The organism is Streptomyces sp. NPDC005195 (assembly GCF_040608315.1).
In the GTDB taxonomy this organism is placed as follows: Bacteria; Actinomycetota; Actinomycetes; order Streptomycetales; family Streptomycetaceae; genus Streptomyces; species Streptomyces kaempferi.
The window spans coordinates 1-56,588 of the sequence record NZ_JBEXHZ010000022.1; the positions used below are offsets into that span (position 1 = coordinate 1).

A 56,588-nucleotide genomic window follows, 5' to 3' on the forward strand; every position below is an offset into this window, starting at 1 on the left:
GGGCGCGCCGCGGGGGGGGCCGCCCCCCCGCCCCGGGCCGGGGCCCGCCCCCCCCCCCCGCGGGGGGGGGGGGGGCCGGGGGCGCCCCCCCCCCCCCCCCACCACGGGGTGCGATCCGCCCCTCGGTCCGCTACGACGCGGGGCTCACCACCATCGCCGCCCCTCCCCCGCGCCGTACCGTCTCCGCCGCGGCCAGCCACTCGCCGTTCGGAAGGCGCTGGACTCCCGTCGCCGCGCCGATCTCGGGGTTGAGCTTGAAGGAGTGCCCGAGCGCCTCCAGACGGGTCCTGAGCGCGCTGTCGTACAGTCCCGGTTCGAGTTCCGTCTGTGCCGCGTTGCGCTGGCTGGCACGCGGCGCGGCGATCGCGTCGACGAGCGGCAGCCCGCGGTCCAGGAATCCGGTGAGCGTCTGCAGCACGGTCGTGATGATGGTCGCGCCGCCCGGCGAACCGAGCGCCACCACCGGCCGGTCGTGCCGGTCCAGCACGATCGTCGGCGAGATCGACGAGCGCGGGCGCTTGCCGGGGCCGGGCAGGTTCGGGTCGTGCGCGGCCGGGTTCGCCGGGGTGAACGAGAAGTCCGTCAGCTCGTTGTTGAGGAGGAAGCCGCGGCCCGGGACGGTGATGCCGCTGCCGCCGGTCTGCTCGATGGTCAGCGTGTAGGAGACGACGTCGCCCCACTTGTCGGCGACCGTGAGGTGCGTGGTGTTCTCGCCCTCGTACGTCGTCGGAGCGGCGCTCCCGGCGGTGGAGCAGGCCGCCGGGTGGCGCGGGTCGCCCGGCGCGAGCGGGCTGGTCAGGACCGCGTCGTCCTTGACCAGGCACGCGCGCGAGTCGGCGTACCTCTGCGACAGCAGTTCCTTCGTGGGTACGTCCTCGAAGGCGGGGTCGCCGACCCAGCGCCCCCGGTCGGCGAACGCGATCCGGCTGGCCTCGATGGAGTGGTGCAGGTACTGCGTGTCGCTCGCCCTGGAGAGGTCGGTCCGCTCCAGGATGTTGAGGGCCTCGCCGACCGTGGTGCCACCGGACGAGGAGGGCGCGATCGAGTAGACCTTCCGGCCGCGGTACGAGGTCTCCGTCGGCGCCTGCTTCTTCGCCCGGTACGCCGCCAGATCCCTGACCGACAGCTTTCCGGGCCGGGCCCTGTAGCCGGAAGCGGCGTCCACCGGCGGCTTGTTCACGGTGGCGACGATGTCCTTGCCGAGCTCACCGTGGTAGATCGCGCCGACGCCCCTGCGCCCCAACTCCTCGTAGGTGCGCGCGAGATCGGGGTTGGTGAAGGTCGCGCCGACCGCCGGGAGCGAGCCGCCCGGCAGGAACAGCTTCGCGGTGTCCGGGAAGTTCCTGAAGCGGGCCTCGTTGGCCTCCGTCTGGGAGCGGAAGGTCGCGTCGACCGTGAATCCGTCGCGCGCGATCCGTTCCGCGGGCTTGAGCACGCTGCTCAGCCGCCTGCTGCCCCACCTGTCCAGCGCCGTCTGCCAGGTCGCGGGCGTGCCCGGCGTACCGACGCTCAGTCCGCTGGTGACGGCGTCGGCGAAGGCGAGGGGCCGCCCGTTCTCCAGGAACAGGCCCGAGTCGGCGCTCAGCGGTGCCGTCTCCCGGCCGTCGATCGTCTGCACCGTACGGGACCTGGCGTCGTAGTAGACGAAGTAGCCGCCCCCGCCCACGCCGGAGGAGTAGGGCTCGGTGACGCCGAGGGCCGCGGCCGTGGCGACCGCCGCGTCCACCGCGTTGCCGCCCTTCCTGAGGACCTCGATGCCCGCGGCGGAGGCGTCGGCGTCGACGCTCGCCACCGCGCCGCCGTACCCGACGGCGACCGGCACCTTCGCCGGTGTGCCGACGGCGGCGGACACGACCGCCTTCCCGGCGCCGGGGGGCGCTGCCGCACCGACCGAGACCACCGCGGCCGAAACCGCCAAGACCGCCAGATTCCGCGCAACAGGGCGACGCATCCGTACCTCCAGTCAACAGCCGTCTGCGCAGCGTAACTTCACCTCCGCCCTTCCGTCAGGACCCCCTCGAACACCGTTGCGCATTCCGGCTAGCATGCGCGCCCATGAATGACGACGTACGCAACATCGTCCTCGGCGTGCTGGCGGCCGGCGTCAGCGCCGCCCTCGGCTGGCTCGCCCGTACGTATCTGTGGAAGCGCAGACTCCGGCGCAAGCAGGCGTTCTTCGGGCTGCCCGACAACTCCGAGTCACTGCTGGTGGTCAACCGGGAGGCGGGCGGCCCGGAGCTCACGGTGATGCGGCACGACGTGTTCGCGCTGCTCGAACTGTCCGCGCTGATCAAGGACTGTGGCGCGCACGCCCAGGTCATCGCGCACGACGCGACCCAGCAGGGCTTCGGGGAGCGTACGGAGTTCTGCGTGGGCGGCCCGTCGTCGAACCGGCGGATGGCGGCGCATCTGCACTCCCTGCTTCCGGGCGTCGACGTCAACGTCGACGCCGAACCGGGCCCGGACCGCGGCGCGTTCCAGATCGGCAGCGATCGCTACCTCCTGGAGTCGGGCAAGGGCGAGTACGTGATCCTCGCCCGGCTGGTCGCCGGCCAGGAGCGCGGGACGCGGCCGGTGTTCCTCTTCTGCGGCCAGCGCGCGATAACCAACCAGGCCGCGACCCGCTATCTCGCCCGCAACCACGAGCGTCTGGCGCGCAAACACGGCGGGAACTCCTTCGTCCTGCTCCTGAAGGTGGTGAACTCGCAGGCGTACGGCCCCGATGTGGTCGAACTCGTCGCGGACGTGACCCGCGCCGCCAGGACCGCGCCGCCCGCGCCGGCGCCCACGCCCACGCCCACGCCGGCACGGACACCGGCGCGCAACTCGCGCCGCGCGTCGTAGGCTCCAGCGCCCGCCCGGAACCTTTACCCGTGCGTAACTTACCGACGGGTTACTTCCGGTAAGCGCGCGAGGTTACCGTCGGGTCACTTTCCACCGACACGAGTGAGGAGTGGCCCGTGGGACTCCATCGCCATGCCCTGCGCACGACCGCCGTGGGTGCCGTCTCGGCGGCCCTGATCACCGGCGGCACCCTCGGGCTCACCCCCACCGCCCAAGCGGCCACGGGCGGCGTCCGCTTCGTCGACATCGCCGGGGACGGCGGCACGGTCCTCAAGGGCAACGTCGTCACCCCCGCGGACTCCGACGGCACCCGCACCTACCCGCTCATCGTGCTGCCCACGAGCTGGGGTCTGCCCCAGATCGAGTACCTCGCACAGGCCCAAAGACTCGCCGACTCCGGCTATGTGGTGGTCGGTTACAACGTCCGGGGCTTCTGGCAGTCCGGCGGCGAGATAGAAGTGGCCGGCCCGCCGGACGTGGCCGACACCTCCAAGGTGATCGACTGGGCGCTCGCCAACACCCCCGCCGACGCGCGGAGGATCGGCGTGGCCGGTGTCTCGTACGGTGCCGGGATCAGCCTGCTGGCCGCCGAGCACGACAAACGGATCAAGGCGGTCGCCGCGCTCAGCGGCTGGGCCGATCTCATCGACTCGATCTACTCGGGCCGCACCGAGCACACCCAGGCCACCGCCCTGCTCGGCGGCGTCGGCGCTCTCACCGGCCGCCCCAGCGCCGAACTCCGGCAGACCCTGAAGGGCTTCTTCTCCTCGGACCTCTCGAAGGAACAGGAGATGATCGCCTGGGGGAGGAAACGTTCCCCCGAGACCTATGTCGACCAGCTCGACAGGAACGGTCCGGCCGTCTTCATGGCCAACGCCTGGGGCGACACGATCTTCCCGCCCAACCAGTACGCCCGCTTCTACGAGGAACTGACCGGACCCAAGCGTCTGGAGTTCCGCCCCGGCGACCACGCCACCGCCGAGCTCGCCGGCCTGTTCGGAGTCCCCAACGACGTGTGGAAGGACACCGGCCGCTGGTTCGACCACTACCTCAGGGGCGAGGACAACGGAATCGACCGCGAGCAGCCGGTCCAGCTCAAGTCCCGTTCCACCGGCGGCTACGAGGGCTACCCGGACTGGAAGTCCGTCGGCGCCACCACGCGGAAGATCGCGCTGGCGGGCACCACCACGATCCATACGAACGTCGACTCGGGCGCGGACGGCGGGATCATCTTCCTCTCCAGCGTCCTGGACCAGCTGGCGCGGGTCCCTCCGATGGCAGCCGTTCCGCTGCTGCCGCGCCGCTGGGCGGCCGTCTGGCAGTCGGAGCGGTACGCGAGCGCCCAGCAGGTGCGTGGCACCGCCCGGCTGCACACGACGCTCACCCCGACCAAGGAGAGCGGCACCCTCGTCGCCTATCTGTACGACGTGGGGCCGCTCGGCCTCGGCAAGCTGGTCAGCAACGCGCCGTACACCTTCCACGGGCAGACGCCCGGCGAGCCGTTCGGCGTCGATCTGGACCTGTACTCCACGGCCTACGACGTCCCGGCAGGGCATCGGCTCGCCTTGGTCGTCGACACGGTCGACCCGCTCTACATCGAGCACAACCCGTCCGGCGCGCAGCTGACCTTCTCCTCACCGGCGAACGACCCGTCCTACGTGTCGATTCCCCTGCGCGAGCAGTGATCCCCGGCTGCCGCCGGCCGGGCATGGCCCTGTGAGCTGCTGCTCCCCCTACGTTCTCGGGGCGGTGGGGGGACGACCCTCACCCAGCAGCAGCGTCCCTGGTTCGGCCGGTGCCACCTTCACGGCCTCGGTCTTGGGACTGCGCCGCTCCCACCGGGACACCCGCTGGGCGAACCAGGAGAGCAGCATGCACATCCCGATGTAGATCGGCGAGATCACCATCACCACGGGGATGAACGGCAAATCGTAGTCGAGGTTGGACGCGATCAGTTTCCCGGCGTGGAGGAACTCCTCATAGGTGATGAGAAAACCGAGCGAGGTGTCCTTCAGCGCCACGACCAACTGGCTGATGATGGCGGGGAGCATGGCCCGTACGGCCTGCGGTACGAGGACATGCGCCATGACCTGGGTCTTGCGCATGCCGAGCGCGAACGCGGCCTCCCGCTGCCCACGGTCGACGGAGTTGACGCCGGAGCGGAAGACCTCCGCGAGCACCGAGCCGTTGTAGAGCGTCAGTCCGGCGACCAGCGCGGGCAGCGGCTGCACCTTCAGCGCCACGAAGATGAAGAAGATCATCACCAGCACGGGCATGGCGCGGAAGAACTCGACGACCAGCGTGGAGATCCACCGCACCGGGGCGTGGTCGGAGAGGCGTCCCGTGGCGAGCACCGCGCCCAGCGCCAGCGAGAACACGGCGGCCAGCGCGAAGGCCTTGAGCGTGTTGCCCAGTCCTCGCAGCAGGAGTTCCTGGATGCCCTTGTACTCGAAGGGCATCCACTTGGTGTACGTGAACTGGTCGGTGTCGAACAGGAGATACAGGATCCAGCCGATCAGGGCGAGGATCAGGACGGTGGACACGACCCCGTACATCCGGTGCCGTCGCCGGGTCCTCGGCCCGGGGACGTCGTAGAGGGCGGTGGACCGGTGGGTGGTGGACCCGCGGGCCGGGGGCCCGTGGGCGGGTGACCGGTGGGCGGTGGCGGTCATCGGGCGACTCCCCAGCGCTTTTCGAGAACATTGAAGACCGCGCTGATGGCGAGGGTGATGATCAGGTACCCGACGGCGATCCAGACGAAGGTCCAGACGATGTTGTAGCCGAGTTCGCTGAGCGTCTTGTAGGTGCCGAGCAGTTCGGTGACGCTGAACGCCCCGGCGATGGCGGAGTTCTTGGCGAGGGCGATGAGGGTGGAGCCGATCGGCGGGATCACGGACCGGAAGGCCTGCGGCAGGACGACCAGCGAGAGCGTCTGCCGGAACGTCATGCCGAGGCTGCGGGCCGCCTCGCCCTGTTCCCTGGGCACGGTGTTGATGCCGGCGCGCAGCGCCTCGCAGATGAACGCCGAGGTGTAGCAGCCGAGTGCCAGGACCGCGAACACCTGGAAGGGCAGTACGAGTCCGAAGCGCGGCAGGCCGAGCAGGACCGCGAAGAACAGCAGGGTGAGCGGGGTGTTGCGCAGCACCGCCACCCAGGCCGTGCCGAGGGCCCGCAGGGAGGCGACCGGAGCGACCCTGAACGAGGCCATCAGGAAGCCCAGCAGAAGCGCCAGCACCGATGCGTAGACGGTGAGTTCGACGGTGCCGAGGAATCCTTCGGCGAAGGTGGAGAAGTTGTCTGTCAGTACGTTCACGTCGGCCTCGTTCAGCTCGCCGGGTAGCGGTCGATGGCGGGCGGGGCGGGCGCGGGCACTCCGGAGAGCCCGAGGGTCGCCTCGTACGCCCTCTTCCAGTCGCCGTTCTTCTCCCGGGCCTCCAGCGCGTCGTCGAGTGCCTGGCGCAGCGCGTTGTCTCCGCGCGGGACACCGATGCCGTAGGGCTCCTTGGAGAACGGCTTGCCGACGACCTTGAGTTCGCCGGGGGCCTTCGCCGCGTAGCCGATCAGGATCGCGTCGTCGGTGGTGACGGCGTCGACCTGGTAGGTGAGCAGGTTGTCGACACAGACCGAGTAGGTGTCGTAGGCGACGAGCGTGGCCTTCGGGTAGTCGGTCTTGATGCGCTGGTACGGCGTCGAACCGGCCGCCGAGCAGACGCGTTTGCCGGCCAGGTCCTGCGGTCCGTGGATGTCGTTCTCGTCCTTGCGGACCAGCAGGGACTGACCGGCCATGTAGTACGGGCCCGCGAAGCCGACGAGCTTCTTGCGCAGGTCGTTGATGGTGTAGGTGCCGACGTAGTAGTCGATCTGGCCGTTCTGCAGGGCGGTTTCGCGGTTGGCCGAGGCGACCGTCCTGAAGTTGACGGTCTTCGGGTCGAAGCCGAGTGAGGCCGACATCATCCTGGCGATCTCGATGTCGAAGCCGGCGTAGGCACCCGTCGCCGGGTCCTTCTCGCCCAGGTACGGCTGGTCCTCCTTGACGCCGACGTTCAAGTGGCCGCGCTTCCGCGCCCGTTTCCAGGTGGGCGAGTCGGGGAGCTCGAAGCCCTTCGCGACCTCGTAGGTGGGCAGCTTCTCCGCGGCCGGTCCCTTGGTGGGCGGGCTGCCCTCCTTGCCGCAGCCGGTGACGGTGGCGAGCAGTGCGGTGATCGCCACCAGGGCGAAGCGCACACGTGTGGTACGGATCATGCGGTGCACTCCCCCGCTCAGTGCTTGAGGATCTTGGAGAGGAAGTCCTTGGCGCGGTCGCTGCGCGGGTTGGTGAAGAACTCCTCGGGGGCGCGGTCCTCGACGATGCGGCCGTCGGACATGAAGACGACACGGTTGGCGGCGGAGCGCGCGAAGCCCATCTCGTGGGTGACGACGACCATGGTCATGCCGTCGCGCGCGAGTTGCCGCATGACCTCCAGGACCTCGTTGATCATCTCGGGGTCGAGCGCCGAGGTCGGTTCGTCGAACAGCAGTGCCTTGGGGTCCATGGCGAGGGCGCGGGCGATGGCGACGCGCTGCTGCTGGCCTCCGGAGAGCTGCGCCGGGTACTTGGGTGCCTGTGCGACGAGGCCCACCCGGTCGAGGAGTTCACGGGAGCGCCGGTCCGCGTCCTCCTTCTTCCGGCCGCGGACCTTGATCTGGGCGAGCGAGACGTTCTGCAGGACCGTCTTGTGCGCGAAGAGGTTGAAGGACTGGAAGACCATCCCGACCTCGGCCCGGAGCCCGGCGAGCGCCCTGCCCTCGTCGGGCAGCGGCCGGCCGTCCAGCCTGATGGTCCCCGACTGGACGGTCTCCAGCCGGTTGATCGTTCGGCACAGCGTCGACTTGCCCGACCCCGACGGGCCGATGACGACGACCACCTCCCCCTTGGCGACGGTGAGGTCGATGTCCTGCAGGACATGCAGCTCGCCGAAGTACTTGTTCACGCGCTGCAGTTCGATCAGAGGATCGACAGCCATGCCCGGCCCCACCCACTCTCAGCTGTGTCGCAGAAGCCGCAAACTATCCGGGCAAGATGGCTCTTAATGCTCGACACGCACTTTTCGGGCATTAGCCGTATTTAACAAGTTTCAGGTTTACGGCGCGACAGTTCGGAGCGGGCACGGCGACCGCCGGATCACCCCTCCGACACCTCCGCGTACAGCTGGGACAGCTCGGGAGCACCGCTGGAGGCCCAGGTGTGACCCGAGGCGACGACGTCGATCTCGCGGCCGGACGTCAGCCGTACGACCGGCTGACCGTTGGGCCAGATCTCCCAGGCGGCGCCGGAGACCGTGCGCACGATGACCGAACCGAGGTAGAGGCCCGCGTCGTTGCCGAGCCAGGGCAGGCTCTCCTCGTCGTCGCGCCAGCGCGGCAGGAGCTGGTCCAGCGCCTCCAAGGAGGTGGCGGAGTCGTCGAGTTCGACACCCGCCTGGTACGCCTGCGAGCGCAGCAGCTCGCACTCCGCGAGGAGTTCGGCGATGCCCGCGGGATCGTGGTCGCCTTCGGTGAACACGGCCACCCCGAAGGCGAGACCGTGCTTCTTGCGCCAGGTGCCCAAAAAAGGGATGTTCATACGCCCAGCGTGTCATTCCCTCCGTCCGACACACCACAGGCGCGCCCCGGAACGCACCCGCCCGCGCGTGGGTCACACGTCGAGGTCCACCACGACCGGCGCATGGTCCGAGGCCCCCTTGCCCTTGCGCTCCTCACGGTCGACATACGCGTCACCGACCGCCTTGGAGAACGCCTCGTTGCCGTACACCAGGTCGATGCGCATGCCCCGGTTCTTGGGGAAGCCGAGCTGCCGGTAGTCCCAGTAGGTGAACGGGTGGTCGTACTTGAGAGGGCGCGGGACCACGTCCGACAGGCCCGTCTCGCGCAGCGAGGTCAGGGCGGCGCGCTCGGCCGGGGTGACATGCGTGGCACCGTCGAACAGGGAGATGTCCCAGACGTCGTCGTCCGTCGGCGCCACGTTGTAGTCCCCGAGGACGGCGAAGGGCCTGCTGCCCGCCGCGTCGCCCGCGACCGCCGCCTTCAGGGCCTCGAACCACTCGAGCTTGTACGCGTAGTGGGGGTGGCCCACCTCGCGGCCGTTGGGCACGTACACCGACCAGACGCGGACCGGGCCGCAGGTCGCCGAGACGGCCCGGGGCTCCTCGACGCCCTCGTAGCCGGGGCCGCCCGGCAGACCCCTGACGACGTCCTCCAGGCCTACGCGCGAGAGCACCGCCACTCCGTTCCACCGGCCGGTCGCGTGCACGGCCGCCTCGTAACCCAGCTCGCGCAGCTCGTCGACGGGGAACTGCTCGGCGGCGACCTTGGCCTCCTGGAGGCAGAGCACGTCCGTGCCACTGCTCTCCAGCCAGGCCAGCAGCCTCGGGAGGCGGGCGGTGATCGAGTTCACGTTCCAGGTCGCGATGCGCATACCCGACAACCTACCGGGCGGGTACGACAACGGGTCCTCGCGGCCCGCTCACGCCCGGGGCCGCCCCGCGCTCAGACCTCCGCCGACGTCCCCGGCGCGAGCCGCAGGTGCTCGGCGCCGCCCAGGGCGCCGATCTGGTGGTCGTAGATCGGACGGGCGAGGTCCGTGAGAAGCGCGTCGTGGATGTCGTACGCGCGCTGGGGCTTGACCTCGCGGACGTACTCGATGACCTCGGCGATCTTGTTCCACGGAGCCATCACCGGGAGCATCAGCGTCTCGACCGGCCGGTCGGGGACGGTGAGGGCGTCGCCCGGGTGGAAGACACGGCCGCCGTCGACGAGATAGCCGACGTTCGTGATGCGCGGGATGTCCGGGTGGATCTCGGCGTGCAGCTCGCCGTGCACCTGGACGTCGAAGCCCGCGGCGGTGAACGTGTCACCGTGGCCGACGGTGTGCACCCGGCCCGGGAAGGCGGTGGTGAGCCGGTCCGCGACCGACTTCAGGGTCCAGATCTCGGTCGCGGGGCCCGCCTCCAGCACGGCCCGCAGCCGCTCCTCGTCGAAGTGGTCGGGGTGCTCGTGCGTGATCAGGATCGCGTCCGCGCCGACGGCCGCGTCCTCCTCGCTGAAGACGCCCGGGTCGATGACGAGAGCGCGCCCGTCCTTCTCCAGGCGGATGCATGCATGCGACTTCTTCGTGAGCTTCATGAGTCCATCCTCCTCCCGTCGGGCGGGCCGGGGCCTGTTCAGCCTGGTGCTCCCACTGCCCGGATGATCACTCCTGAGGGGTGGTCTCCTCCCGGATCACCGCCTGCGCCACCCTGAACGCGCTGTTCGCGGCCGGGACACCGCAGTACACCGCCGCCTGGAGGAGCACTTCCTTGATCTCGACCGGGGTGAGGCCGTTGCGGAGGGCGGCGCGGGTATGGAACGCGAGTTCGTCGAGGTGGCCGCCCGCGACCAGCGCGGTGAGCGTGACGCAGCTGCGCGAGCGCCGGTCGAGTCCCGGCCGGTCCCAGATCTCGCCCCAGGCGTAGCGGGTGACGAAATCCTGGAAGTCCCCGGAGAACGCGTCCGCCGAGGCCAGCGCACGGTCCACGTGCGCGTCTCCGAGCACCTCGCGGCGGACCTTGATCCCCGCGTCGTACGGGTCGGGCCTGCCCAGCATCTCGGGCTGGGCGAGGACGGCCGGGGCGATCTCGGCGACGGGCGCGAGGGGCGGGGGCGTGGCGAGCACCGGCTTCACCGGGCCCGCCGTGATCGCCACCTGGCCGGTCGACGAGTCGTAGGCGGGCTGCCAGGCGGTGGAGAAGTGCCGTACCAGCAGGTCGGTGACCGCGGCGGGCTGCTCCACCGGCACCAGGTGCGAGGCACCGGGCACGACCGCGAGCCGGGCGTCCGGAATTCCGGCGACCAGTGTGCGGGCCTCGGCGGGCCCCGTGACCTGGTCGTCGGAGCCCACGAGGACGAGGGTGGGGGCGCCGATCCGGGCCAGTTCGGCCCGTACGTCGAACGCGGCGAGCGCCTCGCAGGCGGCGATGTAGCAGCCGGGGTCGGTGGTGCGCACCATCTGCACGGCCCACTCGGTGATGGCCGGCTGGGCCGCGGCGAACCCGGCCGTGAACCAGCGCTCGGGCGAGGTGCGGGCGATCGGGTCGAGTCCGTTGGTCCGCACGATCACGCCGCGCCGGCGGAACTCGTCGGCCGATCCGAAGCGGGGTGAGGCGGCGATCACCGCGAGGGAGGCGATCCGCTCCGGGTGGCGCAGGGCCAGTTCGATCCCGAGAGCCCCGCTGAACGCGCAGCCCGCGTAGCCGAAGCGCTGCACCCCGAGCCCGTCGAGTGTGGCGAGCAGCCGCCCCGCGAGTTCGCCGAACGACCCCGCCGGATAGGCGGGTGCCCCGCCGTGACCCGGCAGATCGAAACGGAAGATCCGCCAGCTCTTCGCCAGCTCCGGGATCTGCCGGTCCCACATGTGCCAAGTGGTACCGAGCGACGGCCCCAAAATCAGCACGGGAGCGTCTTCTGGCCCGTCAAAGCGGTATTGCAGGGGTGCGGGGCTCGTCTCACTCACTCGACTCACGCTCTCATATCTCACAATTTCTCACGGAGCTGGGTGGGAGCACTGTGCAACCTCTCCCACGTTGTGGCGGCCTCGCGAAGATCCTCCACATCCGGCTTCACGTACCACTTCTTCGTCGTGCGGCCGCTGGTGTGCCCCGCCCACCGCGCCAGGATGTGATCCGGAACGCCCTTGTTCGCCGGGTAGGTCAGGCACGACGCCCGAGCATCGTAGAGGCGCACCCGGCGCAGCCCCGGTTCGTCCATGATTTTGTAGGCGCGCACCCGGAGCTGCCTGATAGTGGGGACCCCACCGATCGGAAGCTGTGCGGCGCGTCGTGGACCGGGTCCCCCGCACGAAGCGGCGAACCTCCGCGAGGTTCAGTTCCGCCTTCTTCCCGCGGACCCGCCCGCCGGCAAGGAGGTAGGTGACCATCTCCTCGACCGCCGCGAAGGATCGCGGAGGTCACGGTTCTCGTCAGGGATCCGGACCGGGCCCCGGCCACAGCACGTGCGGTGGAACCGCCGTACCGTCACGTGTCCCTCACCCCACCAAATCGTTGACACGACATCGCACGCCGCACCGCGCGACCGCCCCCACCCGGATTCAAGGTACTGGACGATGAGAACCTCAACAGCTGACGGTTTCGACGTGCTCAATGTGGTCGGGGAGTACTTCCAGTTCTGCGACGTCAAGGACTGGGACGGTATGCGGTCTCTGTGGACTGATGTGGTGACGGTCGACTATGCGGGTGTCCTCCCGCTGGACGGGCAGGTCGAGGCCGAGACCCTGAAGCGCGCCATGGCCGACGTCATCGGCCCGATCCCGCTGACGCAGCACATGGTCAGCAGTCCTGTGGTGACCATCGACGGTGACACGGCCACGGTGAGGTTTCACCTGGAGGCCCTGCACCATCACCCCGAACTGGGCGACGACGAGCGGAGCACGGACTGGACGCTGTACGCCCGCGACGTGATCGGTCTCGACCGGACGCCGCGGGGGTGGAAGGTGTCCTCCGAGAAACTCACCCCCATGCATCAGACAGGCAACAGGAACTTCGTTGCCGATCTCACGCGTTTGGCGACCGGCCGGTCCTGATCAGGCGTCCTCGTCTCGGTCGGCACCGTCATAGTCTCCTTGACGAGCAGGTGAGAGACGGACCGGGGCGCGTGGGGCCTCGGTCGACCGAACGTGGCCGGCCGGTGGACGGTGCTGTGCGGTCACCGTGACACGGAGCGCGAGTCGGCAGGAATCCACGCCGCTGTGCTAGTCGCCAACGGGCAGTGCTGGAAGCCCCGTTGGCCGCAGTCGTCGCTGCCGGGAACAGGCGAGTTCGTCGGCATAGTCCTCCCTTGCCGATCCGCCGCGCCCTGACCGCCCGCCCCACCAGTGCTCACGCCGCCGGCGGAAGCACAGACACACCAGGCCGCCGGCCTCCTGCTGGACGGATGTACGTCGCCCACGCGGGAGGACATGCTCACCGCGACCACCGCCTACCGCACCGCACCCGTCCCAGGCGCCGCCATGCCGCATCGCCCTGGCACAGCTTCCCGGTGGACGCGCGCGCGTCGTACGAGGGAGCCGGCCTGCCAGGGAGCGCGAACGGGGGCTGCGCGAGCGGGGAAGCGGAGGGGGGTGCGCCGAGCTCCGGGTGGACCGACTCGCACTCCCCTATCAGGCGGCGGCGGCCCATGGCTCGACATCGGCGGAAGTGCTCGGCCCCGGACGTCCAGGACGTTCTACTTCGCATCAGCTGTCGGCCGCGGGAAGCGTCGCGGTACGAGCGGACTACGGCCGGCTGCACGCGGGGATCGGCCTCTGTTCGGTCTCATCGCCCGTCACATGGGGCCGCTGCCGCCGTACATGGGCGCCTGTCGCCCGCGGTCCGGGCGGCGACCGCGTCCTTCCGCGACTCCTCCGGACGCGGAAACGCGCGTCCCCATGAGCTCCCCTGCCCGACCATCGAAATTTCGTCGTCAAGGTGGCCACTCCAACGGGTCGGCCTCGACCGGGGCTTCAACCTGGTACTTCGTCAGCCGTGGCGCGGGGACGCATTCTCAGGATCTGAACAGACAATCTATTTTTGAACATATGTCGGATATAGAGGGTTTGCGCGAGACGTTCGCTTTCCACTACCTTCCAGAGTCTCCAGACGGAACGTCTGGAGACTCTGGACAGCGGGGTTGGCGCACGCCTACGTGTTCCTTTCGTGGATCCGCAGTTCAGGGTCTCTGTGGCCGGGTGCCCCACACCCGGCCACAGAGAACAGGCAACTTGTGCGGACTCGGGCACCGGAGCGAACCGGCGACCTACCGTCCAGGCTGCCTCGCCGGTCGGGCCTACGGGGACTCAACCTCCAGGAATGAACCCCGGGTCGGCGACCGGCCAATGTGTCGTCAACACGTACACCTATGAAGGGTATCTCCAATGAACATCAGTCAGCTTGAGGCCGAGACCGCGGAACTGCTGCCCGGGCGCGAGGCCCTGGCCCGGTTCTCGTTCAACCTCACCAGGATGACCTCCATCTCGAAGAAGGTGGCGAACCTGGACGCCCACAACGAGTCCGCGGCCGTGAACCAGTTCTCGCCGCTGGCCGTCGCGCAGTCCCAGGCCTCGCAGGCCATCAGCGTCCACCAGTAGCACGCTGACGCTGCGGGGCGGGCACGTTGGGCCCGCCCCGCAGCGCCGTGCGAGTCACCGCCGACGCCGGCGCAGCGACTGGGCGTTCGGTGCCGAGGCACCTGGCCGCCTCTCGCAGCTCTCAGGAGGGGCCGACAAGAGCCGGGTACGCGCCCAATCGCCAGTTGCGCCGTGGAGAAAACGATGACGCCGCCCACAGAGCACAGCATCCCGCACGCCCGGACGAAATCCCCCTCAGTGCCCGGCGATGCCCCGCCCGCCCCGCCCACCGGGGCCAGCGGAGCCACCGGAGCCACCGGAGCCACCGGAGCCACCGGAGCCACCGGAGCCACCGAGGCACGATCGCCGGAGTCGTTCACCGCCACGACGCAGGTGATGACGGCCGAAAGTCTCACGTCGCCGAGCGCCCCACCCGTTCCCCATCGCACGCACGGCCTGCAGACCCTCGGTGAGTACCAGGGCTCCGGCTTCACCGACCGCAGATACGTCGTCCGCCGAGGCGACGGCCAGGTCCTCCTGCTCTCCCGTCTGCTCTATCTCGTCGTCAGCTCCATCGACGGCACCCGCAACACCGAGACCATCTGTCACCGAGTCTGCGGTCGGTACGGCGCCGAGGTCACCGTGGAGAACATCGCGTACCTCATCAGCAACAGACTGACTCCGCTCGGAGTCACGGTCCCCTTGGGAGAACCTCCGCAGGACTGCGACGACGCGCCCACGTCCGACCTCCTGCTGGCCCTGCGCGGCCACCGGGTGATCTTCAATGAGGCGCGGGTGGCCCGGATCGCCTCCGCGCTGAGCTGGCTGCACCGGCCGTCGATCGTGGTGACGGCCCTCATCGGCACCGCGGCCATGGACATCTGGCTCTTCGCGGTCCACGGGGCGATGACGCCCTTGTTGCAGGTGTTGGAGCAACCGGTCTGGATGCTCGCGGTGTTCCTGCTCACCGTCGCCTCGCTGCTCTTCCACGAATTCGGTCATGCCTCTGCCTGCAGGTACAGCGGCGCCTCCCCGGGGAAGATCGGATGCGGCATCTACCTGATCTGGCCCGCCCTGTACACCGACGTCACCGACGTCTACCGGGTCAACAGAGGGGGACGGCTGCGCACCGGCCTGGGCGGCGTCTACTTCAACGCCGTTTTCATGCTGGTTCTCGCGGCCGGCTATCTCCTCACAGGCCAGGCCTTCTTCCTGGCATCCATCTACCTCGCACACTTCGAGATCCTGGAACAGTTGCTGCCGGCCCTGCGACTCGACGGCTACTACATCCTCGGCGACCTGGCCGGCGTCCCCGACCTCTACGGCAAGGTCAAGCCGATCCTGCGGAGCCTGCTCCCGGGGGGCGCGCCCGCCGAGACCGTGGGCCTCAAACGCTCCGCACGCACCGTCATCGCCTCCTGGGTGCTGACGATGATTCCGCTGCTGATCGCCGAGGCGGCCTACGCGCTGTGGAATCTCCCGCGGCTGGTCACCACCGCCTTCCGGAGCCTCGTCGACCAACTGGCCGGGACCTTCGAGGCTTTCGACGCGGGCCATCCGGCGGCGGGCACGGTCGGCGTCATCGGAGCCCTGATGCTCGTATGCCCGATGGCCGGCGGCGCCTACCTCATCGGCAGGGTGCTGGTACGACTGGTCCGGTCGGCCCGCCACGGGACGCAGGGCAAGCCGGCGCTGCGGCTCGTGCTGGCGGCCGCGAGCTGTGTCGGGGTGTGTGCTCTCGCCGCCGCCTGGTGGCAGGGCATGACACCTGAGCCGCTTCCCCCCTCATCACCGGTGGCGCCTCTTCTCCAGCCGGGAGTCCCGCGGATCCGGGCGGCGGAGAGCGTCCCCGCACCTCTTCCTTCGAGCAGTCAGACCGAGGCGCCGTCCGAGGACCCGCGCCCGACCGGGCGCCCGGGCAGCGTCGTTCCGGGCAGCAGCCCCCGCGCCGCCGTATCGCCGTCGTCGCCCACCGCGCGGTCTTCCACCACCACGCTAAGAACGGTGCAGCCGTCCACCGCGCGCGCCACGGCTCCCCCGTCCTCCCCCCGCGTCACCCCGTCGGGCGCGACCAGCGCACCCACGTCGTCCACCAGCGCGACGTCCTCGACACCCCCGCCGTCCTCCGCGCCGCCCTCCGTGACCGCGTCCCCGTCCACGACCGCACCGGCATCGGCGAGCCCCAACCCGTCCTGACCCAGGTCAACGCACCCTTCCAGGAGAAGCACATGAACCACCGCAAGCCGCGCACCAGCACCGTCGCCAAGACAGCCGTGAGCCTCGGCGTGGCCGCGGGCGCCGGCCTCGCCATGACCGCCAGTACGGCGTCCGCCACCACCGGATCCGGCATCTTCCATGATGTCGCGACCGCTGTGGACCTGGCTCACAGCCGTGCCGACCGCACCCATGTGAGCCAGTTCGACGAGACCTTCAGAATTCACGAGTACGGACCGTCCATCGCCGTCACGGCCAATAACCGTGCCACGGCGGAATCGGTCGGATGCTCTCCGTACGCCCCGTGCCGCTCGATCGCCCTGTCCTTCCAGATCGTCACCACCTCCGGTCGCAACGCCCGCCTGATCAACACCACCAACATCAGTCACGCGATGAACGAACACTGCGCCCGCTGCGAGACATTCGCCGGCTCCTACCAGTTCGTTGTCGCCACTCCCCGGGCCTTCACACTGAGCGGACAGGCGCGCAGCGAACTGACCCGCCTCAACCGCCGCGCCGCGGCTCTCCAGTCGTCGCGTCTGCCCATCGACCGGATCAGGCGATCCGCCGACGAGATCGCCGGCGAGATCAAGACCATCCTCGACCGCGAAGCGGCACGCGCTCCCCGGGGCGGCGGCAGCGACCCGCTGGCCGATTTCAACCCCACGGTGACGATGCACCGCCACGTCCGCTAGCGCGACTCGGATGCCCGGGGCCGCGAACTCCCGGCGCGGCCCCGGGCTCGTCCGGTCGGCGGCTCTGCCGTCCGTCCCGGAATCCGGGAAGACATCGCCCGACCTGGAGGGCCTCGAACCGTGAACACCCCACATCCCGCGGCGCTCCGCACCCGGGCCCTGCAACTCCTCTCCGAGGGGCACGCGGCAGGAGAAGTAGCGAGGCAACTGGGCATCCCGCCCACGACTGTCTACCGCTGGCGGCGTTCCCGCACCACCCCGTCCAGCCTGACCAGGGCCCGTACCCGGATCCAGGAACTGGAAGAAGAAGTTCTTCTGTGCCGGAAAACCATCGACACCATGAGCGAGGTGATGCCCCCAAAAGACGTTACGAGGTGATCGCTCGCCTGGCGGCGCAGGGATTTCCGACCCGGAGAGTCATCGGTCTTCTCAAGGTGTCGGAGTCCGGATTTTACGCCTGGCGTGGGCGTCTCCCGTCGGCGAGGGAACTTCGACACGTGTGGCTGACCCAACTGATCCTCGATATCCACAGAGAATCCGGCTCGGCCTTCGGATACCGCCGTATCCGTCAGGAACTCGAGCACCGCTCAGGTGTCCGCATCAGCCATGGGACGGTGGAACGCCTCATGAACCAGGCGGGTATCCGCGGCAGGCACGGGGGTGTCCACGAGGAGCCCGGTTCTACGCGGCCTGTCGTGCCCGGCAGTCGTGGGTTCACCGGTGTCCTCGCCCGCCGCACGCCTGAGGGCATCCTCGGCGGAGTGGTGGCCCTGGACACGACGTACCGTCACCTGCGCGGTGTGAGTCGCCCGGTCATCGCAGGCCCCGCACTCGTCCAGCCCGCATCGAACGCGGCTCTCACCCTGCTCATGAGCACCGTGGACCTTCTCGACGCGGCAAGGGGCGGGTTCTTCACGTGCGCCCTCACCGACCGGGCCGAGCAGAGGGACTGTGCCCCCGGCCCCGCGATACCCGACAACCGGTACGACCACGCGGTGGCCGAGGCGTTCCGGGAGAACCATCAGCATGTGCTCGCGGCGTTGCGGGCTCAGGCCGGCCTCGCCCCGCGACGCGCGGCGCTGTCGGAGACCCTGGGCAGCCTGGATCACCAGGCACCCGCTCCCGGAAGGAACTCCCCCTCCTAGAAATGGCACGGACGCATGCACTCCACTCCACCCTTGACCGCTGATGCCGCTCCTGGCACGGCCACCATCCCCCACTCCGGAGCGACCCACCGCATGCTTCTGTACGCTGCTCTCGACGCGGCCGGTGTCGTGCTGGAGGTCGGCGACGTACAGGCCGTCTTCGACGTCGCCGAACTCGACCGCATCACGGTGCAGACCGTCATCACGTGGATCACCGTGGCAGGAAGGGCGCCGGTCGACTGAAGGCCGTCCCGACGCTGGCCGCCAACCGCCCTCGTCCCCCGCGCGGTTGTCCTACGCCTGCCCGTCCTCCTGAAGCAGCGACTCCACCAGCACCGCCACATGTCGACGGTCCTTCGGAGTCAGCTTGTGCACACTCGCAATCAGGATTTCCACCTCCGGATCCGTGGTCTCGGGCGCGTTCTCGAAGTACAGGTTGACCCCGGCGGCCTCGGCGGCAGCCCGCTGCACAGGGGCCACGGGGATACCCAGTCCCTTGGCCAAGCCCTCCAAAGTCGTCTGTTGCGGCAGCTGCGCCAGCCGCACCGAGGTGGCCAGATGGTGGACCGTCGAGCGGGAGATACCACCACGTCGCGCCACATCGTTGTAGGACCAACCATTCTGGTCCAACTTACGTTTGATCATTTCCTGCAGTGTGTTGGGCACCGCCGGTTCTTCCTGTGAAGTGGGAATGGCAGCCTGTCAATGAGTCTAACGGCCCTCAACCGGATAGCTTCGTACGATCTTCCGTTCGCCGCCCTTCGCCTCCCTTCGCCGCCTTTCGCCACCCCCCTCCCCCCGGTGGTGTGACCTCTCCGGAGGAGGGAGTACCGCCGATACGGGTGCACATTGCAGCCAACCGGCGGCGGTAGGACCGTTGTCCACGTCACGGAAGGCAGCGCCGGCACTCGGCTCGAACGCTCGCTCGCACTCCAGCCACGCGTGCGGTTCCGCGGGGACACCGCGCCGATCGTGGGCCGGGACCGATGGTCCGGCCGCGCCTTCGCCTCCGTGCGGGTGGTGGTCGAGGCGAGATCGTCGATCCCCTACGGAATGGCTTTCCCGACCGCCGCCGATCCAGAGAGACGTGCGTTTCGACCTCGGCCGGCTCCCCTTCCGACAGCTACTCACGGCCGCCGTACTCGTCCTGGTCGGCCATCTCCCTCTTCTGGTTGTCCACTCCGATCACCGGGCACGCGGCCTCTCGGCGATCGCGGGCTTGACCAATACCCATGATCTCAGGGCGAGTTGACCATCAGTCGCCTGCGATGCGTCCATACCGCATCAACGAGCCCGATCCGCGGAAGCAACACCTTGATTCTTTAACCACATCGAGCTCCGCCCCTCGCACCGGCTCGCGCGCTCGCCGCCCGGCTCGACGGCACCGTCCATTCGGCGGCAGGGAACCTCGATGACGGCTCACCGGGGCGTTCGTGTCCCAGCGGATCGGCGGTCCACTCCCCCATGCGAGCGGCAGGCGGCGTCCAGTTCGCCCTCGCGGCCGGTCAGGCGGACGCCCGGCGGCTGCGGGCTGCGGGCTGCGGGCTGCGGGCTGCGGGCTGCGGGCTGCGGGCTGCGGGCTGCGGGCTGCGGGCTGGTGAGGATGACGGCGCGTCTGCCGCTGCCGTCGACCGTGTGTTCTCTCTCAACTGTTGGTGGGATATGCCGAAAATTCAGGATAGAGAAGATATCCTCGTGCGCTACCAAGGAATAATCGGTCGCAAATTCTACTCCGGCGAGAGGCGGTTCAAGTGCTCTTCGTACAAGGAGCGTCTGTGACTGCTGTCGTACGCGGCAGCATCGGGGAGCCGGTGATCTTGCTTTCCGGAGAGTTGCGTCTGGCGAGGTTGGATCCGGACTGGTTCGACGTGCTCAAGGCGGCAAATGTAGTTCTGAACGCGACGGAATTGCAAAGCTTGCGGTCCGCCATGCTCACTTTCAGTACACGGCGTCCCGATTCCTATGTCATCACCGAGGGTGAAATCCTCGCGGTCTACAGGTTCCGGTGACCTCCGTGCGACGATCGACAAGGGCTCGCCATCCCTCTGCGGCGGGCTTCTCCTTTCACCTGAAGCGCCGCTGCCCGTCGCCTCCCTGACGACGGGCAGCGCGCGATGCGGCCCGCTCAGAGGCGCCCGTACAGGTAGCACCCCCAGGCTTGGTGGCGGCGGTCGTACCGGTACCGGTACGTGTAGCGGTACTGGTCGTAATGCCGGCGGCAGGAACGATCGCGGTCGCCGTCACGCCAGTCGCCGGGGTAATACCGGTCGCCGTCACGCCAGTCGCCGCGGTACAGCCACTGGTCGTCACGCCAGTCACCGCGGTGACGTCGCCGGTCGTCCTGGGCGAAGTTGCGGTGTTCCCACCGATCGCCGTCACGACGGTACTGGCCCGACGCGTGGTCCCGCACAGGGAACGGGTTGCTCCGGGCGCTCGCCGACGTCGTGGTGGCAGCACCGGTAAGCGGCGCGGCGGAAGCCTGCACGGCCAGCGGCGCCATTACGACGCCGACCGCCATAAGTGCGCTCGCCACTCCCTTGGCAATACTCTTCACTTAATCTCCTTTCGAACACCAGGACCTTCTGCCCTGCTGCTCGATCTGACGTTACCTCACATTTCGAAACCGTCACGTAAGGCAAATTCAGGCCGACCGTGGTCAACTCCGGTACGACGCACGGAAAGGCAGGTCAACGACGTGCGGGAACGCCTGCCACAAGGCTTCGCCTTTCATGTGCTGCTCGACCAGGTGAAACACCCGACTGTCATCGCACCGGAAATCAAGGGACTTCCCGGCGGGACTCCTCCCTATCGATGCCCCGCGTTGCACGGAGTGCAGTAATGGAAAAGAAGGAGATGGGCCGATGTCGCTGACGCACATCACCCGGTGTTTTCGCCCCGCCTTTCGTTGAGTGCGCCGGCTCATGGTGGCGGGTTTCGGGGACTGCTCCACATGGCGGCTGTGAATGCGGATGGGTTGCGTTGCGTGTGTTGCGTGTCGTGCGTCGCGTTGCGCGCGTTGCTTTGCGTGTCGTGCGCTGCGTGCCCTGCGCTGCGCTGCGTGTCGAGGCTCGTCAGCAGGATGGCGTCGTGTACGCGGCCATGCTCGCGGCCGCCGCGATGATTTCTCGGGTGACCGGAGTGCGACCGCGCGCGAGGCGTCCGGGAGCAGGGCGTGCGTCGGCGTGCGTCGGCATCTGGCATCCGAGGAACCCTGAGCGACCCGGATGAACCGCGGTGTCCGACCCGGAGCGTCTCGCCGGTGTGCCATTTGCCTTGGAGCGTTCTCCAAGGGACATGATCCCTCTCGCGGGGTCCGCGCCTGGCTCGGGAACCCCGCATCCCGACCCCGTGCGCCCGATCCCCTCCTACGAAATGCGAGTCCTCATGACCGGCAAGACCGTCCTGATCACCGGTACCTCCACCGGCATCGGCCTGGAGACGGCCCTGGGCGCCGCCCGCGCCGGGTGGCGAGTCGTCGCCACCATGCGCGACACCGGAAAGGCCGACGCGCTCAACGAGGCGGCGGCCGCGGCACGGGTGACCGAGTTGATCGAGGTCCGTCGCCTGGACGTGACGGAGCCCGCCTCTGTACAGGAGTGCGTGTCGGGAGTCGTCACCGACCACGGCGCCCTGCACGCGGTGATCAACAATGCCGGATCGGGCCATGTCGGCACACTCGAAGTGGACGGAGTGGAGGTCGCCCGGCGCGTCATGGAAGTCAACTTCTTCGGTGTCCTGAACACCACCGCCGCCGCCCTGCCGCACCTGCGCGCCACCGGAGGCCGGGTCCTCGCCGTTTCCAGCGTCGGCGGTGTCGTCGGGCAGCCGTTCAACGAGGCCTACTGCGCGGCGAAGTTCGCCGTCGAGGGCTACCTGGAGGCTCTGGCACCCGTCGCCGCCGCTGTCGGAGTGGACGTCACACTCGTCGAGCCGGGGGCCGTGGCCAGTGAATTCGTCGCGAACGTGGGACTGCCCGACGACCGGAGCGCCATGGCGGAGCGTCTGGGCCCCTACGCGACCGCCATGGACGCCTACCTGACCCGCACCGCGGGCGCCTTCGCCACCGCCCAGTCCGCCCATGACGCTGCCGCCGTCGTCGTCACGGCGCTGACCTCCGAGCGCCCCGTGCTGCGGGTCCAGACCTCGGACGTGGCCCGTGCCTTCATCGGTCCCAAGCTCGCCGACCCGGACGGGTCAAAGGTGCTCGGCATGACCAGCGCCTGGATCGCCTGAGCGTGTTCGAGCCTCCGACGCCGCCGGGTGGCGTGGACACGCGTGCTCCGCGCCGATACATCGCCGACTGCCGGCGGGTCACAGCCGAGTGATCTGCCGTCAGTCGTGGGTGATGACCGTCCGGAAGCGGGCCTTCCCCTCCGCCGTGCGCTGATAGGCCTCGGCGGCCCTGTGCTTGCCGTAGACCTCCACCATGGGCGTGACCTTGCCCGTGGCGGCGATCTGGAGGGCCTGCGTCAGGTACTGGGGGCCGTTGTGGGCGGAGCCGAGGATCTGGATGCTGTTCATGATCATCGGCATGTTGGGAACCGCGAGCTCGTCGAAGGCGATGCCCATGAGTACGACCCGGCCGTGGGGTGCGACGCCCTGGAAGGCATCCGCCACCGCGCGGTTGGAGCTGTTGGTGTGCATCAGCACGTCCGCTCCACCCGCCTCGCGCAGCTCCGCACCGTTCGACACCACCAGGTCCGCGCCCAGTTGGTGAGCCAGGTCCCGCTTGTCGGGCGATCCGGTGACGGCGATCGTCGTGAACCCGGCCGCCTTGGCGTACTGGAGGGCCAGATGGCCCATTCCGCCGACCCCGGACACCGCGACACGCTCACCGGGCTGCGGATCGGCGCGCCGCAGGCCGCTCCAGGCCGTGTAGCCCACACACATCAGGGGTGCCGCGTGCTCGTAGGAGAGCCCTTCGGGCAGGAGCACCGTCGCCTCCGCGCTCACGGCCACGTACTCACCGTTCGCACCGGCGACATTCATGCCGGTCAGCACCGGACGCTCACAGTTCGCGGCGGTGACGAAGTCCAGCGGCTCTTTCCGGCGACACCATGCGCACCGTCCGCAGCCCGTCTGCAGAGTCACCAGGCCGACACGGTCACCGACGGCCCGGGAGGTGACACCCGCGCCGACCGCGACGACCTCCCCCGCGCCCTCGTGGCCCAGCGTCATGGGGAACTCGGCACCGAACGCGAGTTTCCCCTCGGTGATCCACACGTCCGTACCGCAGATCCCGCTGGCATGCACCTTCACCAGCACCTGCCCCGGACCTGCCTCCGGAGCCTCCACCGTCCTCACCTCCCAGTGCGCCCCTAGGGCGGGTACGACTACTGACCGCATCTGCGACATGACTCTCCTCCATGGTTTTCGGGGAACCGCCGCGATCGAGGCGCCTCGTCCCGCGGGGCGGGCGATTTCAATGCACGGCACTGTTCCATGAAAACTCGCATCGTCGAGTCCGTCAAGGTTCAGAAGACAGTGATGTGCAGTGAAATTTTCGATGCACAGTGATGTATAGTCATTTACCCTGGGCCGCCCGGATTCGACCCGCGACCGTGAGGACCGGAGCTGCAGTGACGACAGCGGACGAGCAGAGCACCGGCCGCAAGTACGAGATGCGGCGTCGCGCCGACACGATGGGCGAGACGCGGAGCCGCATCACGGGCGCGGCGATCGAGTTGCACGGAACGATCGGGCCCGCCCGCACCACCATCGCCGGCATCGCCTCGCTGGCCGGGGTGCAGCGGCACACCGTCTACCGGCACTTCCCCACCGAGGAAGACCTGTTCTCGGCGTGCTCCACGGAGTACTGGCAGCGCAACCCCTGGCCGGATCTCACGAGATGGCAGGAGATCCCGTCGCCGAATGAGCGGGCCGTCGGGGCGCTCGGTGACCTGTACCGCTTCTACGACGCCGTCGAGGGCATGCTGACCAATGTCCTCAGAGACGGCGACCACATTCCCGGCATCAGGCCCAGTGTCGACTCCTACGAGGAGAAGATCGACGCGATCACTCAGGTTCTGGTCGCCGGCTACTCCCCCGCCCCGGCCGCCCGCCCGACCCTCACGGCCGCGGTCCGCCACGCCGCCGCATTCAGCACCTGGCAGTCGCTCGTCCGCGCCAACGGCCTCGAGGTCGGCACCGCGGCGGCCCTGATGGCCGCGCTTCTCCAGACCGCGGCGCAGCCCCTCGACGGGCTGCGGGCCGGGGCGGTCCGCGGGTAGAACACCGCGTACAACAACGTAGAACACCACGTACAGCAACACGCCGAGACGTAGGTGCCTGACGCGGAATTCGATTCTGGCGTGGGACGTCTCGACGCGTGCCGTGCCGTGCAGACCTCCCCCAGGGAACCGGGCGGGGAGTTTTCGCGTTCCGTCGCTCGCCGTTCGCGGGCCGAGGGCCAGGCGCATCAGCAGCGGCCCTGCGTCGCGGCGCCGGGCCGCTCGCCCCACGAGCCACGACGGCGCGACGGCGCGACGACCACGTAAAGCGAGGAGACACCGCGTCGCCTGGCCCGGTGACCGAACGGCGGGACAACGGGTGCGGTCCCGGAACCTGACCGCAGTCTGTTCCGGGACCGGACCTCCGGTGGACGGTCTTCCCGCCGCCCGCCTTCCGAGGGGCGAGGGGTCAGACCCGGACGGTCTTGAGGGCGCGGGCCCAGGACTCCAGCTGGTCGAACAGGGCGGTCGCGGCAGCGTCGTGCTGCTCGGCCGGCTTGAAGACGGAGAAGTTCTCGAAGTCGGTGAACAGCGAGAAGGACAGCTGCTGACGCACGTGGGCCAGCTGCAGTTCGCTGGCTACGGCCCGGAGGTGCTCGATGGCCCGAGCGCCGCCGAGGGAACCGTAGGAGACGAAGGCGGCGGCCTTGTTGTTCCACTCCCCGTACAGGTAGTCGATCGCGTTCTTGAGTACACCGGAGGTGGAGTGGTTGTACTCGGGGGTCACGAAGATGTACCCGTCGAACTCGGCGATCTTGGCCGCCCAGGTCTTGGTGTGTTCACCCTGGTACTGACCCATGGCGGGCGGCATGGCCTCGTCCAGGTGGGGCAGCGGGTAGTCGGCGAGGTCGACCAGCTCGTACTCGACACCGGTACGGGCGCCGGACCGGTCCACCACCCAGTCCGCGACAGCCTTGCCGTTGCGGCCGGGCCGGGTGCTGCCGAGGATGACGGCGATCTTCAGGTCGCTCATGAGGTCTTCTCCTTGATGGGCGGGCCGGTGCGAGACCGGGCCGGCGGGGGCGCGGCGGGCGCGGATCGTGGCGCTGAGCCACAGGTACCGGCCTGCCATGCCTTTCATGGCTGTGATGTCGTGCGCGTATCGGTCCACCGTCGCCGTGGCCGTCAACTCGAGTTCCTCGTCGAGCATCCGGGCGCGCGTCACGGTGAACACGACCGGCGCCCGGACGCCGCGGGCCGTGAGGAGGCCGTCCAGCCTCCATGTGCCGTCGGCGTCGCGATGGGCACCAGTGGACGTGAAGGTGATGTCCGGGTGACTGTCGGTGTCCAGGAACGTCCGCGACAGCACCTTCCGGTCGCGCGCCGCGCTACCGCTGTGGAAGCTGCTCGCGTCGGCGACGGCCCCCACGTGGGAGTCGGTGGCGGGCTCGGCGATGGCGACGGTCCCCGAGCGCAGCGTGAAGCTGCCCCGGACACCTCCCAGGCCGAACAGGTGTTTGGCGGAGAAATCGATGCTGGAACGGGACGGGTCGATGACGTACTCGCCCTGGGAAAAACCCTCGGCAGTCACACGGGACTCTCTCTCGCTTGAAATTTCATGTCCCACCCTAGGTTGGGACTCATGAAGATTCAAGTGTGAGCTCCGACGCATGAACGTTCACGCCGGATAGACTCCTGACATGCCCGAACAGCCTCCGCACCCGAACGATCAGCGCCGCTGGCTGACCCCCGCGGAGCTGGAGACATGGCAGCGATTCGGCCTGATGCTGCACAGGCTGACCACCGCCCTGGAGACGCAGCTGCAGCAGGACGCGGGCCTGCGGTACGTCGAGTACTACGTCCTCGCCGGACTGTCCGACCAGCCGGGACACCGCATGCGCATGAGCGACCTGGCCGTCCTCGCCAACTCCGAACTGTCCCGCCTCTCCCATCTGATCAGCAGGCTGGAACGCCGGGGTTTCGTCCGCCGCGAGCCCGACCCCACCAACGGCCGCTACACCCACGCGATCCTGACCGACGCAGGTCACGCCCATCTCGCCGAAGCCGCCCCCGGACACGTGGCCCGGGTACTCGACCTCATCTTCGACGGTCTGGTCCCCGCCGAACTGGACAGTCTGCGCAGCGTCGCCGCGAAGATCAGCGAGAGGATCGACCGCCAGGAGCAACGGAGTTGCTGCGGTGAGGACACCGTCGAGCAGCTTCCGCACCAGGACGCCACCGGGTGACAAATCCCGGTGCGAGCTCTGCCGCAGCCGGTGTCCGGCTCCGGTCGCGCAGCCGGTGTCCGGCTGCGGCCGGAGCAACGGTGGGCGCCACCGGATACACCGGCTGACCCTTCCTGACCGACTGACCCTTCCTGACCGGCTGACCGGCTGACCGGCTGACCGGCTGACCGGCTGACCGGCCATCGTCCCCCCACCTTCGCGGCCCTTCCCGGGTCCTCCACGCCAGGCTTCGTGCGGCGCCTCCTCACGGCCCTGAGCTCCGGCGTGGAACGCCGTTACTCTGGGGGGATGACAAGCGGGATGGGAACCGGCCCTGTTCTGTTCAGCACGGTCGGCCTCCCCGAGGGCCGGCGCGTCGCCCTGTGGGAGGCGCACAACGCGGCAGCCCTCATCGGCGTGCACTGTCGCTCGTTGCGTGACGACGCGCTCGAGGCGACGGAGATCAACCTCCACCTGCCGCACGTCGACCTGGCTCGTGTCGCGGGCGGGCCCCATGTCGTGGAACGGACCCGCTCGGTGGTCCGGGACCTGCCGTCGGAGGCGATCGCCTGCTACTTCGCGCTCGCCGGGGACGCCTTCTTCTACCACGATGACGGGGTGCGGGTGCTGCACCCGGGCCAGCTGATCGTCTGCGATGCGGACCGGCCCTTCATACGGGGCTTCTCGCAGGGGCTGGAAGAGCTGGCGGTGAAGGTACCCCGGTCGGTCTGGCGGGATCTCGGCGGACCGCAGCTGTCCCAGCCCATGGTCTTCGACGTCGACGAGGGAGCCGCGCAGGCCAGGGCGCTGGCCCGGATGGTCGGCCGGGCGGTGCGGCCGGAGTCGTCCGAGGCGGTGGACGAGGACATCGTGCTGGAGCTGCTCGGCAGCGTGGTGTCGGGCCGCCCGCCGGCCACAGCGGCCGTACACCTCGCGACGGCCCGGGCCTACATCGACGAACATCTGACGGAGCCCGGGCTCTCCGCGGCTCACGTCGCCCGGGGTATCGGGGTCAGCGAGCGGCATCTGTCCCGCGTGTTCGCCCACGGTGGTGAGAGCCTTCCGCAGTACCTCCTCGGCCGGCGTCTCGACCGCGCCCGCTCGCTGCTCGTCGCGGGATGGCCCGGGAGTGTGGCCGAGGCGGGCGCGGCCTGTGGTTTCGGGTCGGCCTCCTATTTCTCGCACCGGTTCAAGGAGCGGCACGGCGTGGGTGCCGCTGATGTCCTGCGTGGTGGCCGCGTCCTGGGATGAACGCGGGCGGCCGGTCCGCCGGCAAGGGGTGCCGGCGACCGGTCGGCCCGGAGCGGTCAGGTGCCGTCGGGGGCGAGCACGATGTCGAACCGCACCCGGGACCAGACCCGGTCACCGAGGTCACGTCCGTCGGGCGTCGGGCTGCCCGGTTCCTGCGTGTGGAACTCCTTGACGAGGGACTCCTTCACACCGAAGACGGCGTCGCTGTCGAGGTGTTCGTCGCCACGGACGAAGATGTGGGTGACGAGGGTGCGCAGAGCGGGAGCACTGACCATGAAGTGGAGGTGCGAGGCACGCATGGGTGACCGGCCGGTGGCCGCCAGGAGCTGCCCGACCGGACCGTCGTGCGGGATGGCGTACGGAGTGGGGGTCAGCCCCCAGAAGCGGTAGCGGCCGTCGGTGTCGGTGAACAGGTGGGCGCGCGCGGCGGTGCGGTCGTCGTCGTACTGGGTGTCGTAGAAGCCGTCCTCGTCGGCTTCCCACACCTCGACGCGTGCCCCGGGGACCGGTTTGCCCACGGTGTCGGTGACGGTGCCCTCGACCCAGCAGGGTTCACCCACGGCGCCGAAGGCCATGTCGCCCCCCGGCTCGATCCCGGGGCTGTCCTCGACGAAGAACGGTCCGAACACGGTGGCTTCCGTCGCCTCGCCGTACGCCTCGTTGTTGACGGCGACGGTCTGCATCGAGACTCCGAGGACGTCCGACAGGAGGATGAACTCCTGGCGCCGGTCGTCGGTGAGGTGACCGGTGCGGGTGAGGAAGTCGATGCCCAGGTCCCATTCCTTCTCGGTGAGCCGGACATCCCGGACGAACGCGTGCAGGTGCTGGACGAGGGACTCCAGCACCTGCCGCAGCCGCGGATCGGTGCAGTCGGCGAAGGACTCCAGGACTTGGCGTGTGACCTCGGCTTCGATTTCCCGCTGCTTGTCGTCGGGTGCGTTCTCGGTGGTGGCGGGGGTGTGGGTCATCGCGGTTCGGCTCCTTCCCAGGCCATGCGGAGCAGGTCGGTGATCGCCGGCAGGGTGACAGGGCTCGGGTTGCCGGCCGGTGCGGCGGCGACCACGGCTTCGGCCGCCGAGGCGATGCCGCCGGACGGCATGCCGAGGTCGCCGAGCGAGCGCGGTGCGTCGAGCCGTTCGCGCAGCCGGGCGAGACCCTCCCGGGCGGTGGGTGTGCCGAAGGCCTCGGCGAGGCGTTCCTCGGCCTCGGGGGCGGCGGTCCCGTTGAAGGCGAGGACGTACGGGAGGACGACGGCGTGGGTGGCGGCGTGCGGGAGGTTGAACATGCCTCCCAGGACGTGGCAGATCTTGTGGTGGAGCCCTGATCCGGCGGACGCGAAGGCCAGGGCGGACAGATAGGCACCGTAGAGCGCCTGCTCGCGGCCGGGCAGCGCGTCGGGTTCCTTGACGACCATGGGCAGTCCGGTGCGGAGCGCCCGGACACCCTCGGCGGCGAGGGCCTGGTTGATGGGGTCGGCGCGGGGGGCCCACAGGGAGTCGACGCAGTGCGCGACGGCGTTCAGGCCGGAGGCGGCGCTCAGGGCCGCGGGCAGGCTCAGCGTCAGCGAGGCGTCGTAGACGATCGCGCGCGGCAGGACCTTGCGGTCGGTGCCGGTGGTCTTGGTGGAGCCCTCGGTCAGCCCCCAGACGGGGGTGGCCTCGGAACCGGCGTAGGTGGTGGGAACGGCGACGATCGGCAGCCCGGTGGTGAGCGCGACCGCTTTGGCCAGGCCGGTGGTCGAACCGCCGCCGATGCTGACCAGGACGTCGGCGTCGTGCGCGGCGGCTGCCGTACGGGCCCGCTCGGCGACCTCGACAGGGACGTGCATCACGACGTCATCGTGCCGGTGGACGACGGGCAGGCCGCTCGTGACGCGCTCGGCGATCTCGCGCTCACCCGCGCCGGCGATCACCATCACGCGTCGGGCGCCCAGGGAGGCGATCTCGGCCGTGAGGCTCTCCGCCGCCTCACCGGAGGCGAAGTGCACCCGTTGCGGCAGGGTGTCGTGGAGGAAACGCATGGTGGCTCAGTCCCTTCCCAGGATCGAGAGCAGGGCCTGGCGCAGCCGGCCCTCGGGGTCTTCGGGCAGAGTCATGGCACGCCACGCGATGTGCTTGTCCGGACGCACCAGCAGCACTCCGCTCTCCTCGACCTCGCGCAGCTTCGCCCAGTCGTAGTACAGGTCGGTGACCTCACGGCCCGGACCGATGACGACCGTCTCGAGCGGGACACCGAGTTCCCGGGCGATCTTCTCGCCGGCCTGTGCCCACGCCTCGCCGGCGATGCCGGTGAGCAGCGTCCACCGGGTGTAGGGGGCGAGGTCCATCAGCGCGAGGCGCCGGCTGCTGTCGCCGACCCAGGCGTGCGGCAGGTGGGAGCCGGGAACCGTGGACATCTCGTAGTACAGGTCCGTGTCCCGGGTGGGGGCGGGGCGGGTGGACCCGTCGGACAGAACCGCCGAGGAGGCGTAGAACTGGCCCAGTTCGACGCCGTGCGCGTTGAACTCGTAGTTCTTCAGGTCCATGGCCCGTACGAGCGCGGCCCGTTTGGCGGCGCCGGCGGGGGTGTTGTCCTTGCGTTCCTCGATCGCGGCGGCCATGTCCGCCTCGGTCCGCGCGTCGAGGACACCGAGGGCCTCGAAGATCTCCACGAACTCCCGGCTGGACCGGTTGGCCCGCTTCACGATGCGTTCCGCGACGGGGGCGCGTTCGTCGGTGTAGGTGTCCAGCAGTGCCGGAGCGGCCTGGCCTCTGAGCACGGCGGCCAGTTTCCAGGCGAGGTTGTAGGCGTCCTGGACCGAGGTGTTGGAGCCCAGGCCGTTGCTCGGCGGGTGCCGGTGCACGGCGTCGCCGGCGCAGAACACCCGGCCGAGGTGCAGGCGGCTCGCGTACATCTCGTTGTTGCCCCAGAGGCTGGTGCCCGTGATCTCGACGTCCAGGTCCGGCATGCCCAGGAGGTTCCGTACGATCTGGATCGCCGCCTGCTCGTCGACGACGGGGGGCTCGTCGCCGATGTCGTAGCCCCACACGATCAGCCACTCGTTCCAGGGGCGGATCATGCGCACCAGGCCCGCGCCGATGCCGCCCACGTCGGAGCCCGGCTGTACGACCCAGTACAGGACGGAGGGCCGGTGGGAGACGTACCGGGAGATGTCCGCCTTGAAGGTGATGTTCATCGAACCGGCGATGTCCATCGCGCCCTCGAACGGCAGGCCGATGTCGGCGGCCACCTTCGAGCGGGCGCCGTCGGCGCCGATCAGGTACTTGGCGCGAATGCTGTACTGCGCGCCGGTCAGCCGGTCGAGGACCTCGACGGTGACGCCGTCGGCATCCTGGGTGTGGGAGAGGTACTCGGTGGAGAACCGTGTGTGGGCACCGCGCTGTGTCGCGTTCCGTACCAGGATCGGTTCGAGGTAGGTCTGGGGGATGTCCACGGTCAGGCAGGGGGAGGCGAGCCGGTAGTCGGCCTCACGGTCGGGGCGGGTCCCCCAGGTGTGGATGCGGCCGATCTCCTCGCCGGTGATGCTCGTGCAGAACACGGTGTCCCCGACCAGGCCGTGCTCGGTGGCGTCCGCGAGCACCTGCGGCTCGATGCCGAGGTCGCGGAAGACCTCCATGGCGCGCTGGTTGGTGATGTGCGCGCGGGGCGTGTTCGCGGTCCACCGGTACTTGGTGATCATGATGGTGTCGATGCCCAGTGTCGACAGGAGCAGTGCGGCGCTGGCGCCCGCCGGCCCCGAGCCTATGACGACGACCTCGGTGGTCACGATGGAGTCGGAGGGCAGTTCGGTCTCTGGGGTCCCGTCGTTGAATTCCGGCATTTCGTGATGGCCTTTCGTGAATCCGGCGTCACTGCCGGAAACGTCAGTGTGGGACGGGGTGGGCAGGCACGGAATGGCGTGGGGCCATGTCGGCGGGAATGCCAAGGAGTGGCGGATTCGGGAAGGACGGCGGGTCTCGGGACGCGCCGGGTGTGCGCCGGCGGGGACCTGGGCGGCCCCTTCTCCCCCGCACGCGGTCTGGTCGTGGGGGCCGGCGGAGGCGTGCGCGCCGGTTCGGATCACCGGCCGCGCGGGACCGCCGGGCAGGACCGCAGGGTGGTCCGATTCCGTCCCGAAGGCCGGGCGCCGCACGGATGTCGAGGGGATGTCAGATCGCGGCGGGCAGAAGCGGCAGTTCGAGGCGGCCCGCGAGCTCGTCGACGGTGATGCCGAAGGTCTCCCGCACCGCGACGCCCGCCGGGGTGATGTCGAAGACCGCGAGGTCGGTGTAGACGCGGTCGACGCAGCCCAGCCCGGTCAGCGGGTAGGTGCACCGTGGAACCAGCTTGGGGGCGCCGTCCTTCGTGAACAGCGTCATCATGACGAAGACCTTCTTGGCACCGATCGCCAGGTCCATGGCTCCGCCGACGGCGGGGATGGCGTCGGGTGCGCCGGTGTGCCAGTTGGCGAGGTCCCCGGCCGCGGAGACCTGGAAGGCACCCAGGACGCAGATGTCCAGGTGGCCGCCGCGCATCATGGCGAAGGAGTCCGCGTGGTGGAAGTAGGCCGCTCCGGGCGGTTCGGTCACGGGAACCTTGCCGGCGTTGGTGAGATCGTGGTCGATCTCATCGCCCTGGGCGGCGGGCCCCATGTTGAGCATGCCGTTCTCGGTGTGGAGCACCACGCCGGAGTCGGCCGACAGGTGGTCGGCGACGGCTGTCGGCTGGCCGATGCCGAGATTGACGAACGCGCCGTGGGGGATGTCGCGGGCCACCAGGGCGGCGATCTCGGACTTGCCCAGCGGGCCGCGCTCGCTGTCCGCCGTCTGTCGGATCGGGGTCATGCGGTCGTCTCCTGTACCACGCGGTCGACATAGATGCTCGGCGTCACCACGGCCTCGGGGTCGATCATGCCGGTGTCGACGATCTCGCGGACCTGTGCGATCACGGTGGTCGCGGCGGTGGCCATGACGGGCCCGAAGTTGCGGGCGGTCTTGCGGTAGACGAGGTTGCCCATGCGATCGGCCCGGTGGGCGCCGATCAACGCGACGTCGCCCTTGATCGGATACTCCAGGACGTAGGTACGGCCGTCGATGACGCGGGTCTCCCTGCCTTCGGCGAGCAGGGTCCCGACTCCGGTGGGGCAGAAGAAGGCGCCGATACCGGCACCGGCCGCCCTCATCCGCTCCGCGAGGTTGCCCTGCGGCACGACTTCCAGCTCGATCCTGCCGGCCCGGTAGAGGCCGTCGAAAACGTACGAGTCGGACTGTCGGGGGAAGGAGCAGACGACCTTGCGGACCCGCCCCTTCGCCAGCAGGGCGGCCAGCCCGGTGTCGCCGTTGCCCGCGTTGTTGGACACGACCGTCAGGTCCGTCGCGCCCTGGCGGATGAGCGCGTCGATCAGGTCGACCGGCATTCCGGCCATCCCGAAGCCGCCGACCAGCACCGTCGAACCGTCCTCGATGCCGGCGACGGCCTCGTCGGCGTGGGCACACAGTCGCATGGTCATCGGCCGGTCTCCGTGACGTTCTCCAGGACGACGGTGAGCGCCTGGCCCACGCCGATGCAGATCGCCGCGACGCCCCATCTCCCGCCGGACTCCTTCAGCCGGTGCGCGAGCGTGCCCAGGAGCCTGCCGCCGGAGGCGCCCAGGGGGTGGCCGAGCGCGATGGCCCCGCCCTTGGTGTTGACGATCGCGGGATCGATCTTCCAGGCGTCCACGCAGGCCAGTGCCTGCACGGCGAACGCCTCGTTGAGTTCGACCGCGGACACGTCGGCCCACGTGATGCCGGCGCTCTTCAGGGCCCGGTTCGCCGCCTCCACCGGCGCGAAGCCGAACATCTGCGGGTCCAGTGCGAACACTCCGCGCCCGGCTATGCGGGCCAGCGGATCAACACCGATACGGGTGGCGGCGGCCCCTGAGCCGAGCAGCACGGCGGAGGCGCCGTCGTTCAGCGGCGAGGAATTGCCCGCCGTGATCACACCGTCGGGGCGGAAGGCCGGGCGGAGAGCGGCGAGCTTGTCCATCGTGGACCCGGGCCTGATGCCCTCGTCCCGGGCAAGCGTGCCGCCTTTGCCGTCGGTCGCGACCGGCGTCACCAGGTCGTCGTAGAAGCCTGCCTCCCAGGCGGCGTCGGCGAGGTTGTGGGAGCGCACGGCGAACTCGTCCTGCCGCTGCCGCGAGACGTCGAAACGGTCGGCCAACTGCTCGTTGGCCTCGCCCAGGGAGACCGTCCACTCCTTCGGCATGCGCTCGTTGACCAGCCGCCAGCCGACCGCCGTGGACACGGCGGTCACGTCGCCGACGGGAAAGCCGCGCTCGGGCTTCGGCAGCACCCAAGGAGCCCGGGTCATCGATTCCACACCACCGGTCAGCACGATGTCGGCGTCACCGGTCTCGATGGCCCGGGAGGCCATGATCGCCGCGTCCAGGGAGGAGCCGCACAGCCGGTTGACGGTCGTGGCGGGAACCGAGGTGGGCAGTCCGGCCAGGAGCACGGCCATCCGGCCGACGTTGCGGTTGTCCTCGCCGGCGCCGTTGGCGTTTCCCCAGACCACGTCGTCGATACCGCTCGGATCAAGCTCTGGCACCTTCGCCAGGACTCCGTTCACGGCGAGCGCCGCGAGATCGTCGGGCCGTATGCCGGCGAGAGCGCCGGCGAACCGTCCGAAGGGAGTTCTTGCCGCTGCGTACACATAACTGTCGGTCACGTATTCACGGTAGGTCGCCCGCTTCATCACGTCCAAGACACAGTATCGAGCAATTAATAAGGCAGCCTTATAAGCTGGTGTCATGGAACTGCGTCAGGCCCGCTATTTCCTCACTCTCGCGGAGGAGTGCCACTTCGGGCGCGCGGCGGCCCGCCTGCACGTCGCCCAGCCGGCCCTCTCGCAGCAGATCAAGGCACTGGAACGCGAACTCGGCATCGCCCTCTTCCACCGTTCGACCCGGCACGTGGAACTCACCGAGGCGGGCCGTCACCTGACCCCGTACGCCCGTACGCTGGTCACCGAGGCCGAACGCGCCCGCGTCCACATGGCGGAGCTCGCCACCGGCCACGTCGGCCGCGTCTCCGTCGGGTTCATCGGAACCGCCACCTACGACGTCCTGCCCCGCGTCGCCCGCACCGTACGGTCCCGGCTGCCTCAGCTCACCCTTGACCTGCGCGGCGAGCTGATCACCCCGGAGCTCGTGGAAGGCCTGCTCACCGGCGCGTACGACCTCGCCGTGTCCCGTGCGGGCGCGGCCGGGGTCGAGGGGGTGCACCTCACACCGCTGCGCACCGAACCCCTGATGGCCGTGCTGCCGGCCCACCATCCGCTGGCGGCCGACGAGCGGATCGCGCTGAGCGCGCTGGCCGACGAACCCTTCGTCGTCCACCCCTCACAGCCGCGGTCCGCCATGTACGACCGCGTCCTGTCAGCCTGCGCACGGGCCGGATTCCAGCCCTCGTCCCTCGTCGAGGTCGGCGAGACCGCGACCCTCGTCGTCCTCGTGGCCGCGGGACACGGCGTCGCGCTCGTGCCCCAGTCGGTGCGGAGCCTGCGGCTCGACGGCGTGACCTACGTACCGCTCGCCGAGACGGAGACCATCGATCTCGTCCTGGCCCGCCGAGCGCACCGCAACTCACCGGCCGTGCAGCACGTCGCCTCGATCATCGAACAGTGCGTGCGCGCCTGAGTCGCGACGCGTGCGCCCGCCCCTCGCCGGTACGGGCCTGAGCGGTCGGTCCGCGAAGTTACTCCCCGGGTGCGCCGAGGCCCGTGAGGGCGCCGACGGGGTCGAGGTCGGGGGTGCCGCGCGGCCACCAGTCGTCCTGACCCGGTTCCGATTCGTACGCGTACCAGAGACCGTCGTGACCCAGGCGCAGTTGGGCGTGGCCGCGGGGGTGCGTGAGGTGGTTGCGCCAGGGGCGGAAGGCGGGGAGGTCGGCGGCGAGCAGGAGCGGGCGGGCTCGGTCGAAGCGGCCCGCGGGCGGGTCCCAGGGCTCTTCGAGCACGCTCAGCCCCTCGATTCCGCCCTGGCGCCAGGCGGCGACCGCACGCGCCAGGTCGGCCGGGGTGCGGCCGGCTGCCGAGGCGAGCGAGGAGTAGAGGGCGCGCGTGGCCGCGGTGAGTCCGGAACCGGGGCGGGCCGCGGCGAGCCGGACCGCGTCCTGCCAGAGGGTCAGCTCCGCGACCGGGTCGCGGCCCGCGGTCAGCAACGCGTACGCGCGGGCCGCCGCGTCCGTGGCCAGCTGGTCGAGCGCGAACGGGTCGGGGCCGCCCGGCGCGCCCGGGTAGGTCGGCGGCTGCTCGGGGTGCGCGGGCGCGGGCAGGGGGGCCGGAAGGGGCGGCAGGCTCCGGCGGGCGAGGACGTCCCGCGCCCGTAGGCCCGGAAGGGACGCCGGCTCCTGCTCCTGGGCGGCGCGGGCCGCACGGGCCGCGTTGCGGCGGGAGAGTCCGTCGAGCAGCTCACGCTCGCCCCGGCCGCGCAGCAGAAGCAGGACGAACGGGTCCTCGTCCAGCAGGCGTGCCGTCTGGTAGCAGAGCGCCGCCGCGTGTTTGCAGGGGTGGCCGGAGTCGGGGCAGCTGCAGTGCGGTGCGAGGTCGCCGGGGCCGGGGAGCAGGTCGGCCCCGCAGTCGGCGAGCGAGCGGGGCATCTCCTTGTCGAGCAGCGCCGCGATGTGGCCGGGCCGCTCGGCGGCCGCGTCGAGGAAGCGGTCCCAGTCCGCGTCGTCCAGCGTCCGCAGGGCGACCTGTACACGGTAGGGCCGCGGACGGCTCCCGTGCACGTACGCCAGCACCAGCCCCGGGGTGACCGTGATGGCGTCGACCCGTCCCTTGTCCGCGTAGGCCCGGCCCCGCGCCAGCCGCGCCGCGTCGAGCGCGCCCTCCTCCAGGGCGCTCACCCAGGCATTGCCCCACCACGTCCGCGCGAACGCCTCCGCGTCCGGCGTCCGGGCCGGGAGCGTGGGGAACGTACGGCGCAGCTCGCCGTCCCGCCCCGGCGACCCCATGGACCGCGTGGCCCGACGGTTCGGTGTCCCTGCGTCGGGTGTCCCTGCGTCGGGTGTCCCCGTAGGCACGGCGGTACGCGCGCCGGGCAGCGGAGTGGCGTCGGGGATCGGCGGTCGCATCGCACGGGGCCGGGGATCGGTGCCGGGCAGCTCGAAGGCTCCGGCGAGGAGGCCCCGTACATCCCGGGTCCGCGCTCCCGGGTCGAGGCCGCGCGGGGTCCGACGGGCCGGCGAACCGGTCGGCGGTGTCCGGTCGGCGGTCCGGTGTCGGGGCTCGGCCGCCTCGTCGTCGGCGTCCGTCCGCGCCTGCCGTGCTTCGCCGCGTGCGGCGCGCAGGGCCTGGCGGGCGACATCAGCCGGACGCGTGACGCCCGGGGCCTTGCCGACCTGGCCGTCCGGTCCGGTCGCGGATCCGTCCACCGGAGGTTCGCCGGACTCGGCGGGTGCGGGAGGGGGCGCAGTGCCCTCGGCGGGCGGCACATCACCGGCACCGGCACTTGGGACGCTCCCCCGCGTGGTGGCGCGGCGCAGCGCCTGTCGGGCCGCGTCGCCCGGTCGGCCGCCCGGAGTGACCGGAGTGACCGGGGTGACGGGCGTCGCCTCGGCCGGAGGGTCCGGCTCGTCCTCGGCCGCCGTTCCCCGCCCCTCGCTCTCCCGCGCGGCCCGCAGGGCACGGCGGGCCGCGTCGGCGGGGCGCGCGCTCTGGGGCGCGGGGCGCACGGAGTCTGCGGCGCGGGGCTCTTCCTGTCCGTCCGTTCCGCCGGGCTCCGGCCGTCCCTCGTCCGTGGAAGCGCTCACTCGGTCCTCCGGAGTGAGACCAGGTCCGACAGGTCGCGGTCGGTCAGTTCGGTCAGGGAGGCCTCTCCGGAGCCGAGGATCGCGTCGGCCAGCGCCCGCTTCGCTTCGAGCATCTCGGCGATGCGGTCCTCCACCGTGCCCTCGGTGATGAGGCGGTGGACCTGGACGGGCTGGGTCTGGCCGATGCGGTACGCGCGGTCGGTCGCCTGTTCCTCGACCGCGGGGTTCCACCAGCGGTCGAAGTGGATGACATGGCCGGCCCGGGTGAGGTTCAGACCGGTGCCCGCGGCCTTGAGGGACAGCACCAGGACAGGGGTGGCGCCGCTCTGGAAGCGGTCCACCATGTGTTCGCGCTCGGCGACCGGGGTGCCGCCGTGCAGCAGCTCCACCGGGACGGCGCGCGCGGCGAGGTGGGCGGTGATCAGGCGGGCCATCCCCACGTACTGGGTGAAGACGAGTGCCGAGCCGTCCTCCGCGAGCAGGGTGTCCAGGAGCTCGTCGAGCAGGGCCAGCTTCCCCGAACGGGCGGCGTGCCCGTGGGCGGCGGCCTGCGTGTCCTCCTTGAGGAACAGCGCCGGATGGTTGCACACCTGTTTGAGGGAGGTCAGCAGCTTGAGGACGAGGCCACGCCGGGCGATGCCCTCGGCGGTCTCGATCGCGAGCATCGACTCACGGACCACCGCCTCGTAGAGCGACGCCTGTTCACGGGTCAGCGGCACCGGGTGGTCCGTCTCCGTCTTGGGCGGGAGCTCGGGGACGATTCCCGGGTCGGACTTCTTGCGGCGGAGCAGGAAGGGACGGATGAGCCGGGCCAGGCGGGTCACCGCCTCCTCGTCCTCGCCGTTCTCCACCGCGCGTGCGTGCCGGGCGCGGAAGGACTTCAGGGGGCCGAGCAGGCCGGGGGTCGTCCAGTCCAGGAGGGCCCACAGCTCGGAGAGGTTGTTCTCCACGGGGGTGCCGGTCAGGGCGACGCGCGCGGGGGTCGGGATGGTCCGCAGAGCCTTCGCCGTCGCCGAGTAGGGGTTCTTGACGTGCTGCGCCTCGTCCGCGACGACCATGCCCCATGCCTGCTGGGCGAGCCGGGGCGCGGCCGAGCGCATCGTGCCGTAGGTGGTGAGGACGAAGCCTCCGTCGAGGTCGTCGAGGGTGCGGTCGGGTCCGTGGAAGCGGCGGACGGGGACACCGGGGGCGAAGCGGGTGATCTCCCGCTGCCAGTTGCCCAGCAGCGAGGCCGGGCAGACGACCAGGGTCGGTTCGGCGTGGGCCCGGCGCAGGTGCAGGGCGATGACGGTGATGGTCTTGCCCAGACCCATGTCGTCGGCGAGGCAGCCGCCGAGGCCGAGCGAGGTCATGAGGTCCAGCCAGGCGAGCCCCCTGAGCTGGTAGTCCCGCAGGCGGGCCTGGAGACCCGGTGGCGGCTCGACGGGGATGACGCCGGCCGTCAGCCGGTCGCGCAGCGCGGCGAGCGCGCCGACCGGTACGGCCTCGACCGTCTCGCCGTCCACCTCCGCGGTGCCGGTCAGCGCCACGGAGAGCGCGTCGACCGGGTCCAGCAGGCCCAGTTCGCGCTTACGGGCCTTGCGGACGAGGGCGGGGTCGACCAGCACCCACTGGTCCCGCAGCCGGACGACCGGACGGTGGGCCTCGGCGAGCGCGTCCATCTCGGCCTCGGTGAGCGGATCCCCGCCGAGCGCCAACTGCCAGCGGAACTGGAGAAGTTCCTCGCTCTCGAAGAATCCCGTGCCGTCCGTGGCCGAGCCGGGGGCGGAGCGCACCACCGCGGCCGCGCTCAGGTCGTGGGCGAGGTCCCGGGGCCAGTGCACGGCGACGCCGGCCGCGCCGAGGCGGGTCGCCGCGACGCCGAGCAGGTCGGACAGCTCCTCCTCGAAGAGGGCGAGGACGTCGGGCACGTCCTGTTCGGAGAGACGGTCCAGGGGTGGCCAGACGCGGGCCGCGCGGCGTACGGCGAGTGCCGCGTCCACCCGGGCGCGGGGACCGAAGGCCGCGTCGGCCTCTCCCGCCCACAGCGCCGAGGCGTCGACGACGAGCGTGGGGTCGGCGAGGCTGTGGACCTGGACGACGGCGGCGCCCGCGCGGCGCGCTCCCTCGCCGTCGTCGAAGAGCTGGTACGCCGACAGGTCCAGGCGGAGCGAGATCCGTACGCCGGCGTCCATGCCCGCGGCGACCTCCGCGGCCCAGTCGTGGGCGGCGGGCAGCCGTTGCCCTTCGCGGGCCGCGAAGGGCTTCCCCGAGGTGTGGGGAGCGGCGGGGGTGCGCGGCAGGGTGTCGGCGACCGCGTCCAGGAAGGAGCGGATCAGCGCTTCCGGTTCGGGCAGCCGCAGAGGGCCCTTGCCGGGGAGGGGAACGGCATGCCCCTCGTACGGGAGGGCTGCGGCCAGCGCGCGGAGGTGCGCGATGTCGTCCGGGTCCAGCGGGCCCGCGCGCCAGGCGTCGAAGCCCTCGGGTGTCAGTCCGGGCAGGAGACGGCCCCGCGCGACGAGGCGCAGGGCGTGCAGGGCCGCCGCGCCCCAGCAGGCCGTGGCGGGGTGGGCGGCGCGGTCGCGGCGGGCTCCGGCGAGCAGCGGCAGGGCTTCGGCGATCGGCAGGGTGAGCGCGGGGACGGTGCTCCGGCGGACCCCCGAACCGTGCGGCCGTACCACCGTGAGACGGGTCGGGCCGGGGAACGGTTCGCTCGCGGGGCCGTCCGCGGAGGCCTGCGTCCCCTTGTCCGGGTAGAGCGGCTCGTCCGGGTAGGGGGGCGATCCCCTGTCCGGGGTGGACGTCCGGCCGCCGTCCGGGGCGGGCAGTGGTCCGCCGTCCGGGTCCCAGAAGGCGACGCGTCCGTCACGCGGCAGGGGTGCGGGCAGGAACACGGCGGCGAGCCGCACCGGCACGGCGATGTCGGTCCTCGGGGCTGCCTCGCCCATACGTCCGGTCACCTCCCGCCCTCGGTCGAATCGGTTGTCCACGACTCTACGGGCGGGGTCTGACAACGGGTCCCGGCGAGGGCCCGGGACCGGCTGGTCACGGGACCGTGCGCGAGACGACGTACACCATGGGGTACGTCGGATTGGCCAGGTTGACCACGATGTCCTGGGTGGGCGCCGGGTCCTTCTGCTTACGGGTGAGGCCCCACCACTGGCCGGGGACCGAGAACTTCCAGCCGGTGACCTTCTGGTCGCGGGCGCCGATCGTGATGTCGTCCTTCGTCAGCGCCTGCCGGTCGGCTCCCACACTGGTGAGGAAGGTGTCCAGGCCCGCGTTGGTGAGCTGGAACTGCGCGTAGAGGCGGCTGGTCTTCCAGTTGTTCGTCTCATAGAACGCGACCTTGGCGGCCGGGTGCGGGATCTCCACCTGGTAGAGGCGGCGCTGGACTTTCGACGGCCAGCCCGCCGTGAGGCCGGTCGCCGAGTACTTGTCCTCCTTCTGCTTGCCGCTGTCCCGGCTCTGGTTGGCCGAGATCACCAGGTAGCCGGCCGGGACGCCGATGAGCAGCACGATGATCAGCAGGGTCAGGGCCCGGCGGCGGAACTTGCGGCGCGGGTCCTCCGGCGGCCGCCGCGGCTCGTCCGGCGGTGACGCCTGGCGTGGCAGCGAGGCGGTCACGGCGTGCCCTGGGACGTGCGACGAGACTCGGTGTAGCGCTCGTACCGCTCGTAGCGCTCCACGCGGCGGCGGTTGGCGCGGCGGAAGCGGCGGGCGACGAGGCGCGCGAGGTCGGCGGCGCCGACCATGCCGGCCTCGGGGCCGAGCTGGGCGCGGGCGATACGGGCCTCGGGACGGTAGCCGCGGCCGGTCAGGTGCCGTCGGAAGGCGTCGCGGGCCGGGCCGATCAGGAGGTCGTCGGCCGCGCTGACGCCGCCGCCGATGACGAAGCAGGAGGGGTCGAGGGCGGCCGCCAGGTTGGCGATGCCGACGCCGAGCCACTGGCCGATGTCCTGGAGCAGCTCGATGCACATGGCGTCGCCCTCGCGGGCCAGCTCGGTGATCATCGGGCCGGTGATGTCGGCGATGTTGCCCTTGACGTGCTCGATGATCCCGTACGCGACCGGGGAGTCCGCGGCGGCGAGCTCGCGGGCCTCGCGCACCAGCGCGTTGCCGGAGCTGTACTGCTCCCAGCAGCCGCGGTTGCCGCACGCGCAGCGGTGGCCGCCGGGGACCACCTGCATGTGGCCGAACTCTCCCGCGACGCCGAACCTGCCGCGCCTGACCTGGCCGTCCTCGAGGAGCGCGCCGCCGATACCGGTACCGAGCGTGATCATGACCAGGTTGTCCTCGCCGCGGCCCGCGCCGAAGCGCCATTCCGCCCAGGCGGCGGTGTTGGCGTCGTTGTCGACGAGGACCGGTACGGCGAGCCGGCCGGCGAGGCGGTCGCGCAGGGGTTCGTTGCGCCAGGAGAGGTGGGGGGCGAAGAGGATGCGGTTGCGCTCCGCGTCGACCCAGCCTGCCGCGCCGATGCCGACCGCGTGCACGTCGTGCCGGTCGGAGAGGTCCAGGACCAGCTCCATGATGGTGTCCTCGACGACCTTGGGGCTCTTGGACTTGTCCGGCGTCTCGGCGCGGAGCTTCTCCAGGATGTTGCCGTCGGCGTCGACGACGCCCGCCATCACCTTCGTACCGCCGATGTCGATACCGACGGTGGGGACACGGGGCGCCGTCAGGTGGGAACGGCGCTCGCGCGTCCCGACGGTCCGCAGGACGGTGGCCCGCGCGGAGCCGCGGTGTGCGAGGTCGCGGTAGGTGCTCATCGGGCCGATTCTGCCTCACGCCGCCGTGCTTCGCTTCGCCGGGGAGGCGTGGGGGGCGAGGGCCGGCTGTGGCGTGCCGTCACCCGGGGTGGCGGGCTGTGACGCGGGGCGAGGGAACCGGGGGCCGGTCTCACAGCGGGGGCCGGTCGTGACTTGTCGCGCCGTTCCCCGCGCCCCTGGGGCAGGGCGCGTCGGCCCCGTCCTGGAAGCGACGTCGCCCGACGGATTCCGTAGGCCGATCTCACAGTGGGGGAACGAGGTGGCTTGTCCCGCGGTTCCCCGCGCTCCCGGGGAGGGGCGCGGCCGCCCCGTCCGGGAAGTGACGCCTCCCCGGCCGGCCCGTGATCGCCGGGCCGGGCCGGGCCGGGGGGACCCCGACGTGCCGGCTACGTCGTGCGTTCCAGCTCGTGGCGGAGGTCGTCGAGTTCGCTGCCGCCGGCCATCTGACGGGTGAGCTCGTCGAGGGTGATCTCCTCGCGGGTGTGGCTGCCGAACATGGCGCCGCGCTTGAGGAGGACGAAACGGTTGCCCACCAGGTAGGCGTGGTGCGGGTTGTGGGTGATCAGGACGACGCCCAGTCCGGCGTCCCGGGCCGCGGCGACGTACTTGAGGACGACGCCTGACTGCTTCACGCCGAGCGCGGCCGTCGGCTCGTCCAGGACGAGGACCTTCGCGCCGAAGTACACGGCTCGGGCGATCGCCACACACTGGCGCTCGCCGCCGGACAGCGTGCCGATGGGCTGGTCGACGTCGCGCAGGTCGATGCCCATGCGCAGCAGTTCCGCGTGGGTGGTCCTGCGCATGAACTCGACGTCCATGCGCTTGAAGGGCCCCGTGCCCTTCGACGGCTCGGAGCCGAGGAAGAAGTTCCGCCACACCGGCATCAACGGGACGACGGCGAGGTCCTGGTAGACCGTGGCGATCCCGCGGTCCAGCGCCTCGCGCGGGGACGACAGCCGGGTCTCCTCGCCCTCGATGCGCAGCGTGCCCGCGTCGTGCTGGTGCAGCCCGGCGATGATCTTGATCAGGGTGGACTTGCCCGCGCCGTTGTCCCCGAGCACGCAGGAGATCTCCCCCGCGTGCACCACCAGCGAGACACCTTCGAGGGCGCGGATGTTGCCGTAGTACTTACTGACGTCGTCGAGCTCGACGAGTGCCGTGCCCTCCGTGGAGGCCGCTTCCGTCTTTTCCGCGTCCGTCGTCATTTCGTCACCTCCGCGCGCTTGCGGACCCAGTGGTTGAGCAGGGTCGCCAGGAGCAGCATCACTCCGAGGAAGAACTTGAACCAGTCCGGGTTCCATTCGGCGAACACGATGCCCTTGCTCACCATGCCGAAGATCAGCGCGCCGACCGCCGCGCCGACCGCGGAGCCGTAGCCGCCGGTGATCAGACAGCCGCCGATGACCGCCGCGATGATGTAGATCAGCTCGTTGCCGACGCCCTCGCCGGACTGCACGACGTCGAACGAGAACAGCAGGTGCTGACCGGAGATCCAGGCGCCGAAGGCGACGCCCATGTAGAGGCCGATCTTGGTCTTGTTGACCGGGACGCCGACCGCGCGGGCGGCCATCTCGCCGCCGCCGACGGCGTAGATCCAGTTGCCCACGCGGGTGCGCAGCAGGATCCAGGTGGCCACGACGACGAGGGCGAGCCACCACAGGATGGTGATCTTGAAGTCGACGCCGCCGATCGTGATCGTCGAGGCGAAGACGTCCTTGGCGGAGGAGAAGCCCTGCATGTCGGCGATCGACTTGGTGGAGACCGTGCCGCTGATCAGCTTGGTGAAGCCGAGGTTCATACCGGTCAGCATCAGGAAGGTGCCGAGCGTGATGATGAAGCTGGGCGGGTCGGTGCGGGTCAGCATGACGCCGTTGAAGACGCCGATCCCGAGGGTGACGACCAGCGAGACGAGGACGCCGACCCAGACGTTCGCCGTCAGCTGGTAGCTGAGCATCGAGGAGATCAGCGCGGAGCTGGTCACCATGACGCCCGCGGAGAGGTCGAACTCGCCGCCGATCATCAGCAGCGCGACCGGTACGGCCATGATGCCGATGGTCGACGAGGCGTACAGGACCGTGCTGAGGCTGGCGGCCCGTACGAAGCTGTCCGCGAAGATCGCGAAGAAGAGGAAGACCGCGATCGCGCCGACCACGGAGCCCAGCTCCGGCCGGCCCATGAGCTTGCGCAGCGGCGAGGTCTTCACGAGGCGCTCGTCGGTCTTGGCGCCGGGCGAGGGTGCTGGTGCGGGTGCGGTGGCGGTCATCGGGTCCCCCGCTTCGTGTACTCCTCCAGCGCGGCGGCCTGATCCTTGGTGATGATCTGCGGGCCGGTGAGTACCGGCTTGCCGCCGCCGAGGACATCGGCGTTGTACTTGTAGAGCCAGAGCAGGTCCACGGCCTCGTACCCCTGGAGGTAGGGCTGCTGGTCGACGGCGAAGCCGAGCGTGCCGTCCTTGAGCTCCGCGGCCACCTTCGCGTTCAGGTCGAAGGTGTCGACCTCTGCGCTGCTGCCGGCGTCCTTCTTGGCCTTGACCGCGGTGTCCGCGTACGGGGCACCGAGCGTGACGACCGAGTCGATGGACTTGTCCGCCTGCAGCTTGGCACCGATGGAGGACTGCACGTCGGGCATGCTGGTGCCCTGGACGTAGAGGTCCTGCACGGTGCCGTGGAAGGTCTTCTTGACGCCCGCGCAGCGCTGCTCGTGACCGACGTTGCCCTGCTCGTGCAGGATGCACAGGGCCTTCTTGCGGCCCCGCTTGTTCAGCTCGTCGCCGACCGCCTCGCCGGCGATGGTCTCGTCCTGGCCGATGTGGGTGAGCGCGCCGAACGCCTTGGACTGCTCGGAGCCGGAGTTCACCGTGATCACGGGGATGCCGGCCTTCTCCGCGCGCGCCACGGCCGCCTTCATCGCGTCCGGCTTGGCCAGGGTGACGATGATGCCGTCGACCCCCTTGTCCACCGCGGCGTCGATGAGCTGTGCCTGCTGCTGTGCCTCGGCGTTGTGCGAGTACAGGAAGTTGATGTTGTCCTTGACGGCGGCCTGCTTGGCACCGTTCTGCACGATGTCCCAGAACGTGTCGCCGTCGCCCGAATGGGTGACCATCGCGAAGGTCCACCGGGGCGTGTTCACCGCGGCCCTGCCCTGGGCGGACGCCTCCTTGCGGGCGTCCTCGGCCCGCTTCCCGCCGGTGCTGCTGCATCCGGCGAGAGACGCTCCCAGCGCCCCTGCGAGCGCGATGCTTACCCAGGTCCGAGTCCGTGCCACGAGGCCGTGCCCTTCTTGCTGTGCTCTTGGGTGCGCCGGGGCCCGCGGAGCGGCCCGGCGGGCCGTTCCGTAGGCCCCGGGGGCCGGCCTCTCGCCGGCCCCAAACGCCCAAGTATCGAACACGGGGAGCATGCACCCCATCAGCGGGTCCCGCGCGCGGTGTACTTCTCGAGCTGCGGCGCGTCCTTCTCGGTGACGATGGCCGGGCCGGTGAGGACCGTCTTGCCGCCTCCGAGCACATCGCCGTTGTTCTTGTAGAGCCACAGCATGTCGATGGCCTCGTAGCCCTGGAGGTAGGGCTGCTGGTCGACGGCGAAGCCGACCTCCTTCGCCTTGAGCCGCTTGACCACTTCGGCGTTCAGGTCGAAGGTGTCGATCTCGGCCTTGCTGCCCGCGTCGGCCTTGGCCTTCACCGCGACGGCGGCGATGGGGGCGCCCAGCGTGATGACGGCGTCGATGCCCTTCGTGGCCTGCAGCTTCGCCTCGATGGAGGACTGGCTGGCGGGGGCGTTGGTCCCGTCGACGTTGAGGTTCTCGACCGAACCGTCGAAGGTCTTCTTCACCCCGGCGCAGCGCTGCTCCAGGGAGACGTTGCCCTGCTCGTGGATGACACAGACGGCCTTCTTGAGACCGCGTTTGTCGAGTTCGTCACCGATGGCCTCTCCGGCCACCGACTCGTCCTGGCCGAAGTGCGCGAGCGCCCCGAACCGCTGGGAGAACTCGGCCCCGGAGTTGATCGTGACGACCGGGATGCCGGCCGCTTCGGCCTTGGCGAGAACGTCCTTCATCGCCTCGGGCTTCGCCAGCGTGACGACGATGCCGTCGACCTTCTTGTCGATCGCGGCCTGGACGAGCTGGGCCTGTCCGTTGGCTTCCTTGTCGTTCGAGTACAGGAAGTCGACGTTGTCCTTGCCGGCCGCCGCCTTGGCGCCGCTCTGGACGATGTCCCAGAAGGTGTCGCCCTCGCCGGAGTGCGTCACCATCGCGATCTTCAGACGGGGTGTGCTCGCGGCCTTGCCGCCGCTCCCGCTGCCACTCGCCTTGTCCTCCGAGTCCTTGCCGCCGGAGCTGCTGCACCCGGCCGCGAGCGCGATCACAGCTATCACCGCTGCTGCTGTTCGGGCTGTACGCATGGTGGGACCACCCTCTCTCCCGCCGCTCCTTTGCGGCTGAGGGGAGTTCTAGCTCCGGGTCCGCACACCAGTCAATGGGTTTGTCAGAACATTCTTACGATTGAGATTCGGTCACGCCCCAGCCGATTCATGCCCCCACCAGGCGCTTTCCGATCACGAGCAGAATTCACCACCCCGCGAAGATCCAAACATTCACAGCGCCATGAGGATTCACGGCCGTACGACAATTCACCGCCGTACGCGGATTCACCGGTATAAGCGGATTCACGGACGTACGAGGAGCTGGAACTCGAAGGAGTAGCGGGAGGCACGGTAGATGTGGGTACCGAACTCCACCGCGCGCCCGGTGTCGTCGAAGGTGGTGCGCTGCATGGTGAGCAGCGGGGCCCCGGCGGGCTCGCCGAGCCGTTCGCCCTCCTCCTCGGTGGCCGCGCGGGCGCCGACGGACTGACGGGCGCTGTGCAGGGTGATGCCCGCGGCGCGCATCAGCCGGTACAGCCCGGTGGCCTCCAGCCGGGCGCTGTCCAGGTCCAGCAGGGCGGGCGGCAGGTAGTTGCAGAGGTACGCCATCGGCTCCCCGTGGGCGAGCCGGAGCCGCTCCACCCGGTGGACGTCACCGCCCTCGGCCACGCCCAGCGCGGCCGCGACCTCGGCGGACGCGGGCACGACGGTGTTGACGAGCACCCGGGTCGCGGGGCGCTGCCCGGCCGCCTCCAGGTCGTCGTACAGGCTGCTGAGCTCCAGCGGACGCTTGACCTGGCTGTGCACGACCTGGGTACCGACGCCTCTGCGCCTCACCAGCAGCCCTTTGTCGACAAGTGACTGAATTGCCTGACGGACGGTCGGCCGGGACAGGCCGAGCCGTCCGGCCAGCTCGATCTCGTTGCCGAGAAGGCTGCCCGGGGTCAGGGTTCCGTGCTCGATCGCGGCCTCCAGTTGCTGGGACAGCTGGAAGTACAGCGGGACCGGACTGCTGCGGTCGACACTGAGCTGGAGCGACACGGTCGGATCCACATCTGGTTTCGGCACGCGCCGAGCGTAGCTCCGGGAGATGTTGACGGGAAGTTGTGAAGTTCGATTGTCCGGACAAACCATTGACACGGCACCTGGCGCGCCCTCAGTTTGTTCCCATGCGCATCGGACTGATCGGAACGGGTCGTATCGGTACATTCCACGCGACCACGCTTGACCGCCATCGCGAAGTCGGCTCCCTCATCGTCACGGACGCGGACCCCGCGCGGGCCCAGGAGCTCGCGGACCGTCTGGGCGCCACGGCGGCACCCTCCGTGGACGAGATCTTCACCTGGGGCGTGGACGCCCTGGTCATCACCGCGTCCACCGCCGCCCACGCGGAACTGATCGGCCGGGCGGCGCGCTCCGGGCTCCCCGTGTTCTGCGAGAAGCCCATCGCCCTCGACCTGCCGGGCACGCTGGCCGCGCTCGCCGAGGTCGAGGCCGCCGGAACGGTCCTGCAACTGGGCTTCCAGCGCCGCTTCGACGCGGGGTACACGGCCGCGCGGGAGGCGGTCCGGTCGGGGCGGCTCGGACGGCTGCACACCGTCCGGGCGATGACGTCCGACCAGTCGCCGCCACCGGCCGCGTATCTGCCGCTGTCGGGCGGTCTCTACCGGGACTGTCTGGTCCACGACTTCGACATGCTGCGCTGGGTGACGGGCCACGAGGTGGTCGAGGTGTACGCGATGGGCTCCGACGCCGGGCCCGCCATGTTCCGCGAGGCGCGGGACATCGACACCGCCGCGGCCGTCCTCACTCTCGACGACGGCACCCTCGCGACGGCGACCGCGACCCGGATGAACGGCGCGGGCTACGACATCCGCATGGAACTGGCCGGCGACCTGGACCAGATCGGCGTCGGCCTGGACGACCGTACGCCGATCGCCTCCACCGAACCGGCCGGGCCGCCGCCCGCCGACAAGCCGTGGACCGGATTCCTGGAGCGCTTCGGTCCCGCGTACGAGGCCGAGCTCGCCGCTTTCGTCGAGGTCGTCCGCGGTGAACGCGCCAACCCGTGCGACGGGCGCGAGGCCCTGCACGCGCTGCGTATCGCGGAGGCCTGCGAGCTGTCGCGTCTGGAGCGGCGCCCGGTGCGGCTGGCGGAGATCCCCGCGGGCCGGGACTGAGCCCGACCGTACTGAGCCCAGCCCGTACTGACTTCAGTCCGTGCCGGACCGGGACCATGCCGGACCCGGACCGTCCGGTGCGGGTCCGGGTCCGTGGCCGGGACCACCCCCTGTACGACCCGAGCACTCACCACCGCACCGGCCACGACCGGAGCACTCACCACCGCACCGGCAGACTGCGCACACCGCGCATCAGCATCCCGGGCAGCGGCTCGCCCGGGGGGCCGTCGAGAGCGAGGTCCGGGCAGCGCTCCAGCAGCGAGCGCAGCGCGACCCGCGCCTCCAGCCGGGCCAGGGGCGCGCCCAGGCAGTAGTGGACGCCGTGCCCGAAGGCGAGATGGCCGCGCGGGGCGCGGCGGATGTCGAAGCGGTGCGGGTCGGGGCAGTGCGTCGCGTCGCGGTTGGCGGCGTCGAGCCCGATCATGACCGGGTCGCCCACCGCGATGGCCCGGCCGCCGATCTCCATCGGCTCCGCCGCGTAGCGGTACGTCGCCGTCTCGACCGGTCCTTCGAAGCGCAGCACCTCCTCCACCGCCCCGTCCAGCAGGGTCATGTCGGAGCGCAGCGCGGCGAGCTGGCCGGGGTGGGCGAGCAGGGTGTGCACCCCGTTCGTGATCAGGTTGACCGTCGTCTCATGACCCGCGACCAGCAGGATGAACGCCATCCCGCGCAGCTCGGCGCGGGAGAGCCGGTCGCCGTCCTCGGCCCTGGTACGGATGAGGTCCCCGAGCAGATCACCGGCCGGGGCCGCGCAGCGCTTGTCCTCGATCAACTCGTCCAGATATCCGGCCAGTTCCTTCACGGCCGCGAACTCGCCGACGCCGTCCGCCGGTGTCACGATCTCGTTCGACATCCTGCGGAACGCCGCCCGGTCGATGTCGGGCACCCCCAGCAGCTCGCAGATGACGGTGATCGGCAGCGGATAGGCGAAGGAGTCCACGAGGTCCGCACGGCCCGCGGGCAGCATCGCGTCCAGCAGCTCGTCGGTGATCTGCTGCACGCGGGGGCGCAGCGCCGCCACCCGGCGCATGGTGAACGCGCCCGTGACGAGTGAGCGCAGCCGGGTGTGCTCGGGCGGGTCGCTGACGAGCACATGACGGCCCATCAGCTCGTCCTCGAGGGAGGTCAGCCCCATCTTGGTGCTGTCCTTGGACAGTCTCGGGTCGGCGAGGGCGGCGCGCGCCTCCTCGTACCCGACGACGAGCCAGCACTCGTACGCTCCGGGGGCCGGCATGCGCACCCAGTGCACGGGGCCGCGCTCGCGCAGCTCCGCGTACACCGGATAGGGGTCCTTCATGAACCGCGTGCCGTACTCACCCAGATCGATCATGGCTCCACCCTCCCGTTGCCCCGATCAACGCGCGAGGTCCGCGCTCAGTGCCCGTCCTCCTCCAGGAGTCCGGCGTCGTACGTCAGCAGGGCGATCTGGACGCGGTTGTTGAGTCCGAGTTTGGCGAGGATGCGGGAGACATGAGTCTTGACCGTGGCGACGCTCATGTACAGCTCGGCGGCGATCGCCGCGTTGGAGGCGCCTCGGCCGACGGCCACGGCGACCTCGCGTTCGCGGTCGTTGAGGACGGCGATCCGGTCGCGGGCGGTGCCGCGGCGGGTGTCGGCGGGGCCGCCGGCCACCTGCTCCATCAGCCGGCGGGTGACGGTGGGTGACAGCACCGGGTCGCCGGCCGCGACCCGGCGCACCGCGTCGACGATGTCGGCGGGCGGGGTGTCCTTGAGGACGAACCCGGCGGCGCCGGCGCGCAGCGCCCGCAGTACCTGCTCGTCGGCGTGGAAGGTGGTGAGGAGCACGACCTGCGGGGCGTCCTGACGGCGGCGCAGCCGCTCGGTGGCCGCGAGGCCGTCGACCGTCGGCATCCGGATGTCCATCAGGACGACGTCCGGGCGGGTGCGGTCGACGAGCGCCTCGACCTCGCTGCCGTCGGCGGCCTCGCCGACGATCTCGATGTCGTCGGCGCCGCCCATCATGAAGGACAGGCCGGCCCTCACCAGCGGATCGTCGTCGACCAGAAGCAGTCGGATCGCTTTCATGGTGCCTACCGTAGTGACTGCGCCGGGCCGCGTCCGGCGTGACGATTCCGTCCCCCGATCCGCGTCCGGCGACTACGGTCGGTCGACCGGGGCCGGCGCACCACGCCGGCCGGCCGTGTGATGGGTGTGACCGACTTCCGGAGGAGTTTCCCCGTGCGCTATCGGCTCTTGGGTCGGACCGGCCTTCGTGTCTCCGAACTGTTCCTCGGTGCCATGACGTTCGGCGAGCAGGACGGGGTGGGCGCCCCGAAGGAGGAGTGCGCGCGGATCCTCGACGCGTACGCGGAGGCCGGCGGCAACGTTGTCGACACCGCCGTCAACTACCGCGGCGGGGCCAGCGAGGAGATCGTGGGCGAGCTGCTGAAGGGGCGGCGCGACCGCTTCGTGCTGTCCACCAAGTACACGATCTCCCGCGACGGCGCGGACCCGAACGCCGCCGGCAACCACCGCAAGAACCTCGCGCTCTCCCTGGAGACGAGCTTGCGGCGGCTGGGAACGGACTACATCGACATCTACTGGGTGCACATCTGGGACCGGAACACCCCGGTCGAGGAGACGATGCGCGCTCTCGACGACGCCGTACGGTCCGGGAAGGTCCTGTACGTGGGTATCTCGGACGCCCCCGCCTGGGTGGTGTCACGGGCCAACACCCTCGCGGAGTGGCGGGGTTGGTCGCCGTTCGCCGCGCTCCAGGTGCCGTACAGCCTGCTGAGCAGGGACGCCGAGCGCGAACTCCTGCCGATGGCCGAGGCGTTCGGCATGTCGGTCGCCGCGTGGAGTCCGTTGCAGAACGGCATCCTGTCCGGCAAGTACACCCGGCCGGACGGTGTGCTCCCGGGGACGGCGACCCGGCTCTCCCCGGAGGCGATCGGGGAACTCGAGCGGAGTGTGGCCGAGGCCGTCCGGACGGCGGCCGACGAACTCGGTGCCTCTCCCGCCCAGGTCGCCATCGCCTGGACCATGGCCCGCTCCCCCGCCGTCCACCCCGTCGTGGGCGCCCGCCACGTCACCCAGCTCGTCGACAACCTCGGAGCGACCGAACTGACCCTGCCCCCGGAGCTGATGACCGGCCTGGAGGAGGTCACCGGCTTCCGCCCCGGCTTCCCGACCGACTTCATCGACGAGACATCGACATGGGTGTACGGAACGGCCGGCCGCCGAGTGATCCCCCGAACGCGCTGAGACCCGGATCCGTGTCGTCGCCCCGGGACCACCGGGAACCCGCGGCGACCGACAGCACGAGGGCCCGTGCCGGTACCTCGCGGCCCGTCGCTCACGCCCGGACCGAGCGACGGCTCCCCATTCCGGCCCACGTCTGATCCAGCGGCGCCGGGCTCGACGTACCGGCACGGCCCCGCCCCACCACCGCCCGCACCGTCACCCTCGCCAAGACCACCGGTACGCCGGCCTCACCTCTCGCCCCTCACCCACTCCAGGGCAACCACGCCCGCACCTCGAACCCCCCGTCCCCCTCGGCCCCGTGCGACAACCGCCCACCCGCGAGGGCGGCACGCTCGGTCAGCCCGATCAGCCCCTGCCCGGACCCCGGCACCTGCGGCACCTCCCCCGACGGCGCCGGATTGCGCACGGACACGGTCAGACCGTCCCCGAACCCACCCGAGACACGGACGGTGACCTCCGCGCCCGGCGCGTGCTTGCGCGCGTTGGTCAGCCCTTCCTGGGCGATGCGGTACGCGGTCCGGCCGACGGAGGCCGGCACGTCCGCGGGGTCGGCGACGACCAGATCGAGGACCACCTTCATGCCCGCCTCCCGCGACTCCGCGGCCAACGCGTCGAGCGCCGCGAGCGTCGGCTGCGGCCGCCCCGCGTCGTCGGCGTCCCCCGCCCGCAGCACACCGATGATCTCCCGCAGGTCCTGCAGCGCCTCGTGCGCGCTCTCCCGGATCACCCCGGCGGCCCGCGCGACCTCCTCGCGGGGCGCGTCCGGCCGGAACTCGAGCGCCCCCGCGTGCACGCTCAGCAGCGTCAGCCGGTGGGCCAACACGTCGTGCATCTCGCGCGCGATGGCCTCCCTGGCCAGCTGCTGCGCCTGCTCGACGCGCAGCGCGGCCTCCGTCTCGGCCCGCCGCGCCCGGTCCCGCAGGCTCAGCATGAGCTGCCGCTTGGACCGTACGAACATGCCCCAGCCGACCACCGCGGCGGTCAGCAGCGCGGTGACCAGCACCGCGGCGAGGTACGGCAGATCGGGGTCGGGCCGCAGCCAGAAGTAGGCGGGGAGCAGCGCGAGCTGGCTGCCGGCGATCCAGGCCACGTACGGGAAGGGCCGGTGCACGGCGAGGGTGAAGAGGGCGACCAGCCCGGCGCCGCCCGCGGTGTTCGACACCATTCCGACGGGGATCATCGCCACGGCCAGCCCCAGCGGCCAGCGCCTGCGCAGCCAGACCGCGGCGCAGGCGAGGCCGCCGATCCACTGGTCGACGACGGCCAGACCGTGCGGGACGTTCGGGTCGCCCGTCAGCGTGTCCGCGGCGAGCGCTCCGATGACGACGGCCAGCAGAAACCATCCGAAGTCGACGATCCAGTCGCGCACGGTACGCCGGGGCCGCCCGCCCCTCCCGGTCTGTCCGGGATCGAGCTCGGCGGCCACCGCGGACGGCAGCAGCCAGCGCCGCCCGGGCAGGAGCAGGGCGGGGGACACCGGCAGACCCGGCGCGGACAGGTTCCCCGGTATGCGCGGCGGCAGGTCAGCACTCACGGTCGACAAATCTACGCAGTCAGGTCCGCCGCGGCCTCTCCCCGACCGCCATCTCCGACCAAAGTCACAAAGGCGGGGACTTTCGTCGCTCCTCCTCGCCCCGGCACGGAGACTCCGGACGGACATGTGTCGCCCCGCGGCCGATGAACGTGGGGGCCGCGGGGCGATGGTCCTGCCATGAAGCGGACGGCGGACGGTGATGCGGTTCCTGGAGGCACTGGGCGTCGTCGCGCCGGTGCGGGACGCTCCCGGTCCGGCGCACGGGACGACCGGCCGCCTACGAGGGTGGGGCCTCGTAGAGCGGCTCGGTGTCCTCGACGGTTACGAGAGCCGCACGAGTGCCGCCCTCCCCGTCCGGCCGAACACGGACCGGACCCCCGGTGAAGCGGGTCGCCTCGGATCAGCAGCCGAAGTTGATCAGCTTGAACGTGACGTAGTGGTCCGAGGTGTAGTAGTCCTCCCGCGTCTTCTTGCCGGTCACGATGCGCTTGGCACCACGCGTCGAGGAGCCCGGCGTGATGACGGTGTACTCGTGGTAGGACCCGGTGGACTGACCGGGCAGGACGCCCTCGCGGTTCTGGAAGACGACCCCGTCCTGCGAGTACGGGAAGGGGCCTCCGGACGCGATCAGGTCCAGCGTGTCGTACGCCTGCGAAGGCAGCTTGCCGTAGCAGACGCTGCCCACGGCGGTCGCCGCGGCGTTGGCGGGGACGGCCGCGTTCCCGCCGATGAGCAGCGCGGACATGAGAGCGACCAGGGAACCGATGCGAGTGATTCGTGGGGGGAATCTCATGACTCCAGAATGACGCGCGTAGACCTTGACATGTCAATGCCAAGGTCGATGAATTCTCCGCTCGAGTCCGATGAGTTTTCCGCGAGTCAACCCGCCGCCCGACGTCCCCAGACGGTCCCCGCGATCACGAGGACGCCGCCCAGCAGCCCCGCCGCACCAAGCCGTTCACCGCCGAGCGCGATGCCCGCGGCGGCGGCCCACAGCGGCTCGGTGCCGAGCAGTAGACCGACCCGGGACGGGGAGGTCCGGCGTACGGCCCACATCTGTACGAAGAAGGCGAAGAGCGTGCAGAACACGGCGAGGAACAGCAGCCCGGCCCACTCCCGTGCCCCGAAGTCCGCGGCCGTGGCCCAGGGCGTGGTGTCGGCGCCGGCCGACAGCAGCGCGAACACGACCACCGCGGTTCCCAGTTGCACTGTGGTCAGCGCCAGCGCGCCGGCGCCGCGGACCGCCTTGCCGCGGGACATGACGAGTACGTGCACGGTCCGGGCCGCGGCCGCGAGCAGCATCAGCAGATCGCCCGGCGAGGGGCGGGTGAAGCCACCGCTCTGGGTCAGCAGGACCACGCCGAGCACGGAGACCCCGGCCGCGGCGAGGAAGGAGCGGGCGGGCCGGACACGGGTCACGGCCGCCTCGGCGAGCGGCGTGAAGATCATGGTGAGGCTGATGACGAGGCCCGCGTTGGTCGCCGAGGTGTGCACGACGCCGTAGGTCTCCAGCAGGAAGATCCCGCTCAGGATCAGGCCCAGCGTCGCGGCCCCGCGCCACTGCGCGGCGCTCAGCGCGCGCAGGGAACGCCATCCCAGCGCCACCAGCACCGGCAGTGCGACGGCGAAGCGCAGCACCAGTACCGCGATCACCGTCCGCGCGGTGGTGATGTCCTTGGCCGCGAGATAGCTGGCTCCCCAGACCGCCGCGACGAGCAGCAGGGGCAGGTCGGTGAGCCAGGCGCGGCGGGGCGCGAGCACGCCGGGTACGGCGATCGTCGACATGGGAGCGGTCTCCAGCGGGGCGGGCGCGGGCGTGGAGACGACACCGGCTCGCACGGGGAACGGTCACCGTACCGACGGGAACGCGTGAGGGCTACACATTTCCCGGGGACACGGCAGGTTCCCCGGTCGGCTGCACGCGGCGCCTTCGGCGGTAGTGTGCGGTGGACGTCGCAGTTTGCACATGCCGAGGCGTCCTGCGTCGCGATCGGGCACGTCATCCACGGTGAGGGACGATGATCGTATCGGTGGTGTCTATGCCGGAGGGCGTCGTCGTGCGCACGGACCTGCGGGGGGCCCGCGAGCGTCTGGCGGCCTCCGGTTTCGCGATCGTGGACATCGATCTGGGCGAGGATCCCGCGCCCGACGGCGACCGGCCCCTGTCGCGTCGGCTCGGACTGGACGACGAGATCTGGGAGTGGCTCGGCGAACATCACGAGCACGCGCGCGCCCACTACCACGAGGGCGCGGCCGCGGGCATCGTCCCCGTGGTCTGCGGCGACCGGATCGTCTACGTCCAGATCCACGCGGACGAGGAACACGTGATCACGGTCCACCGCGGGCCCGTGGAGCTGATCGACACCTTCGTCGAACGGCTGCGACACGACCGGCCCGTCGACTCGGTCACCGCGCTGTATCTGATCCTGCAGGGCGTCCTGGAGAGCTTCCGCCGGGCCGTCACAGCGGCTCACCTGGAAGTCGAGGACCTGGAGGAGGCGATGTTCGAGGAGCGGCAGCCACGGCACGCCCAGGCCTTGGCCCGGCTGCGGCGGCGCGCGGCTCACCTGCATCGCGCGTTCCTGCCCTACGCCTCGGTCGTCCAGGAGGTCCTCGTCCGTCGGAGGATGACGGCTCACGGCGTCCCGGAGGAACGGCTGGCGATGAACAGCTTGCACGAGCACACGGTGCAGCTGGTCCTGCTGGAGATCGAGTCACTGCGGGACGCGACCCGGCGGGCGGCGGGCAGTTACACGTCGATCGTCGCCGATCAGCAGAACCTCGTGATCAACAGACTCACCGTCGTCTCGATGATCTTCTTGCCGCTGTCGTTCCTGACCGGGTTCTTCGGCATGAACTTCAACTTCCTGACCAACCGCCTCACGAGCGAGCACTCCTTCCTCGCGCTCGGTCTGGGCCTGCAGGCCGCTTCCGTGGTCGCCGCGCTGTACTACGTGCTCTACCGCACGCACTGGCGGCAGCTCAGGGACAGCCGTTCCCGTGACACCGCCGACGACCAGGTCTGACGCCCCACGGCCCCGCCCTGCCGCCGGACGCCGGCCGTCACACGGATCGTTCCCCCGGCG

At 70.4% G+C, this 56,588-nt stretch carries 52 protein-coding genes and 2 pseudogenes; 19 read left to right on the forward strand and 35 right to left on the reverse strand.

Annotated features, from left to right (window positions below; all coding sequences use genetic code 11):
* Positions 1–130: 130 nt before the first annotated feature.
* Entirely contained in the window at positions 131–1,951 is a 1,821-nt protein-coding gene (gene ggt / locus ABZV34_RS22220) for a gamma-glutamyltransferase (protein ID WP_356279193.1), read from the reverse strand.
* Positions 1,952–2,055: 104 nt separating this feature from the next.
* On the opposite strand from ggt, the gene ABZV34_RS22225 reads away from it, so the two are divergent.
* Together ABZV34_RS22225 and ABZV34_RS22230 are read left to right on the forward strand one after the other, a co-directional pair.
* The gene (locus ABZV34_RS22225; protein WP_356279196.1) at positions 2,056–2,844 is read left to right on the forward strand and encodes a hypothetical protein; all 789 of its coding nucleotides are present in this window, start codon (positions 2,056–2,058) and stop codon (positions 2,842–2,844) included.
* Between the two features lie 116 nt (positions 2,845–2,960).
* The gene (locus ABZV34_RS22230) at positions 2,961–4,529 is read left to right on the forward strand and encodes an alpha/beta fold hydrolase (protein WP_356279199.1); all 1,569 of its coding nucleotides are present in this window, start codon (positions 2,961–2,963) and stop codon (positions 4,527–4,529) included.
* A gap of 48 nt (positions 4,530–4,577) precedes the next feature.
* On the opposite strand, the gene ABZV34_RS22235 is transcribed toward ABZV34_RS22230, so the two are convergent.
* The 9 genes from ABZV34_RS22235 to ABZV34_RS22275 form a co-directional block, all read right to left on the reverse strand.
* Positions 4,578–5,399: an amino acid ABC transporter permease gene (locus ABZV34_RS22235; protein WP_356279446.1), complete on the reverse strand. Its 822-nt coding sequence runs from the start codon at positions 5,397–5,399 to the stop codon at positions 4,578–4,580.
* A gap of 113 nt (positions 5,400–5,512) precedes the next feature.
* Complete coding sequence (locus ABZV34_RS22240) at positions 5,513–6,157, reverse strand: amino acid ABC transporter permease (RefSeq protein ID WP_329291371.1); 645 nt, start codon at positions 6,155–6,157, stop codon at positions 5,513–5,515.
* A gap of 11 nt (positions 6,158–6,168) precedes the next feature.
* Entirely contained in the window at positions 6,169–7,086 is a 918-nt protein-coding gene (locus ABZV34_RS22245; RefSeq protein ID WP_356279201.1) for a glutamate ABC transporter substrate-binding protein, read from the reverse strand.
* A gap of 17 nt (positions 7,087–7,103) precedes the next feature.
* The gene (locus ABZV34_RS22250) at positions 7,104–7,847 is read right to left on the reverse strand and encodes an amino acid ABC transporter ATP-binding protein (RefSeq protein ID WP_356279204.1); all 744 of its coding nucleotides are present in this window, start codon (positions 7,845–7,847) and stop codon (positions 7,104–7,106) included.
* Between the two features lie 158 nt (positions 7,848–8,005).
* Positions 8,006–8,446: a DUF6278 family protein gene (locus ABZV34_RS22255; protein WP_329527759.1), complete on the reverse strand. Its 441-nt coding sequence runs from the start codon at positions 8,444–8,446 to the stop codon at positions 8,006–8,008.
* Between the two features lie 72 nt (positions 8,447–8,518).
* The gene (locus ABZV34_RS22260) at positions 8,519–9,298 is read right to left on the reverse strand and encodes an exodeoxyribonuclease III (protein WP_329291367.1); all 780 of its coding nucleotides are present in this window, start codon (positions 9,296–9,298) and stop codon (positions 8,519–8,521) included.
* A 71-nt stretch (positions 9,299–9,369) separates the two neighbouring features.
* The gene (locus ABZV34_RS22265) at positions 9,370–10,005 is read right to left on the reverse strand and encodes an MBL fold metallo-hydrolase (protein ID WP_356279209.1); all 636 of its coding nucleotides are present in this window, start codon (positions 10,003–10,005) and stop codon (positions 9,370–9,372) included.
* Between the two features lie 67 nt (positions 10,006–10,072).
* Positions 10,073–11,371 (reverse strand): 4-carboxymuconolactone decarboxylase, encoded by a 1,299-nt coding sequence (gene pcaC, locus ABZV34_RS22270; protein WP_356279212.1) that lies wholly within the window; start codon positions 11,369–11,371, stop codon positions 10,073–10,075.
* A gap of 20 nt (positions 11,372–11,391) precedes the next feature.
* On the reverse strand, positions 11,392–11,643 hold the full coding sequence (locus ABZV34_RS22275; protein ID WP_356279215.1) for a hypothetical protein: 252 nt from the start codon (positions 11,641–11,643) through the stop codon (positions 11,392–11,394).
* Between the two features lie 337 nt (positions 11,644–11,980).
* On the opposite strand from ABZV34_RS22275, the gene ABZV34_RS22280 reads away from it, so the two are divergent.
* From ABZV34_RS22280 to ABZV34_RS22315, 8 genes and pseudogenes are all read left to right on the forward strand, one after another.
* Positions 11,981–12,457 (forward strand): nuclear transport factor 2 family protein, encoded by a 477-nt coding sequence (locus tag ABZV34_RS22280; RefSeq protein ID WP_356279217.1) that lies wholly within the window; start codon positions 11,981–11,983, stop codon positions 12,455–12,457.
* A gap of 1,329 nt (positions 12,458–13,786) precedes the next feature.
* A complete protein-coding gene (locus ABZV34_RS22285; RefSeq protein ID WP_153287248.1) occupies positions 13,787–13,999 on the forward strand; it encodes a hypothetical protein in 213 nt (70 codons plus the stop codon).
* Between the two features lie 183 nt (positions 14,000–14,182).
* On the forward strand, positions 14,183–16,174 hold the full coding sequence (locus tag ABZV34_RS22290; RefSeq protein ID WP_356279220.1) for a hypothetical protein: 1,992 nt from the start codon (positions 14,183–14,185) through the stop codon (positions 16,172–16,174).
* Between the two features lie 32 nt (positions 16,175–16,206).
* Positions 16,207–16,887: a hypothetical protein gene (locus ABZV34_RS22295; protein ID WP_356279223.1), complete on the forward strand. Its 681-nt coding sequence runs from the start codon at positions 16,207–16,209 to the stop codon at positions 16,885–16,887.
* Between the two features lie 120 nt (positions 16,888–17,007).
* On the forward strand, positions 17,008–17,265 hold the full coding sequence (locus ABZV34_RS22300; protein WP_356279226.1) for a helix-turn-helix domain-containing protein: 258 nt from the start codon (positions 17,008–17,010) through the stop codon (positions 17,263–17,265).
* Between the two features lie 119 nt (positions 17,266–17,384).
* A pseudogene (locus ABZV34_RS22305) lies at positions 17,385–17,531 on the forward strand (IS3 family transposase); the annotation flags it as partial.
* A gap of 51 nt (positions 17,532–17,582) precedes the next feature.
* A complete protein-coding gene (locus ABZV34_RS22310; protein ID WP_356279470.1) occupies positions 17,583–18,032 on the forward strand; it encodes a hypothetical protein in 450 nt (149 codons plus the stop codon).
* A 33-nt stretch (positions 18,033–18,065) separates the two neighbouring features.
* Positions 18,066–18,275, forward strand: a complete 210-nt coding sequence (locus ABZV34_RS22315; protein ID WP_356279229.1) for a hypothetical protein — start codon at positions 18,066–18,068, stop codon at positions 18,273–18,275.
* A 51-nt stretch (positions 18,276–18,326) separates the two neighbouring features.
* On the opposite strand, the gene ABZV34_RS22320 is transcribed toward ABZV34_RS22315, so the two are convergent.
* Positions 18,327–18,698 (reverse strand): helix-turn-helix transcriptional regulator, encoded by a 372-nt coding sequence (locus ABZV34_RS22320; RefSeq protein ID WP_356279232.1) that lies wholly within the window; start codon positions 18,696–18,698, stop codon positions 18,327–18,329.
* Between the two features lie 1,109 nt (positions 18,699–19,807).
* Between ABZV34_RS22320 and ABZV34_RS22325 the strand changes: the two genes are divergently transcribed.
* Complete coding sequence (locus ABZV34_RS22325; protein WP_356279234.1) at positions 19,808–20,041, forward strand: hypothetical protein; 234 nt, start codon at positions 19,808–19,810, stop codon at positions 20,039–20,041.
* A 116-nt stretch (positions 20,042–20,157) separates the two neighbouring features.
* Here ABZV34_RS22325 and ABZV34_RS22330 read toward each other — a convergent pair whose 3' ends face one another.
* Entirely contained in the window at positions 20,158–20,586 is a 429-nt protein-coding gene (locus ABZV34_RS22330; protein WP_356279237.1) for a hypothetical protein, read from the reverse strand.
* 830 nt (positions 20,587–21,416) lie between these two features.
* Between ABZV34_RS22330 and ABZV34_RS22335 the strand changes: the two genes are divergently transcribed.
* Positions 21,417–22,265, forward strand: a complete 849-nt coding sequence (locus ABZV34_RS22335; protein ID WP_356279239.1) for an SDR family NAD(P)-dependent oxidoreductase — start codon at positions 21,417–21,419, stop codon at positions 22,263–22,265.
* A gap of 99 nt (positions 22,266–22,364) precedes the next feature.
* On the opposite strand, the gene ABZV34_RS22340 is transcribed toward ABZV34_RS22335, so the two are convergent.
* The gene (locus ABZV34_RS22340; RefSeq protein ID WP_356279242.1) at positions 22,365–23,387 is read right to left on the reverse strand and encodes an alcohol dehydrogenase catalytic domain-containing protein; all 1,023 of its coding nucleotides are present in this window, start codon (positions 23,385–23,387) and stop codon (positions 22,365–22,367) included.
* 224 nt (positions 23,388–23,611) lie between these two features.
* Here ABZV34_RS22340 and ABZV34_RS22345 point away from each other — a divergent pair, with 224 nt between their 5' ends.
* Positions 23,612–24,262, forward strand: a complete 651-nt coding sequence (locus tag ABZV34_RS22345) for a TetR/AcrR family transcriptional regulator (RefSeq protein ID WP_356279244.1) — start codon at positions 23,612–23,614, stop codon at positions 24,260–24,262.
* 409 nt (positions 24,263–24,671) lie between these two features.
* Here ABZV34_RS22345 and ABZV34_RS22350 read toward each other — a convergent pair whose 3' ends face one another.
* The gene (locus ABZV34_RS22350; protein WP_356279449.1) at positions 24,672–25,235 is read right to left on the reverse strand and encodes an NAD(P)H-dependent oxidoreductase; all 564 of its coding nucleotides are present in this window, start codon (positions 25,233–25,235) and stop codon (positions 24,672–24,674) included.
* Positions 25,236–25,352: 117 nt separating this feature from the next.
* Positions 25,353–25,874: pseudogene (locus tag ABZV34_RS22355) on the reverse strand (YceI family protein); the annotation flags it as partial.
* A 28-nt stretch (positions 25,875–25,902) separates the two neighbouring features.
* On the opposite strand from ABZV34_RS22355, the gene ABZV34_RS22360 reads away from it, so the two are divergent.
* Both ABZV34_RS22360 and ABZV34_RS22365 read left to right on the forward strand, forming a co-directional pair.
* A complete protein-coding gene (locus ABZV34_RS22360) occupies positions 25,903–26,448 on the forward strand; it encodes a MarR family transcriptional regulator (RefSeq protein ID WP_356279247.1) in 546 nt (181 codons plus the stop codon).
* 288 nt (positions 26,449–26,736) lie between these two features.
* Positions 26,737–27,678, forward strand: a complete 942-nt coding sequence (locus ABZV34_RS22365) for a helix-turn-helix domain-containing protein (protein WP_356279249.1) — start codon at positions 26,737–26,739, stop codon at positions 27,676–27,678.
* Positions 27,679–27,734: 56 nt separating this feature from the next.
* Here the strand turns inward: ABZV34_RS22365 and ABZV34_RS22370 are convergent, their stop codons facing one another.
* From ABZV34_RS22370 to ABZV34_RS22395, 6 genes are all read right to left on the reverse strand, one after another.
* The gene (locus tag ABZV34_RS22370) at positions 27,735–28,646 is read right to left on the reverse strand and encodes a dioxygenase (RefSeq protein ID WP_356279252.1); all 912 of its coding nucleotides are present in this window, start codon (positions 28,644–28,646) and stop codon (positions 27,735–27,737) included.
* On the reverse strand, positions 28,643–29,698 hold the full coding sequence (locus tag ABZV34_RS22375; protein ID WP_356279255.1) for a maleylacetate reductase: 1,056 nt from the start codon (positions 29,696–29,698) through the stop codon (positions 28,643–28,645). Before ABZV34_RS22375 ends, ABZV34_RS22370 begins: the two co-directional genes overlap by 4 nt.
* Before the next feature lie 6 nt (positions 29,699–29,704).
* Entirely contained in the window at positions 29,705–31,498 is a 1,794-nt protein-coding gene (locus ABZV34_RS22380) for an FAD-dependent monooxygenase (RefSeq protein ID WP_356279258.1), read from the reverse strand.
* 328 nt (positions 31,499–31,826) lie between these two features.
* Positions 31,827–32,501 (reverse strand): 3-oxoacid CoA-transferase subunit B, encoded by a 675-nt coding sequence (locus tag ABZV34_RS22385; protein ID WP_356279261.1) that lies wholly within the window; start codon positions 32,499–32,501, stop codon positions 31,827–31,829.
* On the reverse strand, positions 32,498–33,166 hold the full coding sequence (locus tag ABZV34_RS22390) for a 3-oxoacid CoA-transferase subunit A (protein WP_356279263.1): 669 nt from the start codon (positions 33,164–33,166) through the stop codon (positions 32,498–32,500). Before ABZV34_RS22390 ends, ABZV34_RS22385 begins: the two co-directional genes overlap by 4 nt.
* Positions 33,163–34,368, reverse strand: a complete 1,206-nt coding sequence (locus ABZV34_RS22395) for a thiolase family protein (RefSeq protein ID WP_356279266.1) — start codon at positions 34,366–34,368, stop codon at positions 33,163–33,165. Before ABZV34_RS22395 ends, ABZV34_RS22390 begins: the two co-directional genes overlap by 4 nt.
* An 82-nt stretch (positions 34,369–34,450) precedes the next feature.
* Between ABZV34_RS22395 and ABZV34_RS22400 the strand changes: the two genes are divergently transcribed.
* Positions 34,451–35,338 carry a LysR family transcriptional regulator gene (locus tag ABZV34_RS22400; RefSeq protein WP_356279268.1) on the forward strand — a complete coding sequence of 296 codons (888 nt, stop codon included), beginning with the start codon at positions 34,451–34,453 and terminating at the stop codon, positions 35,336–35,338.
* Positions 35,339–35,396: 58 nt separating this feature from the next.
* Here ABZV34_RS22400 and ABZV34_RS22405 read toward each other — a convergent pair whose 3' ends face one another.
* The 9 genes from ABZV34_RS22405 to ABZV34_RS22445 form a co-directional block, all read right to left on the reverse strand.
* Complete coding sequence (locus ABZV34_RS22405) at positions 35,397–37,376, reverse strand: SWIM zinc finger family protein (RefSeq protein ID WP_356279452.1); 1,980 nt, start codon at positions 37,374–37,376, stop codon at positions 35,397–35,399.
* Positions 37,377–37,450: 74 nt separating this feature from the next.
* Positions 37,451–40,381 carry an SNF2-related protein gene (locus ABZV34_RS22410; RefSeq protein ID WP_356279270.1) on the reverse strand — a complete coding sequence of 977 codons (2,931 nt, stop codon included), beginning with the start codon at positions 40,379–40,381 and terminating at the stop codon, positions 37,451–37,453.
* A 97-nt stretch (positions 40,382–40,478) separates the two neighbouring features.
* The gene (locus ABZV34_RS22415) at positions 40,479–41,060 is read right to left on the reverse strand and encodes a sugar kinase (protein ID WP_356279272.1); all 582 of its coding nucleotides are present in this window, start codon (positions 41,058–41,060) and stop codon (positions 40,479–40,481) included.
* Positions 41,057–42,202: an ROK family glucokinase gene (locus ABZV34_RS22420; RefSeq protein WP_356279274.1), complete on the reverse strand. Its 1,146-nt coding sequence runs from the start codon at positions 42,200–42,202 to the stop codon at positions 41,057–41,059. The genes ABZV34_RS22415 and ABZV34_RS22420 overlap by 4 nt, the downstream gene beginning before the upstream one ends.
* 386 nt (positions 42,203–42,588) lie before the next feature.
* Positions 42,589–43,407, reverse strand: coding sequence for an ATP-binding cassette domain-containing protein (locus ABZV34_RS22425; RefSeq protein ID WP_329291350.1), 819 nt, complete (start codon positions 43,405–43,407; stop codon positions 42,589–42,591).
* Positions 43,404–44,465, reverse strand: coding sequence for an ABC transporter permease (locus ABZV34_RS22430; protein ID WP_356279277.1), 1,062 nt, complete (start codon positions 44,463–44,465; stop codon positions 43,404–43,406). The genes ABZV34_RS22425 and ABZV34_RS22430 overlap by 4 nt, the downstream gene beginning before the upstream one ends.
* On the reverse strand, positions 44,462–45,466 hold the full coding sequence (locus ABZV34_RS22435; RefSeq protein WP_356279280.1) for a sugar ABC transporter substrate-binding protein: 1,005 nt from the start codon (positions 45,464–45,466) through the stop codon (positions 44,462–44,464). Before ABZV34_RS22435 ends, ABZV34_RS22430 begins: the two co-directional genes overlap by 4 nt.
* 140 nt (positions 45,467–45,606) lie before the next feature.
* Complete coding sequence (locus ABZV34_RS22440; RefSeq protein WP_356279283.1) at positions 45,607–46,599, reverse strand: sugar ABC transporter substrate-binding protein; 993 nt, start codon at positions 46,597–46,599, stop codon at positions 45,607–45,609.
* Between the two features lie 264 nt (positions 46,600–46,863).
* A complete protein-coding gene (locus ABZV34_RS22445) occupies positions 46,864–47,601 on the reverse strand; it encodes a GntR family transcriptional regulator (protein WP_356279455.1) in 738 nt (245 codons plus the stop codon).
* Between the two features lie 128 nt (positions 47,602–47,729).
* Between ABZV34_RS22445 and ABZV34_RS22450 the strand changes: the two genes are divergently transcribed.
* The gene (locus ABZV34_RS22450) at positions 47,730–48,740 is read left to right on the forward strand and encodes a Gfo/Idh/MocA family oxidoreductase (protein ID WP_356279286.1); all 1,011 of its coding nucleotides are present in this window, start codon (positions 47,730–47,732) and stop codon (positions 48,738–48,740) included.
* Between the two features lie 157 nt (positions 48,741–48,897).
* On the opposite strand, the gene ABZV34_RS22455 is transcribed toward ABZV34_RS22450, so the two are convergent.
* Both ABZV34_RS22455 and ABZV34_RS22460 read right to left on the reverse strand, forming a co-directional pair.
* Positions 48,898–50,070, reverse strand: a complete 1,173-nt coding sequence (locus ABZV34_RS22455; RefSeq protein ID WP_356279289.1) for a cytochrome P450 — start codon at positions 50,068–50,070, stop codon at positions 48,898–48,900.
* Between the two features lie 44 nt (positions 50,071–50,114).
* Complete coding sequence (locus tag ABZV34_RS22460) at positions 50,115–50,786, reverse strand: response regulator transcription factor (RefSeq protein ID WP_356279292.1); 672 nt, start codon at positions 50,784–50,786, stop codon at positions 50,115–50,117.
* Positions 50,787–50,939: 153 nt separating this feature from the next.
* Between ABZV34_RS22460 and ABZV34_RS22465 the strand changes: the two genes are divergently transcribed.
* Positions 50,940–51,968, forward strand: a complete 1,029-nt coding sequence (locus ABZV34_RS22465) for an aldo/keto reductase (protein WP_356279295.1) — start codon at positions 50,940–50,942, stop codon at positions 51,966–51,968.
* 241 nt (positions 51,969–52,209) lie between these two features.
* On the opposite strand, the gene ABZV34_RS22470 is transcribed toward ABZV34_RS22465, so the two are convergent.
* The 3 genes from ABZV34_RS22470 to ABZV34_RS22480 form a co-directional block, all read right to left on the reverse strand.
* Positions 52,210–53,502: a histidine kinase gene (locus ABZV34_RS22470; RefSeq protein ID WP_356279298.1), complete on the reverse strand. Its 1,293-nt coding sequence runs from the start codon at positions 53,500–53,502 to the stop codon at positions 52,210–52,212.
* Between the two features lie 400 nt (positions 53,503–53,902).
* A complete protein-coding gene (locus ABZV34_RS22475) occupies positions 53,903–54,295 on the reverse strand; it encodes a ribonuclease domain-containing protein (RefSeq protein ID WP_356279301.1) in 393 nt (130 codons plus the stop codon).
* 86 nt (positions 54,296–54,381) lie between these two features.
* Positions 54,382–55,287: a DMT family transporter gene (locus tag ABZV34_RS22480; protein WP_356279458.1), complete on the reverse strand. Its 906-nt coding sequence runs from the start codon at positions 55,285–55,287 to the stop codon at positions 54,382–54,384.
* Between the two features lie 254 nt (positions 55,288–55,541).
* Between ABZV34_RS22480 and ABZV34_RS22485 the strand changes: the two genes are divergently transcribed.
* Entirely contained in the window at positions 55,542–56,528 is a 987-nt protein-coding gene (locus ABZV34_RS22485) for a CorA family divalent cation transporter (RefSeq protein WP_356279461.1), read from the forward strand.
* Positions 56,529–56,588 lie beyond the last annotated feature (60 nt).

Coding starts and splice junctions, on each gene's coding strand:
- ABZV34_RS22450 (WP_356279286.1), top strand. CDS start 47,730: ATGCGCATCGGACTGATCGGAACGGGTCGTATCGGTACATTCCACGCG.
- ABZV34_RS22485 (WP_356279461.1), top strand. CDS start 55,542: ATGCCGGAGGGCGTCGTCGTGCGCACGGACCTGCGGGGGGCCCGCGAG.
- ABZV34_RS22390 (WP_356279263.1), bottom strand. CDS start 33,166: ATGACCATGCGACTGTGTGCCCACGCCGACGAGGCCGTCGCCGGCATC.
- ABZV34_RS22285 (WP_153287248.1), top strand. CDS start 13,787: ATGAACATCAGTCAGCTTGAGGCCGAGACCGCGGAACTGCTGCCCGGG.
- ABZV34_RS22420 (WP_356279274.1), bottom strand. CDS start 42,202: ATGAGCACCTACCGCGACCTCGCACACCGCGGCTCCGCGCGGGCCACC.
- ABZV34_RS22265 (WP_356279209.1), bottom strand. CDS start 10,005: ATGAAGCTCACGAAGAAGTCGCATGCATGCATCCGCCTGGAGAAGGAC.
- ABZV34_RS22455 (WP_356279289.1), bottom strand. CDS start 50,070: ATGATCGATCTGGGTGAGTACGGCACGCGGTTCATGAAGGACCCCTAT.
- ABZV34_RS22250 (WP_356279204.1), bottom strand. CDS start 7,847: ATGGCTGTCGATCCTCTGATCGAACTGCAGCGCGTGAACAAGTACTTC.
- ABZV34_RS22410 (WP_356279270.1), bottom strand. CDS start 40,381: ATGGGCGAGGCAGCCCCGAGGACCGACATCGCCGTGCCGGTGCGGCTC.
- ABZV34_RS22400 (WP_356279268.1), top strand. CDS start 34,451: ATGGAACTGCGTCAGGCCCGCTATTTCCTCACTCTCGCGGAGGAGTGC.
- ABZV34_RS22255 (WP_329527759.1), bottom strand. CDS start 8,446: ATGAACATCCCTTTTTTGGGCACCTGGCGCAAGAAGCACGGTCTCGCC.
- ABZV34_RS22360 (WP_356279247.1), top strand. CDS start 25,903: ATGCCCGAACAGCCTCCGCACCCGAACGATCAGCGCCGCTGGCTGACC.
- ABZV34_RS22430 (WP_356279277.1), bottom strand. CDS start 44,465: ATGACCGCCACCGCACCCGCACCAGCACCCTCGCCCGGCGCCAAGACC.
- ABZV34_RS22290 (WP_356279220.1), top strand. CDS start 14,183: ATGACGCCGCCCACAGAGCACAGCATCCCGCACGCCCGGACGAAATCC.
- ABZV34_RS22350 (WP_356279449.1), bottom strand. CDS start 25,235: ATGAGCGACCTGAAGATCGCCGTCATCCTCGGCAGCACCCGGCCCGGC.
- ABZV34_RS22335 (WP_356279239.1), top strand. CDS start 21,417: ATGACCGGCAAGACCGTCCTGATCACCGGTACCTCCACCGGCATCGGC.
- ABZV34_RS22365 (WP_356279249.1), top strand. CDS start 26,737: ATGACAAGCGGGATGGGAACCGGCCCTGTTCTGTTCAGCACGGTCGGC.
- ABZV34_RS22245 (WP_356279201.1), bottom strand. CDS start 7,086: ATGATCCGTACCACACGTGTGCGCTTCGCCCTGGTGGCGATCACCGCA.
- ABZV34_RS22475 (WP_356279301.1), bottom strand. CDS start 54,295: ATGAGATTCCCCCCACGAATCACTCGCATCGGTTCCCTGGTCGCTCTC.
- ABZV34_RS22440 (WP_356279283.1), bottom strand. CDS start 46,599: ATGCGTACAGCCCGAACAGCAGCAGCGGTGATAGCTGTGATCGCGCTC.
- ABZV34_RS22385 (WP_356279261.1), bottom strand. CDS start 32,501: ATGACCCCGATCCGACAGACGGCGGACAGCGAGCGCGGCCCGCTGGGC.
- ABZV34_RS22480 (WP_356279458.1), bottom strand. CDS start 55,287: ATGTCGACGATCGCCGTACCCGGCGTGCTCGCGCCCCGCCGCGCCTGG.
- ABZV34_RS22260 (WP_329291367.1), bottom strand. CDS start 9,298: ATGCGCATCGCGACCTGGAACGTGAACTCGATCACCGCCCGCCTCCCG.
- ggt (WP_356279193.1), bottom strand. CDS start 1,951: ATGCGTCGCCCTGTTGCGCGGAATCTGGCGGTCTTGGCGGTTTCGGCC.
- ABZV34_RS22380 (WP_356279258.1), bottom strand. CDS start 31,498: ATGCCGGAATTCAACGACGGGACCCCAGAGACCGAACTGCCCTCCGAC.
- ABZV34_RS22425 (WP_329291350.1), bottom strand. CDS start 43,407: ATGACGACGGACGCGGAAAAGACGGAAGCGGCCTCCACGGAGGGCACG.
- ABZV34_RS22370 (WP_356279252.1), bottom strand. CDS start 28,646: ATGACCCACACCCCCGCCACCACCGAGAACGCACCCGACGACAAGCAG.
- ABZV34_RS22460 (WP_356279292.1), bottom strand. CDS start 50,786: ATGAAAGCGATCCGACTGCTTCTGGTCGACGACGATCCGCTGGTGAGG.
- ABZV34_RS22235 (WP_356279446.1), bottom strand. CDS start 5,399: ATGTACGGGGTCGTGTCCACCGTCCTGATCCTCGCCCTGATCGGCTGG.
- ABZV34_RS22295 (WP_356279223.1), top strand. CDS start 16,207: ATGAACCACCGCAAGCCGCGCACCAGCACCGTCGCCAAGACAGCCGTG.
- ABZV34_RS22280 (WP_356279217.1), top strand. CDS start 11,981: ATGAGAACCTCAACAGCTGACGGTTTCGACGTGCTCAATGTGGTCGGG.
- ABZV34_RS22340 (WP_356279242.1), bottom strand. CDS start 23,387: ATGTCGCAGATGCGGTCAGTAGTCGTACCCGCCCTAGGGGCGCACTGG.
- ABZV34_RS22375 (WP_356279255.1), bottom strand. CDS start 29,698: ATGCGTTTCCTCCACGACACCCTGCCGCAACGGGTGCACTTCGCCTCC.
- ABZV34_RS22225 (WP_356279196.1), top strand. CDS start 2,056: ATGAATGACGACGTACGCAACATCGTCCTCGGCGTGCTGGCGGCCGGC.